Raw genomic sequence first — 48,709 nt, 5'->3', positions numbered from 1 at the left:
GGGGCGGTCGCCGAGCGGCTCCGGCGACCGCCCCTGACGAGGCTGGGGAGGCGTGAGGTGCGGGTGCTGTGCTGTGCGGGGTGGGACTCAAAGGGGCAGCCGCGAGGACGAAGCCCGCCGCAGTAAGCACCGCAGCGAGCGACGCGAGCGAGGCGCGCAGCAAGGCGCGCGAGTCGTCGCGGCTGGGGCTTTGGAGGTGTTCACCGTCGATCCGAGTGAGACCGCTTATAAGCGAGCGGCTGGGGCTTTGCAGGTGTTCATCGCAGAGTCGTCGACCACTTATAAACGCCCGGCAGCAACACTCCAGTTTCACGTATAAACAACCACGCCACCGATCTGATTCACCCACTCCCGTTATCGATCAAGAAGCACGTTCAAAGATCGGCTGTTTCATGATGCGTTATGTCTGATTGACATCCTCCCCGCCCTGAAGGGCGGGGTTTTGCGCCTGCTCATCCCATAATAGGATTTCAACAGAGCCGCTCCTACTGGATACCGCTGAGCAAACTGAGCGCGAAGTGACCGGCACCGAGTACAGCGAGGAGGACGATGGTGGCGAGGAGAAGCGTATCTGGCCAGAGGTCTAGCTCCCCGTTCCGATTTGTGATACTCTGTCCTCGGTTAGTGGTTTCCCACTCCCTTCTTCGAACCAGGGTATCTCTCCGCCGCCGGATCGAACCTAAAATCGAGGTCGTACTTACAACAAGCTCGCTGAAGTGGAACCTCGCCATCGACGAGAGAGATCGCATCATCCACATCGTGTTTTTCGCGGAGCTCCACAAACTCTACGTTGATCTCGGCTAAGCAGCCGATGAAGCGGTCGTTTCCGGACATAAGTCACTTTGAAAACTCATCGCCTCACTTTTCAATCCGTATCTGAACGCCGCCCTCGCCGCGACGCCCGCCTTTTTAATCCGTCCGGGAGAATCGAGGGACATGACCAAACGGATACTCGTCGCGATAGACGGATCGGACGAAGCGGTCGAGGCGCTCCGGTTCGCCGTCGCGGAGTGGCCGGACGCCGCGGTGACGCTGCTGCACGTGATCAACCCCGCGGACTCGACGACCGGGGCCGAAGGCGGGTTCCCCGGCGCGGTCGAACAGTGGTACGACAGCGCGACCAAGCGCGGCGAGCGGATCCTCTCGAACGCGGCGGACGCCGTCGACGCCGACGTCGACACCCGACTGGAGGTCGGGCGACCGACGGCCACGATCCTCGACGTCGCCACGGGGGAGGATGACGACGACGAACCGTTCGACCACGTCGTGCTGGCGAGTCAGGGTCGAACCGGGCTCTCCCGCGTCGTCCTCGGGAGCGTCGCGGAGGGCGTCGTCCGCCGCGCCGAGGTTCCGGTGACCGTCGTCCGGTAGCGTCGACACCGACCACTGTTCGGTCCCGTCCGTGCCGCTCATACGTCTCCGGACCGTCGGTCGAACCGATGGATTTCACCGACGTCGTCACCGAGCGCCGGTCCGTTCACGACTACGCGGACGAGGAGCTCGACCGCGAGACGGTCACGGAGATACTCGAGGCAGCGACGCTCGCCCCGTCGAGCTACAACCTCCAGCCGTGGGAGTTCCTCGTCGTGTCCGACGACGAGAACCGCGAGCGACTCCAGACGGTCGCGTACGGACAGCCCCACGTCACCGACGCGCCGGTCGTGCTCGCCGTGTTCGGGAACCTCGACCCCGCGGCGCACGTCGACCGCGTTCTCGACGACCAGATCGAGAAGGGATACCGCGACGAGGACGGCGCGGCCGCGACCCGCGAGACGATCGAGGGCATGCGAGAGTATCCCGAGTCGGAGCGGCGCGTCTGGACCGCGAAGTCGACCGCGCTGGCCGCCATGGAACTCATGCTCGCGGCCCGTGCTCGCGGCGTCGCCACCTGTCCCATGGGCGGGTTCGATGCCGAGGCGCTTGTCGAGACGTTCGACGTTCCGGACGGCTACGAGCCGGTGATGCTCGTGACGATGGGGTATCCGGCGGCGGACGCGCCGGACGAGACGCTCCCGCGGAAGTTCCGGCGACCCGTCGAGGAGGTGGCGCACTTCGAGACGTTCGACGTCGGCGGCTCCGTTGACGGTTCCGTCGCCTCCGAGAGCGACGAGTTCGACGCGACAGCCACCGACGACTGATTCTCGGGAGTCGCTTCCGGCTCAGAGTCGCTTCCGGCTCAGAGTCGCTCCCGTCTCAGAGTCGCTTCGAGACGTACGGACCGTCCTGACTGTACCCCAGCTTGTTCCGGTAGTACTCGCGAGCGCCGATCCCGGAGATGACCGACACCTTTCGGTATCCGGCCTCACGCGCCAGCTCCTCCGCGCGTTCGAGCAGTCGACGGCCGTACCCCTTGTGCTGCCAGTCGCCGTCGCCGCCGAGCCCGACCTCGCTCCCGTACACGTGGAGCTCCCGAACGAGCGCGGCGTCCGCGAGCTCGGGTCGGACCGCGTCGCTCTCGGTGCCCGGCGCGCCGGGCTGATCGGGCGCGAATGACGGGAACCGGAGCCGGCAGAACCCGATCAGCAGGTCGCGGACGGGGTCCTCGAAGGAGATGAACCGTTCCGTGCCGCCGCCCGCCTCGTAGGTCATCACGTCGAGTTCGACGTCGTCGGGGTCCGGGTCCGCCTCGTTGTGACCGACCTCGCGGGAGCGGATGTCCCGGATCTCGATCCCTCGCTCGTCGGCGCGCTGGCTCGCGAGCTGTCGGAGGTTCGACTTCCAGACGCCGCCGTCGATGAAGTCCGCGGGGATGTCGCGCTGGACCCGCTGGAGCCGGGTGTACTTCGGTATCTCCCCCATGACCTCCGCGATCAGGTCCGCGGCCTCCTCGTTCGAGAGCGGCTCGAACTCGTCGTTGTGCCAGCGGTCGTACACCCGAGTGCCGCGGACGACCAGCGTCGGATATATCTTCAGGTAGTCGGGTCGCCAGTCGGGGTTGCCGAACAGTTGCCGGAAGTCCTCGAGACACATCTCCGTCGTCATTCCCGGCTGCCCCGGCATCATGTGGAAGCCGACCTTGAACGCGGCGTCACGCAGGCGTCGGTTGGCGTTTCGCGAGGCCTCGTTTCCGTGTCCGCGATGCATCTCGCGGTTGATCCGCTCGTAGGTGGTCTGGACGCCCACCTCGACTTTCGTTCCGCCCAGATCCAGCATCCGGTCGATCTGTTCGGGGTCACACCAGTCGGGCTTCGTCTCGAAGGTCGTTCCGATGTTCCTGATCTCGTTCGTCTCGTTTTCGGCGATCACGTCCTCCAGGTACTCGAACTCGACGTCGGCGGGGTCCGGCGCGAACGACGTCCCCTCCGCGGGTTCGGGCTCCGCGTCGAGGTCGTAGTCGTTCATCGCCTGCAGCGCGCGCTTGACGAACCACTCCTGGTAGTCGTGCGATCGGGCGGTCATCGTCCCGCCCATCAGGATCAGCTCCACCTTGTCGACCGGGTGGCCGATCTTCCGGAGCTGTTCGAGACGGAGGGTCACCTGTCCGTACGGGTCGTAGTCGTTCTGCTTCCCGCGGGCGGCGGCGGGCTCGTGGCCCGTGTACGACTGTGCGGAGGAGAACTCCGAGGCCGGACCGCCGGGACAGTACAGACACTTCCCGTGGGGGCACAGCTCCGGCGACGTCATGATCGCGACCGGCGAGACGCCCGAGGCGGTTCGGACGGGCTTCCGGCGGACGACCTCCATGACGTCCTCGCGGGCGTCGGCCGGCGCGTGATCGAGGATCTCCGTGTTCTTCGGCACCTTCGGCGAGGAGAACTCCGAGCAGGCGTCGAGCTTCGCGGCCTCGAGGTCGTCACCGTCGACGTCGCCCGCAAGGATCCGGTCGACCAGCTCCTCGCAGGCGCTCACGAACCCCTCCGGCTCCGCGTCCGTCCCGGACTCTCCGTCGGACCGGGACTCTCCGTCGCCCGGCGCGTCGGTACTCATTACCCTCCGTTCGACGTGTTTCGGAGTTAAGGGTGTCGCCACGGCGAACCGACCATGGTAAGACCTTAGGCTCGTCCGAAACATATCTCGCCATGGCAGACCGGTTACCCCCGTTGTACGACGTCCACGAGGAGCGCGGCGCGAAGTTCACCGGGTTCGGCGGGTGGGAGATGCCCGTCGAGTTCGACTCGATCAGCGAGGAGCACGCCGCAGTCCGCGAGGCCGTCGGGATCTTCGACGTCTCGCACATGAGCGAGATCGAGGTCGCCGGCCCGGACGCGACGACGCTGATGAACCGGCTGACGACCAACGACGTGGGCGCGTTAGCGCCGGGCGACGCACAGTACGCCGCGATCACGACCGAGGAGGGGATCATGGTCGACGACGTCATCGTCTACCGGCTCCCGGACGGCATCGAGGCGGGGACCGCGGCGGACGCGCTCGCCGACATGGACGACGACCTCGACGCGGGAGCGGGCGACCCGGCGTACCTCTTCGTTCCGAACGCGGGTCACAACGAGGAGACGCACGACCGATGGGTCGACTACCGCGACGAGCACGACCTCGCCGCCGATGTGATCGACACGACCGCCGATTGGGCGATGGTCGCGGTACAGGGTCCCGACGCCGCGGACGCGCTCGACGACGCGGTCACGAACGGCGACGTCTCGGGGCTTCCGTCGTTCGACGCGACGGTCGCGGCGGTCGACGGCGTCGCCTCGTGGGTCGCGCGGACGGGATACACCGGCGAGGACGGGTTCGAGCTGCTCTGTCCGGTCGGCGACGCCGAGACGGTCTGGAGCGCGTTCGACGACGCACAGCCCTGCGGGCTGGGCGCGCGCGACACGCTCCGGATGGAGATGGGCTTTCTCCTCTCCGGACAGGACTTCGACCCGGACGAGGAGCCGAGAACTCCGTACGAGGCGGGGATCGGGTTCGCGGTCGACCTCGACACGGCGTTCGTCGGCCGGGACGCGCTGGCCCGTGCGAAATCGGCGGGGATCACGGAGACGTTCATCGGCGTCAAACTGCTCGAACGCGGGGTCCCTCGCGGCGGGTACGCCGTCACCGACGGCGACCTCACGCGCGTCGGTCACCTGACGTCGGGGACGATGAGCCCGTCCTTGAACGAGCCGATCGGGCTCGGCTATCTCCACGAGTCGTACGCGGCGGACGGGACGGAAGTCAGCGTCGTGGTTCGGGGCGACGAGAAGCGAGCCGAAGTCGTGACGCCGCCCTTTATCGACCGATAGCGGGCGGCCCAAGCAGGCACCGTTGTCACTCGATGGTGGGGCGGTTCCGGCCCCGCCTACTCACCGCCGTCCGTTTCCGCGGTGTGGACCGACTCCGCGCGCCAGACGTTACCGCGGCGACCCGCGCGCGAGAGCTCCATCCGGACCGTCGACCCGACCGTCAGGTCAGCGACGCGATCGCGCGCCGTTTCGTCGGCGTAGTCGACGACGTGATACGTCGCGTTGCGTGGATGGGCACGTACAGTGATGCAATCGTGATCGTTCTGTTGAGATGCAACGGTAAAGGTGCTGGTTGAAGGCATCTTACTCCGCTAAAAGTGAACATCCTACTTCAAGACTTCGTATAGCTAATATATCCGCCTCGGGAGGGGTTAAACGGATATAAGGTGTTTTCTCGACGGGCGGACCTCGTTCGCCATCGTCGCCCCTCGTTCGCCATCGTCGCCCTTCGTTCGTTCGCGCGCCGTTCGGGATCAGCACGCCTATCTTTACGGCAGCGATATCGGCCGTATGGACACCACCGGTCGGGAAGACGACGAATCCGTCGGCGTCGCGCTGTTCGTCGACGGCCCGAACGTGTTACGTGAGGAGTTCGACGTCGATCTCGACGACGTTCGCGAGGCGGCGGAAGCGGCGGGGCCGCTCGTGACGACGCGGCTGTATCTGGACGAACACGCCACGCCGGGGCTTATTCAGGCCGCGGAGGCCCGCGGGTTCGAGGTCGTCGTCACCAGCGGCGACGTGGACGTGAAACTCGCCGTCGATGCCGCCCGCTTCGCGGCCGAACGACGGATGACGATGCTCGCGATCGCCTCCCGGGACACGGACTTCAAACCGGTCATCGAGACCGCGAACGGCTACGGGATCCGAACGCTGGCTATCGCGCCCGGCGAGTTCGGGCGGTCCGACGCGCTGCGCAACGCGGCCAACGACTCGGTGACGCTCGAGAGCGACTCCGAGGAGACCGATACCGAAACCGGAACCGTCGATCACTGATCGTCCGCGTTCCGAACCGAGATCCACGTGTATCCTCGTCCCTGCGAGGGTTTTTCAGGGCCGCTCGCCGTTGGGGGAACGGATGACGACCATGCAGGAGTTCCCGCCGCTCCCGCCGGCGACCGCGGCGACTGACGTCTTCGAGTCGGGACATCTCTGGATCGAGGAGCTGATCGACGGCGGGCCCCTCCGCTTTCGCGTGACTGAGACCGGGCTCATCGAGTTCGGGGACGTCGAGTGCGTCTTCGACCCCGACGCGATCCCGCTCCGGTATCGGCACGCCGTGCGAACGATCCGCGATGCGTTCGCTCGGGACGCGTTCCGCCACGCCGTCGCCGACGTCCGTTCGGTCACCTTCTTCGGTGTCGCCACCGATCGTCATCGGATCGCCTACGACCTAGAGGAAACACCCGCGTTCCTCGGGAGCGACGTGTACGACGCCGAGCGGGGCAGGTTCCTGTCACCGGACGCGACCCAACGAGTGTTCGAGCACGTCGGACTCGTTCCGATCGAACCCCTCTCGAAGGAGGTTCGCGCCGTGGACGTCGATCCGGACGCATACGCGATCCCGGAGTCGTCCTGGTACGACGGCCCCGCCGCTGGCGTCGTGTTTCGAAACAAAGCCGGGGGTCGGGCCGTCCGCCGCCATCCTGACCTGCTCGTGTCCCCCGGTTCGGACCGCGATGCGCCCGAACACGGGAGCGAGGCGCTCGATGCCCTGATAGCGGAGCACGTCTCCGACGAGTGGATGGAACGCATCGTCGAGGCGTGTGGCGAGGAACCCGCCACGGTCGAGGGCGTCGTCGAGCGCGCACTCGAACGCCTCGGTCGGGAGACGCCGCTCCTCGCGGCCGAGGGCGGCGCGTCGGAGTCGGACGTTCGATCACTGCTCGTCGAGCGGGCCGATCGATACCTCCGGAAGCGTCAGTGACGGGATCGGTGCGTTCGATCCGCCTCCCACCGGACGATCCGTCCGAGTCGAAAAGCGCGTCGTGACATCAGAGCGTGGAAGGGTGATCGACACCGGGCGATACGTGAGCGCTCGAGGGTGGTCGCTCCCGTCGGCTGGAGGGGTCTGCAACGGAAGTGGGGGCGCTGTCCGCTATGCGGCGCAGTTGTTCGGCCCCAGTTCGAGTTCCGTCGCCTCGTCCTCGTCGTCGACGGAGTCTCTGCCGGCGTTGATGGCGATGACTGCCTCGTAGTTCGGGGGCTTCTCCGGGGCATCTTCGGTCAATCGCTCGACGAACGCTTCGCGGTCGAGCCCGAGGAAGTCGAGTTCGTCGCGGAGGTCCCCGAGCCGAGCCTCGAGGGGTTCACCCGGCGAGCCGTTCTCGTAGCGGCCGTCGCTCGTAACGGTGAGATGGCCCGGCAGAATCGTCGTGTCGTCGGGGAGGTCGAGGATCGTCTCGTGGAGCGAGTCGTACAGCAGTTCCGCTCCCCGCGAGGCGTCGTCTTCGCCGAACTGGAGTTCCGTCCGTCCGACGGAGTCGACGAACAGCGTATCGCCCGTCAACAGGAGTTCGCCGTCGACGAGATAGTTCATCATCTCCGAGGTGTGCCCGGGCGTGTGCAATGCCTCGATCACGACGTCGCCGACGTCGATGACGTCTCCATCCGATAGCGGGTCGTATTCGTACACGACGCCGCGCTCGCGGGCCGCGTCGCCGAGGTGGTAGGGTACGCCGACCTCGGCCGCGAGCGCCGAACCGCCCGATATGTGGTCGGCGTGGACGTGCGTATCGATCACGCGCGAAACGGAGAGCCCGGCGTCCTGGGCGGCGACTTTGAACTGGTCGGTCTGTCGGGTCGCATCGACCACGACGGCCTCTTCCGCCGCTTTCGAGCCGACGACGTAGCCGAGACAGCCTTTCGCTCGGCGCTGGATCTGCCGAACGACCAGATCGTCGCTGGACGTCTCGATGGGGACGACCTCGTAGAGTTTGCTCCACGCCTCCATGCCGCCAGTGACGACCGAGACGTCGTCGTAGCCGTGCTCTTCGAGGTCGAACGCGAACGGCGCCGACGATATACCGCTCCCGCAGATCGCGACGACCGGCCCCCCATCGATCAGTGTGTTCACCTCGTTCAGTTGGTCCTCACTCAGTCCCTCGTCCGGGTCGTAGGGGACGTTCTCCGCGTCGCGCACGTGCCAGGCGTTGTAGCTGTCTTCGGGGCGCGTGTCGATGAGCGTGAACTGTTCGTCGGCGTCGATCTCGTCCGCGAGTTGTTCCGCAGTGGTGTTCTTGACCATCTATCTCATGTGTCGTGTCGAGCGTGTCGTTTGTCGGATCTGTCGCGTTCGCAGTCGCCGCTTAGCGAGTTCGATTACGCCCTTCTTCGGGGAACGCGTTCCCGCGTGGTATCATGGACGTCTCGCAGTACGCTTCGCCGTCCGTGTAGTCGATTCCGGGCTGGATGAACGGATACGGGCCGTCTGCAGGCGTGTTCTGCGCCCGTCCGCCGTCGTCTGCGGTCTCGACCAGCCCCATCACCTCGTAATCGACGGGCGAGTGTTCATCGAGATACTCGACGATGACTGTTTCCGTCTCCTCGATAACGATCGGGTCGTAGGTGTACTCGTGGGTGTGCGCGCTGAACATGACGTCCACGCTCGCACAGTCCTTGGCGGCTTGGACCATCCACGGAAGGCCGATCTCGGTGGCCGCGATCACGACGTCCGCGCCCTCCTCGCGGGCGGCCTGTGCGGACTCCTCAAGGAGTGCGAGGTGCTTGCCGAAGCGGTACTTCCCCTCGTAGAACGCGGGTGCCATCCGATCGACGTAGACGTTCGTCATCCCGACGACGCCCACGGAGAGTCCACCGACGTCGAGGATCCGGTACGCGTCGTACAACCGCTCGTCTGTCTCCCGATTGTAGAGGTTATTCGCGAGAATCGGGGCATCGAGGCCGTCCATCAGATCCACGAAGTTGCCCTCCTCGGCGGCTTCGTTCGAGTAATCCCAGTTGCCGGGGACGTAAACGTCGGGCACGACGTGGTCGTTGATGGGATCGAGCATCGCTCGCCCATCGGTGTAGGTAGTCACGGCGGACCCGTGGAACGTATCGCCACTCATGAGCGTACGAACGTCGTGGTCCTCGCGGAGTTCGTCGAGTTTTGCTGCGAGCAGGGGAATCCCACCTCCGCGCTCGATGACACGGTCGTCGTCGCCGAAGTCGAAGTCCGGCTTCGACGTCGGATTGTCGAAGTAGACCTGATAGCGTGGCGTGAGCTGTCCGTGGAGGTCGCTGACGTGGGCGAAGACCACGTCGGGGGCGCCTGCACCGTCGCTAGCAGGATCGCCACCGATGGACGTCCATTCACTGAGTGCCTTGTTCTCGTTCATCCTGGTAGCGCACAGAGACGCGCCTCTCCTGTTCGAGACTTGTGCCTAATAGTATAGACATCATACAAACTCGCCTGCCAACACCGTCTCGCGGAAGACCGGACTCCGCGTCCGAGACGCGCACGCCCGAGTTGACACACACTTGGACTTGCCCCCGAGCGGTTCACGGGGTCTTCATGTCGGTGAGCGGGTTCTGGAGCGACGAGGAGATGAAGGCCACGTTCCTCCGCCTTTTCAGTGTTGGTCAGGTGCTCATCATGTTCCGACAGGTCGTGTTAACTTAAGCATCGGTTCCAGCAGACGGCGAAGGCTCGGAGCCATGATTCTGCCGCCGTCGGCTCCGCGTTCTGAACGTATTTGAAAACGAAGAGATTCGTCTTTTTGACTCTCTAAAGACACGTTCGACAGCATTCCGATTTCCATGGCGAGTGATTTGAAATCGGAGCGAGGTTCGTGAGAGTGCAGCTGTGAGGTGTCCGCCAGCATCAACGAGAAAGAGCGCATCGTCAACGTGGTGTTTCTCTCTGAGATCGCGGAGAAACACCAGGGTGAATTGTTGGTTCTGGGCGGGAAATACGTCAACATGGGGGAATTCGTTTGTACGTGGATCGACGGCGGCATACAGCCAGAATCTGTCTGAGTCGATCTGAATCGCGGTTTCATCGACCGCAACGCGATTCGGGCTCGCACCGTCAGCTGGCTGTAGATCGGCCTTTTGAATCCAGTTGTGAATTGCTGTCGACTCCGATCGACACCCAACTTCTCAGATACTGTTTGGTATTTGAAAGTGATAGTCCAGCAAGATGGAGCTGAATACCGGTTTCAATGATCTCGTGGGGTGTCCGCTCTCGCTCCACAAACTCCAAGTCTATCCAATCTGTACAGCCGTTGAGGCGGTCGCTTTTGGGCATAGAGCACTCGAAATGTCGACCGCCTCATTCTTAAGTTAACATCGCCCCGCAACACCCCAGTCCCATATATAAACACCCGCGCCACCGATCTGAGTCACGTACTCCCGTTATCGATCGCTGCTGTGTCTGTAATGCTCTGCTAGATGGTTACTGCATGAATTACTTCAAGCTGATGTTTAGTTGAATATAATATACAATTGTAGATATATGTTCTATCCTTACTTGGGTTTAGTCGACGGATTCGATGGTGTAAATGAAACAACGTAGCCAACGCGATGAATGTATCCGCTTGCTTTCGAACGACGGACGAGTTCGCGTCGATCACCCTATCGCTCCCGCTCGGTCCCCCACGAGGAGTCGGTGTCGCGGCCCGCAGGGTCGACGTCGCCGTCGGTCCGGGACGGTGCGGACCGATCGGGGACGTCCGCCTCGTGCTCGCGGACCGCCGCGAGTCGCTGAGCGGCGTCGGCGAACGAGTCGAGCACTACGATCAGTCGATACAGGGGATACGTCCCGAGCACGACGGCGACGAACCAGAGGCCGACGAGGAGTTGCCCGACGATGACGATGGAGTACGCGAACGCCAGCAGCGACAGCGCGAACAGTGAGATCCCGACCGGCGTTCGGAGGGCGTGGGAGGGTGACAGCGGGTCGTGAGCCATACCGAGGGGTATCCAGGAGATCACTTAAAAATCGGTGTCGCAGTCTGCGGGGTCGGCGTCGGAGACGGCGATGCCGCGATCGGCGAGCGTCGATCGCCGATCAGTCGTCCGCGGGTGCCGCCGAGTCGCCGGTCGAGACGCCGGTTCCGGGGCCGATATCGATGCCGAGCGCGTCGAGTTTCTCGTCCGGGACGACGCCGTCAACCCAGCCGCGGTGCTCGTAGTACTCGGCTTTCATCTCGTCGAGCTCACAGAGCTCGCCCTCGCTGCCGCCCTGCCCCGGGATGGCGTCGGGGTGGCCGTCGACGAAGCGGTTCGGTAGCGTGTCGTCCTCGCCGTCGAAGCCGACGAGGTTGTTGTAGTAGCGTTCGAGGTTGTACACGCGTTCGCCGGCCTCGAACAGCTCGTCCTCGGTGACGTCGCGGCCGGTCATCCCGTTGTACTGGAGCACGTACTCCTCGATCCCTTCCGCGAACGCGTTGAACTTACAGATGTCGAACGAGTCCGAGATGGCGTGGAGGTCCTGGAAGGTGGCGGTCAGTTCGCCTTTCCCCTCCCACTCGTACGGATCGACCTTCTCCGGAATGCCGAGGATCTCCGCGGCGGGCGTGTAGCCGCGCAGGTGGCACGCGCCCCGGTTCGAGGTGGCGTACGCGATCCCCATCCCCTTCATGCAGCGCGGGTCGTACGCGGGGATCGTCTGCCCTTTGACAGCCAGCGAGTTGTCGTGTGCGTCGGCCTCCTCCGCAATGCGGTCGGCACCCTTCGCGAGCAGGTCGCCGAGATCGCTGGACCGGTGACCGATCTCGTAGATGAGGTCGATCATCCGCTCTGAGTCGCCCCAGTCGATCGTCTCGACGTCGTCGAGTTTCCCCTCCTCGCTCATCTCCATCGCCATCGCCATCATGTTGCCCGTCTCGATGCTGTCGACGCCCATCTCGTTACATCGATCCATCATCACGGCGATCTCGTCGCGATCGGAGTTCGCGGAGTTCGGGCCGAGCGCGAACGCCGGCTCGTACTCGTACGACTCCATCCGGATGTTCATGTCCTCGCCTTTGTGGTTGACCTGGACTTCGACCTCCTTTTTACAGGCGACCGGACAGGAGTGACACGTCGGGTCGTCGACGAGGATGTTCTCCTCGACGTTCTCGCCGGAGACGCGTTCGGCGTCGACGTCGACGCCCTCCGCCTCGCTGTAGGCGGTCGTCGAGGTGTACTTCGCGTTCTTCGTCGGGAGCCCGTCCATCTCGTTGGTCGCGTTCATCAGGACGTTCGTCCCGTACACGGAGAGCCCGCCCTCGTTGGGGGCGGTGACGTCGGATTCGCGGATGACCTCCATCGCCTGTTGGTACCCTTTCTGGAACGTCTCCGGGTCCGCGGGTTTCGGCATCCGCGTGCCGGATTTGACGACGACCGCCTTCACGTTCTTCGAGCCCATCACGCAGCCGGTGCCGCCCCGCCCCGACGAGCGGTCGTCCTCGTTCATCACGTTGGCGAACCTGACCCCGTTCTCGCCGCCCGGTCCGATCGCCATCACCGAGACGTTTTTGCCGACCGAGCCATCGATCTCCTCGCCGAGTTCGTCGATCGTCTCGTGAACGTCCTTCCCCCAGAGGTGGGAGGCGTCCCGGATCTCGACGTCGCCGTCCTCCGCGACGAGGTACACCGGCTCCTCGCTTTTCCCGTCGAGGACGATACCGTCGAAACCGGACCATTTGAGCCGGGCTCCGGACCAGCCACCGTGATGAGAGTCGGTTACGGTTCCCGTCAGCGGGGATTTCGTCACGAGCGCGATCCGACCGCTCATCACGGTTTGGGTCCCGGTGAGCGGACCGGTCATGAACGCCAGTCGGTTGTCCGGCCCCATCGGGTCGACGTCCGGACCGGCCTCGAACACGTACTTGACGCCCAACCCTCGGGCCCCGATGTACTTCTCCGCGTCCTCGTCGTCGATCCCGCGGTAGTTCACGACCCCGTCCGTGAGGTCGACCTGTGCGACGTTGTCTCTGTATCCACCGAAGTCCGTCATGTAAAGCTCACGTATTATAATGGGTCTACTACGTGTTAGCTGTTCACGTCCTGGTGAAACTGAAACAGGTTACGTCCCGATCACGATCGAAGGCCCGCACCGACTCCTCGAGTCGACGAGGTGGCCACACCAGGGGGTTTGTATAAGTCCGGGTGGGACGAATCTCGCCGTGTGATAGGGATCGACGACGCGGGTACCGATGATGCGGACACTGCCGACAGTAGTGGCGATGCGGACACTGCCGACAGCAGTGACGATGCGGACACTGCCGACAGCAGTGACGATGCGGACACTGCCGACACGGGTCTGCACGCGCTCGCACGGGTTCGACCGGCGCTCGCGTTCGCCGCCGTCGTTCTCGCCGCGTCGGTGGTACCGATCCCCGGCGGATCCGCGGGCGGATCCGCTGCCGTTCCGATCGCGGGAATCGGGCCCACCGATCCGTTTCATCTCCTCGGTTACGCCGTTCTGGCGGGGCTGACCGCGCGATCGACGGGCCGTGGTCTCCGTGGCCTCGCGGTCGCAGCCGCGGTCGCAACCGGCTTCGGCTTCGGGATCGAGCTGTTACAGACGGCGATCCCGTGGCGAACGTTCGCTTGGCGCGACGTCGCCGTCAACGCGGTCGGGGCGATCCTCGGCGTCGCGGTCTCGTGGGGATTCACACGTCGACGACTGGCCGACTTCGACGCGTTCCGTCGCTCGCCGTGACGGGTCGAACCCGTGGGATTCAATCGCTGAACTCGATGCCGATCGTCGTCTGATGGATCACGAACTCATCGAACTCGCCGTCGGCTCCGAGATCGAACACGACGGTCACGTCCCCGTCACCGTCCGGATCGAGTTCGATCCCGTCGTGTGTCTCGGCCAGTTCCTCGTAGTGACGTTCCCACGCGTCGGCCCGCGGCGAATCGATCTCCATCGTCACGTTCGCGCCGGGCGACCGATCGCGGTCGACGACGTCGCGTCCGGCCATCGATCCGACCACGAGCGTCGTCCGGTCGCCGCTCACGGACCGGGTACCACCGCTCGCACGCACGAGCGAGTAGACGATCGTCGCGTTGCCGGTCCCCGCCGACGCGTCGCCGACGACCAGATCGGGCTCGTTGAGCACGCCGCTATACGGGCCGTTCGTCCGGAACACCGCCCCGTTCTCGTAGGCGATCTCGGTCCCGCCGGCCCCGCGATACACGATCGGGCGGGTGCGTTCCGTGTACGCCGCGTCCCAGCCGCTGCTGTTGAACCGGATCTCCGTGCGCTCGTCGAGGCGGAGTTCGCCGCCCGCCAGCCGGATCTCCGTCGCCCGGCTCGGGACGCCGTCCCGCGAGACGTCCCGAAGGTTGTCATGGAGGACGTCGAACGCGCGCTCGACGTTGTTATCGCGCTCGGCGATCTGGGCGTCCTCCAGCCCGCCGAGCCCAAGCGTGAACACCATCGCGATCGTCGTCGTGATCAGCGCGAACACGAGCACGAACCCGACCGTCTCGCTGACCGCGCGGTCGTCAGCGGTCGACTCCGGGGACGACCGGTCGACGATCCTCGGTCGACGTCGATCACCGGGCGTCACGACTCGATCACCACCGCACCGTCGCCGCCCGGCCCGCCGGTAGGGTCCCAGCGGATCGTGACGTCGCCACCGTCGACGGTCGTCGCCGCGACCGCCTCGCTCGTCCGGAACGGGAGTTCGACGACGACGTCGACGCCCTCGCTCTCCAGTCTGAGCACGTCGACGTCGGTGCCGGCCTCGCCCGTTTCGATCGTCAGCCTGTACGCGAGTCCGGACACGCGACTCGGGAGTTCCACGCGGCGTTCGACCGTCGGATCGCTCGGGTGATCCGAGGCGTTCGCGAGGCGATCCACCGTCATCAGGTCGGCGACGAACCGCTCGCCGACGACGGTGAGCTCGCCCTCGACCGCCGCCTCGCGCTCGCTCTGTACGAACGACCCGCCGGCGACGAACAGCCCGGTCAAAAGCAGCGACGCGACCGCGAGGTTGAGCACGTAGCCGACCGTCACCGAGACCGCCCGTTCGTCCCGCCGAAGCCGTCCGGGGCCGCGCTCAGTCACCGCGCTCACCCGGTGCGACCCGGACCCGGTCCTCGTACCGCAGTTCCGGCGTGTGGTGACCGACGGTGACGGTCACGTCGTAGACGGCGTCGACCGCGAACGGCGAGTCGCCGACGCCGTCGTGGAGGGGTCCATCGGGCGACGCCGTCGCGACGCCCGCCCGCTCGTCGACGACGAACCCGTAGCTCCCGGCGACCGTGTCGCCGTTCGCGTACGTCACGTCGTACTCCGTCCGGTCCTCCGTCTCGGAAGGATCCTCGACGCCGGCGGCCCACACGAGCGGGTCCCACGGCTCGCCGTCGATCGTCCCGTTCGTGAGATCGAGGCGAACGCGGTCGTCGGTCGTCGTGTACTCCGCCCCGTCGACGCGAACGGTCGTGTCCCCACCGTCGGGTCGATACACGTACAGGGTCCAGTCGTCCGCCGCGGATTCGACCCGAAGGCGGAACGCGTCCGTCTCGACGACCGTGTCGTTCTCGATCGACTCCTCGACCGTGACGTTCAGCGCGTACGACCGGGTCCGCGTCGCGTTCTCCACGAGCGTCCACTCCTCGTCGGCGGTCGCGGGCGTCTCGTTCAGGTACGCGTCCGAGGGAGCGAGCGTGCGGGACGCGTTCTCCTGTGCGACGTACGAGCCCGCGGACGGCTCGCCGGCGACGGTTGCGACGACGCCGTCCCGGAGGCGATGGTCCCGAGTCGCGGCGGCGTACGCCGCCAGATCCGCCTCGAACGCGGTCGGGTCCGCGGTCGACCAGTCGGTGCGATCGAGGAGTTCGCCCACGTCGGTGGCGGTTCCCTCCCGGAACTCCGCCGCCTCGGCCCCGCCCGCGTCGACGCCACGGGTCGCGAGGTTCTCGGTGTAGATGACCGTGTTCAACAGGAGCACGACCGCGACGAAGATCACGGCGAGGGTGAGACCGGTGATCAGGATGAGCTGTGCCCGATCGGATCGGTCGCCGTCGCCACGGAGCGGGTGCGTCATATCTGCCATGCGGTAATGCGCACCTCCAGGACCGCGTACAGGGTCGGCCCGGCCTCCGGATCCGGCGGCGCGAAGTAGGTGGTCTCATCGACCACGTCGCCGTCGAACGCGCCGCTGGAGTCGTTGTACAGGCGGTCGTCCGTGTATACGGGGACGTGGACGGCGGCGGTCGCCGCGTTGTCGCTCGGCTCGCCCATGTCGACCATCCGCTGCCGGTTGCGGTCGCCGTCCTCGAGAGAGAACACGTCGACGTTGAACGCGACCCGCCGATCGTCGAACGACTCGTTGAACGGATCGGATAACGGATGTGAACCGTTCACCATTCCGGTGTAGTAGCCGGGTTCTCCGGCGTCAATGAACGCGTCGTCGTCCCAGTACAGCAACCCCTTTTTTAGGTCGCCGCGCTCCTTCGTCGTCGCGAGCACGTCGGCCGCGCCGATCGCCTCCTGGTTCTCGATGTGCTGGTTCGACGTGCTCGCTGACAGCGGCGTCACCGCGGTCGCCTGCGTCGCGAAGATGAGCCCGGCGACGAGCAACAGCGCGGCGACGAACGCCTCCAGGGTGTGCGCCTGTCCGCGGTCGTCGGGGAAGCGTTCGACGAACATCTCACCACACCCGAAGCGTGAGCCGGTACGTCTCTCCGTCGACGTCGACGATGCGACTCCCCGTCGAGACGCTCGCGGTCGACGGCGGCGCGTCGCCGGCGGCGAGCCGGGTGTCCTCGCCGTCGACCGTGATGGACGCGACCTCCCCGCCCTGTGCGATCGTGACGTTGACCCCGCGGTAGTCGGCGACTCCCAGTTCGTCGTTGAGGGCGGCGGCGTCGGTCGTCCAGCCGCAGTCCTCATCGATGTCGGCCGGGTCGGTCCCCTCGAAGAAGCCCGCCGTACACGCCGCGGACAACACGCCCGGCGCGGAGCCGGCGGACAGCGACGTCTCCGTCAGGTGCGCCGCGCCGCGCTCCGCGACGATCATTCGTGCGCCCTCGCCGGCCGAGAACGGCTCCAGAAGCGACGGCACGAACGCGAACGTGAACCCGACCGCGAGCAGGAACACCGACATCCCGATCGCGAAATCGAGCACGGTCTGCCCGCGGTCGGTCCGGCCCCCGACCGTCCCCGGAATTCCCCCGTGTCGCTCACCCGACATAGATCCACACCCCCAGCGCGAGCGTCATCAGGATCACGGCGAACTTCACGCCGGAGATGATGTCGGCGCTCCGAATGTAACCGGCGATGAACCCGGAGAGGATCGCTTGTATCGTGACGGCATGGAAGAACAGCAAGGAGAGGACGCCGGGATCGACGCCGCCGCCGAACGCGGAGTCCCCCGCCCCGTCGGCTCCGCCGTTCCCCCCCTGATCGACCAGGTCGGCCATCACGTCGATGAACTGCGTCTGGAGGATCGCCATCACGCCGAGTAAGGTGACGTACGTCATGACGATGATCGCCACCTGCATCCGAGTCCGGGAGACCCGCTCCCGCTCGATGTCGTCCTGGTTCTCCGAGGCCTGCGCGGCCGTCGTCAGCACGTCCGTGATCTGTGAGGACGCCTCCTGTGCCTCCGAGATGAGCTTGACCGTCCGGGCGAGCCGCGGGACCGCGTACTTGTTGTTGAACTCGACCATCGCGTCCCGGAGGCTCATCCCGTAGTTCACCTTCGCGTGCATGATCTCGAACTCCTCCGCGAGCTTCCCCGAGGACGTGCTCGCGACCGTATCGAGCGACTCCAGGAGGGTCTGGCCGGTGTCGTTCGCCGAGGAGAGCTTTCGGAGGTTCTCGGAGAGCTTTCCGGTGACCGCCCGCCGCGAGTGCTCGTTCCACTCGTGGAACACGGCGAGCGGGATCAACGTCAGGTACAGAGGGAGGTACACCCAGATGAACGCCGACCAGACGGGACGGCTCACCCACTCGTCGACCGTCGTCGGCGCGCTCCCCGCGAGGGCGGCGAGGGCGACGAGCACCAGCGCGGCGGGAACGGTCATCGCCAGCGAGTACAAGGGGTTCTCCTTCAGAAAGTGGTGGGGAGCAGCCAGCAGCTGTTTCGTCTTGTACGTCCCCTCGCGGTCCTTGATCCGGTCGAACACGTCGAAGTCGCCGACGAAGCTCTCGACGAGCCCGAGATGAACGAGCCCCTCACGGCTCGACTGTTCGAGCCGGTCGCTCCCCCCCCTCCGGACGGAGGTAGCCGTTCCCGAGCTCGTCCTGTTTGACCGTCGACACCAGCACGAGGAAGCCGACCCCGGTCAGCGGAATGAGCACGTACACCGTGGCGTACAACAGGAAGTCGTCGGACTCGCCCAGCATGCCCATGATGACGAGGATGATGATGAGAAGCAGCGGGAACAGCGACAGGGTCATGTACATCTCCCCGAACAGCTCCAGGGTCTCCAACGTCATCTCCTGTTCCTGCTTGGACGTTCGGAGGTGCTTCTCCTTCTTGTCGGCGAGGAACGCCTCCATGTCGCCCCCGGAGTTGACGATCGACAGCATGTCCGCGAGGAACTGCGAGAGCTCGTCGGAGGGCGTCTCCATCGACTGCTGTCGGATCGCGTTTCGGTAGTCCGTCCCGAAGTACTCCGTCTCGTTGATGATGCTCTGGAACTCCCGGGACACCTCGCCGTACGTGTCCTCGGCGTCCGCCATCGCGCGCAGTATCTCCAGCTGATTGAGCCCGCCGACCGACAGCGCGTACATGAACGAGACGGAGTCGGCGAGCAGGAGGTTGATCTCGCGTTCCCGCGACGACGACCGCGAGTACGGGATCGCGATCAGGCTCCCGAACCCGATCAGAAACCCGATCGTTCCGAACACGAGCCCGCTGATGAACACGGCCACCGGGACGACGAGCGATCGGAGGAACACCGTCGCCGATGGACTCGGCGACGGGATCCCGAGCGACAGCGTCGTCGGATCGATCACGCCGAGCGCGAACACGCCGTACCCGATCAGCGTCCCGACGATCCACAGCGCCACGCCGGCGAGGAGCCCGACGCCGAGCGACCGCGACACGTACATCTCGATCGAGTCGGGCATCCGCGCTTCCGCCAGCTTGGTCTCGACGTCGGCGACGAAGTCGCCGTCGGGGTCGAATGCCAATCGGAAGACGGGATAGAACAGCTCACCGAGGAGGTCCCCGTCGAGCGCGTCGCCATCGAGCCCGAGGTCCGTACTCATCGGTCCCACCGTGTGAGCGCCATGCGATCACTCCCCCTCGGTCGCATCCGTCGAGTCGACCGAGTCGCTTGCGTCGCGTTCCGACTCCGCCGCCGAATCGTTCGGGCTCTCCCCGTCCGCGTCCGTCTCGTCGACGGCGGCCAGTTCGTCGTTCGATCGCCTCCCGGCCGCGAAGTCGGGCTCCGCGAGGGACTCGGGCCCCATCACGTCGATCCCCTCGTCAAACGGCTCGTCGAAGTCGATGCCGCCGGAGCCGGAATCGTCCCGTGCCGCCGAATCAGCCGTGCCACCCGTCGCGTCCGCGGTGCCGTCCGGCGCGTCAGCGTCGTCCGTGACGTCGGCGGGCTCACCGTCTCCCGAGGGTCGTCCCCACACGACGCCGCCGGTCGGGTCGAGACCGTCGCCCGTCTCCGCCGCACGGTCCCCGACGACCGGCTCGCCGTCGCGTTCCGTATCGAGGTCGACGGCCGCCCGGGCGGCCGCCGCGAGCGACTCCCGGTCGGCGTCCGGGTCGGCCGCCACGTCGGCGGCCGGCGTCAGGTCCAGCAGGGCGTCGGCCACCGAGTCCGGTCTCACGCCACGGTACTCGTCGAACAGGTCCTCCGCGTCCGCGAGAATGCGTTCGACCTCCTCGCGGCCCGCATCGTCCGGATCCGGTCGCGGAACCATCGACTCCGTCTCCGGGTCGACGTCGATCAGGACCGACTCCATCTCCCGGAGGTCCTCCAGCGAGCGCTCCAGTCCGTCCGTCGCCATCAGCGCGAGGATCGTCTCCGGATCGTTGATGAACGCCTGGAAGGTGGCGGCCACCTCCGCGTACGTGTTGAGTCCCCGGTCGATGAGATACGCCAACACGATCCGACGCTTCCGGAGCTCCGCGTCGAGCGTCGTCCGGTTCCATCCCCGGTCGAACATGATCTCCTCTAACGTGTTCGAGTCTCCCATCTGGAGGAACTCGTCGGTCTCCGCCTGCCACTGATACACGTCCTGGACGTTGATCTCGTCGTTTTCGGCGTCGTAGTGGTTGATCTCGGTCAGCGACTTGTTCCGGCGGACCTTCCTGCCCTGTACGCGGGTCGACGACTGGACCGAGACGAGATCCAGGGCCGTGAACATAGTCTTCGAGACGTTGATCGGGTCGGTGGTGAACCGCTTGAGCACCTCGCCGACGGAGTCGGCGTGAAACGTCGTGTACGTCGTGTGCCCGGTCGACATCACTTGGAAGGCGGTCCGCCCCTCCTCGCCGCGGATCTCGCCCATCACGATGTAGTCGGGACGCTGGCGGAGCGCGGCCTCCAGCAGGTCGAACTCGTCGACGTCGCCCTTGTCGTCCTCCGAGAAGGAGGGCCGGGTGACCGAGGCGATCCAGTTGCGCTGTGGGAGTTCGACCTCGCGAGTGTCCTCGATCGAGACGATCTTGGCGTTCGACGGAATGAAAAGCGAGACGGCGTTCAGGCTCGTCGTCTTTCCGGACGCCGTCCCGCCCGCGAACAGCAGGCTCTTGTGATTCTCGATACAGAGCCACAGGAAGGCCATCTGGTCGAGCGAGAACGTCTTCCAGTTGATCAGGTCGACCGGCGTGAACGGGACGTCGTTGAACTGTCGGATCGTGTAGTTGGTGCCGTGGTCGGACACCTCCCGGCCGAGCGTGAGCTGGGCGCGGGAGCCGTCCGGTAGCGTCGCGTCGACCTGCGGCCGGCGCTTCGAGATCCCCTTTCCGGAGCGCTGTGCGAGCTTGACGACGAAGTCGTCGAGCTCCTCCGTGCCGTGGTAGACGTTGGAGATTATCTGCTCGTACTCGGAGTGGTAGACGAACACCGGCGAGTCGTAGCCGTCACAGGAGATGTCCTCGACGTTGATGTCGTGTTTGATCGGGTCGATCCGCTCGTAGCCAATGAAGTCGCGCCTGAGGTAGTAGAGCAGCTTCTCCACCTGGTACTCCGTGAGCGTCTCTCGGTCCTCCGCGAGCACCGCGGGCTCCGGACGCGCGGCGATCCCCGCGAGGCCTGCGTCCGTCCCCGGATCCGCCTCCGGTGGCGTGTAGCCGAGCCGCCGGAGGATGCGGCCGAGAACCCCCTGCTCCGGGTCGACGTCGAAGCGGTCGGAGCGCTCGTTCAGACGCTCGATCCACTCGACGACGTCGGCGAGAAGCTCGCTCGACCCCTCGTCGTCGTACAGATCGAAACGGTCGAGGAGCACCTGCGTCTCCTCGGAGATAACCCCTTCGCGGAACGCCTCGTCCCCGCCCGCGATCGACTCGTCGGCGTACTTGATCGACGTCCGGAGCTTGCCGGTGAGAAACTCCTGTAAGTCGGTCTCGATCCGGGTGAGATACGGCTGTACCGCGTAGTACTTCTTCTCGTTTTCCTTCGTCGAGTGAAACACGACGATGAACGCGTACGGCTCGTTGACCCAGTATCGCTCCTCCTCCCGAAAGTGCGTCTTCTTCGCCATCGGAACCGCCTTCTCGAGGTCGTACCGGTTCGCCAGCGTCGTCTGCCCGTCGGCAGTCGAGAAGAAGTCGTCCTCGTCGACGGCCGGGTTGACGTTCACGGTTCGCTCGTCGACCAACTCGGCCAGCTCCGCCGCCGCGTCCGCGCCGCCGGACAGCCGCCCCTCGATCAGCGCCGGATCGAAGCCGAGCGCCTCCGCCCTGTCCGCCTCGGTGAACGACAGCGGCGCTCCCTCCTCGTCGGTGGGCGGGTCGCCGTTCTCGTCGAAGAAGAACTCCGCCTCGAAGTCGTCCCACGTGTAGTACCCTTTGAGCACCGGCACCTCGTACGGGTCGTATCGAGCGGCACACCGATCCCAGAGAACGTCTCCCACCGTCCCGCCCGCGTGGAGACGGGCGGGCAGCTCCGCCGGATCGAACCCGAGAAACTCCGACGGGTCGACGTCGACGCGCTCCCAGTCGTCCGCCGTTGGCCGACGCGCCGGCCGGACGTCGACGTCCGTCGGATCGACGACGACCGATCCGGTCCCGGAACCACCATGCGAGGCGGGCGACCGCTCGTCGTCCCGCGCAGGTGACGCCTCGTCTCCCGCCCCGGTGGGTCGTTGGCTCGGGCTGACGACCGACCGGTGGCTGAGGACGACGTCAGCCGGTTTCGCGGCGTCATCGCCCCCGTTCGTCGGCTCCGCCTCGTCCGTCGGACCCACCTCGTCCGCAGGTTCCGCCCCGTCCACCAGCCGCGTCCCATCCGTCGCGTGCTCCCCGTCGATTCCCTCCGAGTCATTGAGAGAACCTGCGTCGACGCGGGCCTTCACGTCGGCGGCCTCGACCGCCGGAGCCGACGGGATCCGCTCGTACAGCTCCGCGGCGTCGTCGGCGTGTCCGTGTTCCTCGAGAAACTCCCGCCAGGTGTACCGGCCGGTCGTTGCGGGGTCGTCGGACGCCGACGGATCTCGCCCGTCGTCTTCGGGGGATCGCTCGGCGTCCTCGATAGCCATGCGTTGATTCATCCGCTCACCGGTGAAAAAGGTTTCTTGCAAATGTCTCGGGCTGATAATTCGAACCCGTCCCCGACGGGGAGTTTTTATCGGTCCGGTACGGACCGGCGGACGTGTCTCCGATCGGTCGTCTCCGTGATCCCGCGGTCCGGCGACGGGTCCGTGCGGCGGTCGCCGAGGAGCTGCTCGGCACCACTTGGAGCCTCGGAGCCGTCCTGTTTTTCACCGTGTTCATGTTCCTCGTCGGCGTCGACTACTACGCACCGACGATCGGGACGGTGCCCGTCCTCTTGTGGCCGCTGTACGCCGACTCGGCGGTCGCGGTCGCGCTCGCGACGCTCTCGCTGCTCACACTCATTCCCACCGTCCGGTCCGGCGACGACGTCGCCGACGCGCCCGTCAGTCGTCCGCTCGCGTATCTCCATACGCTCGCGTTCGTTTGGCTCGTCCAGTTCGGGTTGTGGCCCCTCGTCTCGTTGAACCTCGCGTTCGAGGCGTACGTCACCGCTCCCGGCGCGTGGATCTACTACTGGGGCGTGATCGGAACGCATCTCCCGTTCGCGGCGCTCGCCCTGTTGTTCCCGGCGTTCGGTCGGACGACCCGGGGCGCGTTGGTACTGGCGCTCTCGCTCGTCGTCTGTCACGTCGTCGTCGACTACGGTTTCGGGTACCACCCGCCGCTGCTGTACGAACCCGGCGTCGGGCTGGCGGTCGCGACCCTCGGTATCGGCGCGTTCGCCGTCTGGCTCGCGAACCGGTCGTTCCGACGACTCGACGCGGCGTACGCAGAACGTTCCGGCGGGTCGAGGTGATCAGCTCGTTGACGGTGGTGTCGCCGTTCGCCTCGATCAGGATAGCGGGCACGACGGGATTCGAACCCGCGATCGAGAGGTTAGGAACCTCTCGCCCTGTCCGCTAGGCCACGTGCCCAAGGAGAAACTCGTCACGGTTCGTCACGTCCGGAATCGTCGACCGGGCGGGCCGATTACGCGTTCTTCTCGTCGTCCGTCTCGAGCTCCTCTTCTTCCTCGTCCGTCTCGAGCTCTTCGATCTCGTCTTTCTCGTCACCGTCCTGCATCTGTTTCAGTTCGTCCTCGACCTCCTCTCGGCCCTTCTTGAACTCACCCATCGCCTGGCCGGTCGACCGGGCGAGCTTCGGGATCTTGTTCGCGCCGAAGAGCAGCACCAACACGAGTAGGATGATGAGGAGCTCGGGGCCGGCCGGAATGCCGCCGATTAGTGGAATCGCGCTTACCATCTCTACCCGGTCGTAACCCTGTAGCGACTATAGTCTTTTTGCCTCGCTGGAAGCGACGGAACACCCGATACACGGACTGACCCCCGATATGCACGGTGCAACGGTACCGTGAGCCGTTCGATCTCCTCACGTCCGTCACTCGGAAACTGACACTCGTTCGGCGTGGGCGGAGGCGTCGCCTCGAAAGCGATGAATCGACAGATACGACAGGCACGGTCACGTACGACGGACATGGTCGATACGACACGGGAGCCGGCGGTTACGGCGCGCTACGAGGAGACAGACGCCGAGCGCCTCCTCACCTTCTCGACCGACGGTCGAACCGCGACCCTCGCACAGAACGTCGACGGCTACGCCATGGTGAAGCTCCGGACCGGGCCGGACGGTGACGAGCAGGAGCGGTACTACGGCTTCGACATGGCGCTCGATCACGCCGCCGAACTGCTCGACGTCTCCGTCGCCGACCTCCCGGTTCCGGACGCCGCAGCCGACATGGGTATGTGACGCCGGGATGCATCGGAGCGTGCTCTCGGGGGTCGGTAGCTATCCGTCCAACGCGTTTAGTTTTAAACAAATGCATATTGCAGCCGAACGGTTAGGCTGACCGGTCTCCGATATCGACCCGTCTCATGCTCGCTCCGGCGGCAACGGGTTCCGATTCGACGTCGATGGGGGCGTCACGGGACCCTGCCGTTCGGGCGATCTGAGACGACGTTGAACGGGTTCAGAGGGCTGATCGACGTGCGATCGATGGTGCGGCCGACGTGCGGCCGACGTGCGGCCGACGTGCAGGGTTCGAGGACCGAAACGGCTGTCCGGACTTCGGACTCCCGTTTCGACCAGGGACGGCGATTCATTTCTCCGAAGAGACGCAACCGGTCGCGTCGGCGTACAGCGAGTACGATTCCAGCGATCTGAAAACCCTCGGCGTCTACTAAGTGGCGGAACACGAATCGGTAGGTATGACCTCGACACACTGCCCACCCGGCTCGACCGCTGAGCCGCGCTCCGAGGGGAGCGAGGGGCTTCGTGCGGAGCTCCGCGTTCGCCCGCAAGAGGGACACGCCTGCCCGTTAAGTAATGACACCCGTGAACGGACCGTGACGGGACACGACATCGTCTGCCCCGACGGGTCGTGCGGGTCCGGGTGTGAGTGTCGGTCGATCGTCGAGACGCCGACCGGAAGCCGGATGGTCGGGAAGCGGATGGAGGAGAACTGTGTCTGTCCCGTGTTTCGCGATCACGACTGCGTCGCGTCGATCGAGGCGGTCAAGCGTGGCGACATCGTCGTTTCACTGTCCCTTCCGTCACGAGACGTCCTCTCGGCCGTCATCGAGGGACTCCGAGATCGGGGGGCGACCGTCGAGTTACGGAGCATCGCCCGGTCGGGGTCGACGCGATCGCAACGACAGCTCATGCTCGATGCGGGATCGATCACTGATAAACAGCGGGAGGCGATCGAGGTGGCGTTCGAGGAGGGGTACTACGAGACGCCACGGGACGCCGACCTCGGCGACCTCGCGGACCGCCTCGGCGTGTCGCGGTCGGCCGTCTCCCAACGGCTCACCGCCGCGGAATCGACGCTGATAGAGCAGCTGTACGAGCTCGAATCGAGCGTTGGCAGTCGGTGAGTCCCTCGGAGACACGTGGGTCGAACTCCGGAGCGTCTCGTCAGCACGGAAATCGAAGGGTTCCCCGCCGCTGATTCTGTTGAGGCCCTATTCAGTAGGCACAACACGGCACGAAGCAGCCGATCGCTGAATGGTAGTTCGTGATCGATAACGGGAGTGAGTATTGCAGTTCGTCGGTCGTGATGCGGTATTTAAACGACCGTGAGCGACGGCGACGGTTCCTTATAAAGATCTAATGCGGTGGCGCGCGCCTCCGAGCGCCCAACGGGCGCGAGGAGCGCGTGCGAGGGAGTCAGGGGCGGTCGCCGAGCGGTTCCGGCGACCGCCCCTGACGAGGCTGGGGAGGCCTGAGGCCCGGTCGCGGTGCTGTGCGGGGTGGGACTCAAAGGGGCAGCCGCGAGGACGAAGCCCGCCGCAGTAAGCACCGAAGCGAGCGACGCGAGCAAGGCGCGCAGCAAGGCGCGCGAGCCGTCGCGGCTGGGGCTTTGCAGGTGTTTACCGTCGATCCGAGTAAGACCGCTTATAAGCGATCGGCTGGGGCTTTGCAGGCGTTCATCGTCGATCCGAGTAAGACCGCTTATAAACATCCGCCAGCAACACCTCAGTTCCACGTATAAACACCCGCGCCACCGATCTGAGTCACGTACTCCCGCTATCGATCAAGAAGCGCTCTCCAACGACTGGCTAGTTCATGCGATGTTCTATTTGAAAAATGGGACCTCAATAGAGCCTCGATCTTGCAACGTTCCGGTTCGGAACATACCACCATTTTATAACTGATTCTTGGGATAACATCTGGTATGGCCCTCCTCAAAGCCCTCCGAGAAGCGCCGCGGCTCCTCCGTGAGCAACCGATTCTGTTCGTTCCGATGGCGATCTTCGCCATCCTCCAGACTCCCCAGCTGTTTGTAGACACGCTCGACCCGATGATCTCGATCGTCGGCTCGCTGCTTCTGACGGGACTGTTCGTCTTCGTGACGCCCGTCTTCTACGCCGGGACGATCGGAATGGCGAACGACGCCGCCATTGGAAGCCCGACCTCACTCGGTCGGTTCTGGAGCCACGCCAAGGAGTTCTACGCCTCCGTGTTGATCGCGTATCTGTTCATCACGGCCGTGACGTTCGGGTTCGGATTTGCCGTCTCGATCGGGGTGTTCGTCGCGATCGTCGCCATTGGGGCGGGAGGGGGTGGACTTCCGCTTACGCTCGGTGTCGGCGGCGTCATCGCGCTGTTCGTCCTCGCGTTCCTGATCGCGCTGTTCGCCGTCCACTTCTACGCTCACGCGATAGCCATCGAAGGGAACGGACCCGTCGACGGGCTCTCCCGAAGCGTCACCGTCGTTCGACACAACCTCAAGTCGGTCGTCGGGTACGGGCTCGTGTCGCTCGTGTTCGGGGGTCTGTTTGGCGGCGTGTTCGTACTCGTCGTCACGTTCGCGTTCCCGTCCGCGCCGGCTCCCGGAGAACCCGCACCGATGCCGGACCTCGTCCCGGCATTGCTCGGATCCGCGGCGTCTATCGTCGGAACCGCGCTGTTTATGACGTTCTTCGTCGTCTTCTCCGTCGTCTTCTATCGGACGCTCGTCGGGGCGGACGAGGATGCGTCCCGATCGAACGCGACGACGACCGATCACGGCTCCGATGAGTTCGACACCCCGAATCCCTCCGATTGATGCCGTACGCTGTCGTCGGCGTCGTCGCTCTCGGTCTCGCGATCGGTTGGTACGATCCGGCCACTCGCGGTCGTTGCGAACGTTCTCCGTGCCAACGTACAGGATCCAAGCGAGGTAACGAGTGCAGGGTCCTTCGTCGTCTGCCGTGGCGTTGGAAACGTTTCGAGTGTGACCATTACGTCTCCGTTCACGGGATCTCGATGCCTCGGCTTCGAGTTCGAGGCCACCGAACGGCAACCGTTCGGGATCGGGCTATCTCTGGGTGATCCCACCGGCTACGCTATCAATCCCGCACGCGAGCTCGGCCCGCGGATCGCACACACGGTGCTCCCGTCTCCGCCCGATCCTGGGGGCGCTCCGTGCGGCCGGGCTCTATCACCTTGTATAAAATCGTCTCCGGCTATCCGAGACCCGCCTCGGTGTCGATACACGACTCTCTTCGAAGAGTTTTAATATATGAATACTTACTCATATATTATGGAGACACGAGCGACTGGAGTCGAGCAGGATGAGGAGCACGAGGCCGAGATGAATATCGATCGTACACTGAGTGCAGAGAGCAAGCGACAACGCGATGGAACGGGCAACATCGGAGCGTTCGGGAAACGAACCGGATCGTCCGACCTGCGATTTTTCGAGGGTATCTTGCCAGAGAGCGGCGGAGAAGTATTGAGTGATCGCTCAATCGAAGAGCAGTTCTCGACCGCGCTCGACAACCTCGAATCGACCCTCGCCGACAATCGGAACGCAACACTCAACGACGTGATGAAACTCGAGGTCCAGCTCACGGACCCGAGCGCCGCGGAAGCGATCGATCACGTCTACGAATCGCGCTTCGACGACGTCCAGCTCCCCCCGCGGACGGTCGTCGGTGTCTGCTCGCTGCCCGGCGGGGCAAACATCCAACTTGACGTGATCGCGGCCGAGGAGTAGTCCCTCCCATCGACACGGTCATTCGATCAATGTACACTCACTCCCTCTCGACACGCCAGTATCGCTCTCCATCCGATCGATTCGATGCAGTAGAGGTGACGGTATCGTGAGCGAGACGCCACACGAGCACGGCCCCGACTGCGGCTGCGATGCCTGTGGTGACCCGCGCTCGATGGACTTCCTCGACAAGTATCTGACTATCTGGATATTCCTCGCGATGGCGATCGGTGTCGGGCTCGGCTACGTCGCTCCCGGTGTCGTCGATCCGATCCAGGAGTATTACCTCGTCGAGATCGGACTTATCGCGATGATGTACCCGCCGCTCGCGAAGGTCAACTACCGCCAGCTGCCGCGGGTGTTCTCGCAGTGGCGCGTTCTCTCGTTGAGCCTCCTACAGAACTGGCTCATCGGCCCGACGCTGATGTTCGCGCTCGCGGTGATCTTCTTCAGCGGGATCGTTCCCGCCTTCCCGGCTCGTCCCGAGTACTTCCTCGGACTGATCTTCATCGGGATGGCTCGCTGTATCGCGATGGTGCTGGTCTGGAACGACCTCGCGGACGGCTCCAGTGAGTACGCCGCCGGGCTCGTCGCGTTCAACAGCGTCTTCCAGATTCTCACCTACGGGGTGTACATCTGGTTCTTCGCGCTGTTCTTGCCACCGATTCTCGGACTCGACGCGATGGTCGCTGGCATCGGTGCGTTCGACATCACCGTCGCGCAGGTGTTCTGGGCGATCGCGATCTTCCTCGGGATTCCCTTCGCCGGCGGGATCATCACCCGACTCGGCGGCGTCCGCTCGAAGGGCGAGGAGTGGTACGAGGAGACGTTCGTACCGAAGATCAGCCCCATCACACTGATCGCACTGCTTTTCACCGTTATCGTGATGTTCGCCACACAGGGTGACAACATCCTCGCACAGCCGCTCGACGTGGTATGGCTCGCGATTCCGCTCACGATATACTTCGTCGTGATGTTCCTCGTCAGCTTCGGGATGGGCCGCGGGATCGGTACCGACTACTCGACGACGACCGCGATCGGATTCACGGCGGCATCGAACAACTTCGAACTCGCGATCGCCGTCGCAGTCGCAGTCTTCGGCGTCGGCTCCGGCGTCGCGTTCGCGACCGTCATCGGCCCGCTCATCGAAGTGCCAGTGCTGCTTGCGTTGGTGTACGTTGCACTCTACTTCCAGGAAAAGTTCGACTGGGCCGGCTACGAAACCGGACAGCTCGAACGCATGCAGCCCACTGAAACTGACGTGACGCCGTCGCAAACGGACGATGACTGAGAACGTTCCGCAGCGGTGAAATGGGCCTGTTCTCCGAAACCGTGGTCCGAACGATCTAAGTGTGTTCTATATCGCAGTAGACGGTTTATATGTTGGACACCGTCCCGAGACGTTCGAACGCTCCGCTCTCGATGGCGTCGGCGACGTCGCTGATCTCGACGTCGTCGGGGATCTCGTGGGGGTACTTCCGGCGGAAGTACTGGATCAGGTTCTTCACGTCACGTTCGAGGAACTCGCGAGCGTTCTCGTGGTCCGTCGGGACGGCTTGCGGCCAGTCGAACACGGTGATCCCGCTTTCCGCGACCGCGACGTTGTGTTCGGACATGTCCGCGTGGACCCAGCCGAGGTCGTAGGCAGTCGTCAGCTCGCGCAAGACGAGATCGAGCACGCCGACGGCCTGCTCGGGCTCCAGTTTCGCCCGTGTGAGCTCGACGCCGTCGAACTTGTCCATGACGATCGCGTGACGGTTGTGATCGATGGGCCGGGGGACCTTCACGTCGGGATACATCGTCTCCATCGCCTCGTACTCCCGCTCCGCGGCCTTGCGCGCGGTGTACATCCAGGAGACGTGGTTTCGATCGGCGGTGTACTCCCGTTCGCGATTCACCTCCCTGAAGTTGGTGTACCCCTCTCGGTGGTACTTCAATGCGAGCGGTTTGAACGACTGGGCCTCGTAGACGTCGCCCTCCTTGCCGAACCCGAGCGGGGAGCCGACGCCGTCGATCGTCTCTCGCTCGGCGAACGTCCGGAGCGCGAGTACATCGTACCCCTCGAAGGTCAGCTGGTACCCCTCGTACTGGATCGTCTTCCGCTGGATCAGCTCGCGGTCCAGACACCGATCCAGTCGGTACTCGGTCTCTTCGGAAGTCAAGTCGGCGTAGTCGGGGATCTTGTCCCGGCGGACCCACTCGGAGAAGCGCATCCCCTGCTCGACGCCCGAGAGGAGATAGAAGTCCTCGGGATCGAGCGCCGCCATGTCGCTCGCGACGTTTCGGACCATACACCGTCTACTTCGGCGATTCCTAAAAGGGGCGCGTGTCCGTGTGCCCACGTGATACACTGAATAACGATATATAGAATAGAGTATCGGCATCGGGCTCGTCATCGATCGATTCGTGAGACGTCGATCCGGCGGAGCCGGACGCCGTTTATAAAACCCGTTTCCCGAACGCGCTCGCCGCGAGTTCCGTCGCGAGCTCGGCGGTCTCGTTGTGTTGATCGAGCGTCGGATTCACTTCGACGAGCTCCATCGTTCGGAGATCCTCCGACTCGTAGACGATCTCCATGGCGGTGTGTGCTTCGCGATAGGTGACGCCGCCGCGGACGGGTGTACCGACGCCCGGCGCTTCGTTCGGGTCGAGCCAGTCGAGATCGAGGCTGACGTGGACGCCGTCGACGTCCGCGCTCGCGACATCCATCGCCTCCTCGGTGACGTCGGTGATCCCTCGCTCGTCGATGTCGGACATCGTGTACGCGGTGAAGCCGCGCTCGCGGATCAGATCGACCTCTCCCTCGTCGACGGAGCGCAGCCCGACGAGTGCGACGTTCTCGGCCGAGAGGGAGGGCACGTTCGCCCACTCGGTGTCGGCGAACTCGCCGATCCCGAGCGCGGCGGCCAGCGGCATCCCGTGGACGTTCCCCGACGGCGTCGTCGACGGCGTGTTGAGGTCGGCGTGCGCGTCGAACCACACCGCACCGATCTCCGCGTCGCGCCCGGACCCGACGAGCGACCCGATCGCGATGGAGTGGTCGCCGCCGAGCATGAGCGGGGTTTCGCCGTCGGCGAGCGTTTCGGCGACACGATCCCCGAGCCGCCGGCAGACGTCGGCCGTCTCACGGAGGAACTTCGCGTCGCCCGCGCTCGGTGGTTCGGCGTCCGGGTCGCGCTCCTCCGCCCGGGGCACCGCGAGATCGCCCGCGTCGACGACGTCGACGCCCGCATCGATCAGTTCGTCCGCGAGTCCGCCGTAGCGTATCGCCGACGGCCCCATGTCGACGCCGCGTCGGTTGGTTCCGTAGTCGGTCGGCGCACCGATGATCCTGACGGTGGTCATACGTGTTCGGCGCTCCCGACGGGCTTCAACGTTCGTGTGAGCCTGCGGTTCGCGGAGCCGTTCGGTTTCGCCGATCGACGCGGGGTACCGGAACGCACGACCGTGCAAGACGGTGATGACGACTCGAGTGAGGGTCTGAGACCATCGTGCCGGGTTGAACGGTCTGCTCCGCACCGTCGCGCCGGATGACTGACTGACGGGTCGATTTAAGAGTCCGTTCCATCGCATTTAAGCGGGCCGCCCCTGTAATCAGGCGTATGTCATCGATCGAGCTCACATCGAGCCAGAAAACCATCCTCACGGCCCTCATCAATCTCTACGGGGAAGAGGAGGACGCCGTCAAGGGTGAAGCGATCGCGGATGAGGTAGACCGAAACCCTGGTACGATCCGCAACCAGATGCAGAGCCTGAAGGCGCTCCAACTCGTCGAGGGCGTGCCGGGACCGAAGGGCGGCTACAAGCCGACCTCGAACGCCTACGAGGCGCTCGACGTCCAGCGCATGGACGAGCCGGCCCACGTTCCGATCCAACACAACGGCGAGGACGTCGACGGCGTCAACGTCGACGGGATCGACCTCTCCAGCGTCCATCATCCCGAACTGTGCCGCGCGGAGATACACGTGCAGGGCTCCGTTCGCGATTTCCACGAGGGGGACTCCGTCACGGTCGGTCCGACGCCGCTCTCGAAGCTCGTGATCGAAGGAACCGTCGACGGGAAAGACGACACGGCGAACGTACTCATCCTGCGGATCGACGACATGCGTGCGCCCGCAGAGGAGCCCGCACACTGAACGCCGGCTCGGTTTTTCCTCGGTTCTCCCCGCTTCCTCTTGCGTCTCTCCGACCTGCCGGATCGTTCAGTCGTGGCTGAGCCTGTCGGTCGAAGGTGTGCTCACGAGGGCCAGGAGGTGTGCTCACGAGAGCTGGGAAATGTGTTCACCGGGGGCCGGGATATGTGCTCACGAGGGCCGGGATATGTGCTCACCGGGGGCGATAGTCGGAAAGCTTCCCGGTGTAAATGCTGACGTCGTCGAATCGCCCCTCGTATGCCACGTTCGTCGGCAGCGTCGGCTCGTCACCCGACAGGAACATCCGATCGATCTTCGTCCACGTGTTCTCGTACGCGAGATGTGCGAACTCGATGAGGCCCCGGATCCGATGCCCGAGTCCGGCTCGGTGAACCACCGTCCGTGGGCGCTGCTCGCGGAACGCGTCGACGACGGCGTCCACGTCGTCCAGCCGGTCGTCGAACGCGGTCCACGCCTCCCCGACGGTTCCCGGCAGGTGCGCGTACGAAGAGCCGAACGCCGGCAGATCGAGCTCACGTGCTATCCGCTGTGCGCGGGCGTTCTGGTGCGGAAGAAGCTTCGTGTTGTACGTCTCGATCGCATCGAGCCGACCGGCGTGCGCTTCGATCTCCGGGCGCGTCAGCGAAACGGTGGCGAACGAGGGGTGCGGAACCAACACCGCCGCGTCCTGCCTGTCGAACTCGGCCATCGCTCCCTCGAAGGTGATGTAGTCGGGAACGGGATCGTCCAAACCGAGCGCGAGCAGGTGTCTCCGATTCCCCCAATCTCCCGTGAACACCTCTCTGGCGGGGACGACCGTGAGATCCTCGTCGGAAAAGCCCGCGGCGCGGCGGCGGATCGTCGGGAGCCGCGTGAAGTGCGGGGCGTACACGATCGCGTCCATCCCTCGCCGCTTCGCGCGGGCGACGACGTCGGCGTCGAGCCGTTTCACGTGGGCGTCGACGCGGGTTCGGGATCCAGTCACGGTCGAACGTACACGCCCCCGTGCAAAGGCGTGTCGTTCGCGGCTGGCGTGGGTTCTCGACGGAGGTCGTCGACGTCGCCGTCGGTATCGACGTGTCGGGGAAAACGGTTAACCCCCTCGACGGGAACGGTTGCATATGTCTCCGTGGACGTGCGGGATCGACGGCTGTGACGCCTCCTTCGACGACGTCGAGTCGGTCGTCGTCCATCAGACGCGCGAACACCAGCGTCACGAGTGTAAGGTGTGCGGAACGATCGTCCCCGACGGCTACTTCGCGATCCGCCACGCGTTCGACGAGCACACCCGAGCGGAGTACGTCCGCGCGTACGACGCCGACGCCGCCGCGGTCCGCCGGCGAGAGGACGTGAAACGCGACGTCGAGTCCGAGGCGGATCTCCAGGCGATCGTCGATCGGCTCGACGGGAACCTCTGAGCGAGGAGCCGTCGTCCCGTCAGTTCTCCGGCCACTTGATCGAACAGCCCCGCGACGGGCGATCCGGAACCTCGACGTCCTCGCCCGCCAGGACGGAGTCGATCGCCTCCCTGACGTAGCACTCCGTCGGCTCCTCGTCCGGACTGAGCGCGTCGTCGAGGCGGCCGTGATACCGGAGCCGCCACTCGTCGCGCCCAGCGATATCCTCGTCTCCCTCGCCGTCCCCGTCCGACCCGTCGTCTGCGCGGCCGAACAGGAAGGGGTCGGGCGTACAGACCGCGCCGTACGCCTCGGCGACCGCGCCGTCCGCGTCGCGGAGGTACGCGTCGTACGCGATCGTTCCGTCGGCGACGTACGCTCGCATCGCCTCGACGGAGTCGTCCGCCTTCTTCGAGGCGTCGTTGGGGTTGATGCCGACGACTGCGAGGTCGTCGTAGTCCGCAGCGAGCTCGTTTAACAGGTCGAACTTCGCTTTCGCGTACGGACAGTGGTTGCAGGTGAACACGATAAGGAGCGCGTCGACGTCGAACGAGTCGAGGGTGTACATCTCCCCGTCGGTTCCCGACAGCTCGAAGTCGGGTGCGACGTCGCCGCGCCCGAGTTCGGAATCGGACTCCATCAGGACCATACCGGTCGGTAGCGCGCCCGCGCTCAAAGGCGTTCCGTCCGGGCAGGACCGCATCAGACCCCGCCGAATCACCGTCGGCCCGCCACTCGAACCGTACCGACGAACGCGACCCAGCAGCCGAGGACGATGGCGACGCCGCCCGCGCCGATCGAGAGATCTCGGACGATCCGAACCGCGACCGACGCGGTCGCGAGATGGAACGGACGCTCCGCGAACGCACCGGTTCCGAGCAGCGTTCTCGACTCGGTCGACAGCGGGCGAAGCGCATCGAGCGCGTACGTTCCCACGCCTGCCCCGACGACTGAAACGAGGCCCAACACGACGGTGGCGGTCGCCAACGCGAGGAGCCATCGCTCGCCCGTTCCGTCGTTGACACCGATCGACGTTCCGTCGCTGACACCGATCGACGTCCCGTCGCTGACGCCGACCGTCTCCGTTGGACCGTCCCGACCCGGGTCGCCACGATCGGCGGACACGTCACTTCCGGATTGCATACGGGCTCTGCCCTCGATATCGGGTATAAATCTCCGGCCGAGACGAAGCGATCGCGCTGTCGCGGTCGTTCGCCGCCGCGTCGTGGACACTCGGGTGTTTTAACACGTCACGAGCGAAGGCCCCGACATGGAGTCGACGACGACGGAGAGCTACTGGACGCTCCGGCTGATGTGCGGGAACGCCGTCGGGATGGCCGCGTTCGTGTTCGCGTTCCTCATCGCGGAGGAGATAGGTATCGCGCTCGCGGCGGGAGTGCTCGTCGGCGTCATCGGCTACGTCGCCTCCAGTGCCGTCGTCGAGTACGCCACCGCGGAGCGGAGCTAGCGCCGTATCGCGATCAGAACGTCGATACGTCGCCCTCGATCACTTTTCGCGTGATCTCGGTGACGTCGCCGAGTTCGCGGTCGACGATATCGACGATGTCGGCCTCGATGTCCGCGAGATCGACGTCGTCCTCGGTTACGATCTGTGCGTCCGCAACGTGCGGCTCGTCGATCGGGCGACCGATCTGCGAGAGCAGGCGAACCTGCAGGTCGCGGATGCCGTCGACCTCGTCGGTGACCGACTCGGCGATCGACGTCGACAGCAGGTTGTATATCTTCCCGATGTGGTTGACGGGGTTCTTTCCGGAGGTCGCCTCCATCGACATCGGCCGGTTCGGCGTGATGAGTCCGTTCGCGCGGTTGCCGCGACCGACTGAGCCGTCGTCGCCCTGTTCGGCCGAGGTACCGGTGACGGTGAGGTAGATCGACCCCTCGTCGTAGTCGTCCGCGGTGTTGACCTCGACGTTCACCTCGCGGTCGGTGTGCTCCGCTGCGAGCCCCGTGACGAACTCGCGAACGTCGCCGACGGCGGCGTCGTAGTCGTCGAGGCCGTCGATGTATCGATCGACCATCGCGGCCGCGACCGTGATGTCAATGCGGTCGCCCTCGCGTTTGCCCATGATCTTCACGTCCGGGCCGAGCTCGGGGTGATCCTCGTAGTAGGTCGTGTTGAGCTCGCGTTCGGCCTCGTGGACGATCGTCTCCGTCTCCGTGAGCGGCGCGTGGCCGACGCCGAAGGAGGTGTCGTTCGCCATCGGCACCTGCTGGGTCTCCTCGCCGAAGACGTCCTGAAGGTCGCCCGAGCCCTCGCCGAGCTTGACGTCGACGATCACGTCGGTTCCGTACTCCAGTTCGGGAACCGCCTCATCGAGGTACTCGCGGGCGGCCGCGAGGGCGGTGGAGTCGACGGGGAGCTCCGCCCCGTCGTACTTCTTCGTGGCACGGCCGACGATGAGCAGGTAGATCGGCTCGACGACCTCGCCGCCGCCGAACGCCGGTGCGGCGCGACCGGCGACGAGTTGGGTCTCGTCGGTGTTGTAGTGGAGGACCTTCCCCACGCGGTCCAGATAGAGCTGCGAGAGTGAACGCGAGACCGCCTCCGCGATGCCGTCACTGATCGAGTCCGGGTGCCCGATTCCCTTCCGCTCGACGATCTCGACCTCCTGATCCTCGACCGCCTGCCGGTCGAGACGGCTGACCTGAATGTTCCGACTCATTACGTGACCGTATCCTCCCGGCCGCAGTATAACTTGCGGAAACCTCCTAGGCCACATTCATACACAGTAGTTATATTTTGGCAATTGTTTCCGCGGGAGCGCCCGGTGGGACCGCGTTCATTCCCCGTGTTCCATCGATCGGTGTCGGAACACGTTGACGAGCGCGAAAAGCAGCATCGTCGTCGGAACGGCGACGGAGACGCCGAGAATCACCGCGGTTCCGGGCATCAGCGTGGTCTCGACGAGGAAGAAGGCGGTCGCGCCCGCGGTGGCGACGACGAGGACCAACACCCACAGCGACTGACGCGTGAGCACGTCGTCGGGGTGGCGGTCGAACAGCAGCCGATCGGCGACGACCGCGATCAGCGCGACGCCCGTGACGACCGCTCCGAGACCGAGCGACAGCGTCGGCAGCCCGGTCGTCACCGGAAGCGCGTCGACCAGGGTAAACAGGACGTACAGGGCCGCCGAAACCCCGAAGTACAGTCCCGTCCAGAGCGCCGCGGCCCGCCGGAGCGATCCGGAGTCGTCGACGTCGGTCATCGGTCGGTATCGCGTCGTGAGGGGATTAGGTGTTTCCCTCCCCGACCCGCTCGCCGTTCGCCTCCGTGGATCGGTAGTGTGCCGCCTCCACTCGGCGATCGTACAGCCTCGAGAGCAGTGCCGTGAGCGGTCCTGACGCCGCCGGGTCGTCACCGCTCTCGCCGTTTCCGGTTTTGCCGCTCTCGCCGTTTCCGGTTTCACCGAGGGCGATACCGTCGACGGTTTCAACCGGACGGATCTCCCACGTCGAGTTCGTCAGGAAGGCCTCGTCGGCGTGGCGCACCTCGTCGGGCGTGTACCGGCCCTCCTCGGCCGGCACCCCCTCCGCCTCGGCGAGTTCGAGAACCGTCCGTCGGGTGATCCCCGGCAGGATCGGACCGTCGAGCGAGGGCGTTTTCAGTGCGGTTCCGTCGACGAAAAACAGGTTCGACGTCGCCCCTTCGGCGACGTAGCCCTCGGGGTCGAGCATGAGCGCCTCGTCCGCGCCGGTGACGCGAAGTTCCAGTCGGGCCATGATCCCGTTGAGGTAGTTGTGCGTCTTCGCGCTCGCGGGGAGCGCTCTCGGGGAGGGTTTCCGCGTCTTCGTCGTCTGGATCGTGGCGGGCCCGTCGAAGACGGGATCGGCGTCGACCCCGCCGCGAGGCAGGGGCTTCACGATCACGACGACCGTGGGGTCGACGTCGGGATGCGGGTCCAGCGTTCCGGGCTGGATCCCCCGCGTGATCGAGAGCTTGACGTACGCGTCCGCGAGGTCGTTGGCCGCGAGCGTCTCGTCGATCCGCTCCTTCAGGTCGTTGTCTGTGATCCCGTGGTCGAGGCCGAGCGTCTCGCAGGTGTCGGCGAGCCGGCTCGCGTGGTCATCCCAGCGGAACACGTCGCCGCCGTACGCCCGCATCGTCTCGAACGCGGCGTCCCCGTAGGCGAACCCGCGGTCCTCGACGGAGACCGTCGCCTCGTCGGCGGGGACGAGTTCGCCGTCGACGTGGTACGTCGGGTCGGATCGGGCGGGTCCGTCGCCGGTCATGACTCACACAGTTCGACGAAGTTCCGTACCATCCGTTTCCCGGCCGGCGTGAGGATGCTCTCGGGGTGGAACTGGACGCCGACGTGCGCGCGATCTCGCCGACGTACGCCCATCACGACCTCGCGTTCGTCCTCGGTGCGGGCGGTCTCGACGAGCCCGTCGGGGAGATCCGCTCGCTCGACACACAGCGAGTGGTATCGTCCGACCTCGATCCGGTCGGGAAGGCCGGCGAACACGCCCTCCCCGTCGTGTGAGATCGTCGATGGTTTCCCGTGGACGACGTCCGGCGCGTGGCCGACCGTCGACCCGAGGTTCGCACACATCGCCTGATGGCCGAGACACACGCCGAACACGGGTCGACGGAGGTCGAAGGCGTCGATCGAAACGCCCGCCTCCTGGGGAGTTCCGGGACCGGGCGAGACGACGACGCCGTCGGGATCGATCCGGCGGATGTCGTCGACGTCGACCGCGTCGTTCCGGCGGACGGTCACCGCGCCCGCGACCTCGCCGACGTACTGGACGAGGTTGTACGCGAACGAGTCGTAGTTGTCGATGACGAGTATCCGAGCGCCGGACTCGCCCGCGCCGGGCTGCCAGTCGGCTTCGGCGTTGATCCCGCGGCCGCCACCCCCGCGGCCACCGTCCCGCCGGCCGTCGTTCTCATCGTCAGTCATCGTCGATCACCTCCTGTCCGTCGTCGTTTCCCCCTTCGACCGCCATGTCGCCGGCCTGCAGCGCGTCGTCGATGGCGGTCACCAGCGCGCGCGCCTTCGCGAGCGTCTCGTCGTACTCCGCGTCCGGCTCGGAGTCGTGGACGATCCCGGCACCCACGCGGAGGTGGTACTCGTCGGCGTGCCGGACCAACGTCCTGATGACGATGTTCAGCGTCGCGCGGCCGTCGAAACCGACAGCGAGCATCGAGCCCGTGTACGGTCCCCGCCGCGTCTCCTCTAACTCGTCGATGATCTCCATCGTCCGGGGTTTCGGTGCCCCGGTGATCGTGCCGCCGGGGAAGCAGGCCGCGATCGCGTCCGAGAGGCTCACGTCCGGCCGCGCTTCGCCGTCGACGACGCTCACGAGGTGCATCACCTCGGAGTACCGGTCGACTCGGCGGTACTCGGGGACGTCGACGGTTCCGAACCGCGACACCTTCCCGAGGTCGTTGCGTTCGAGGTCGACGAGCATCGCGTGTTCCGCGCGCTCCTTCTCGTCGCCGGTCAGCTCCGCCTCCCGGTCGGCGTCGATCTCGGGCGTCTCTCCGCGGGGACGAGTGCCGGCGATCGGCTCCGTGAGGAGTCGCGCGCCGCGATCGGAGTCGTCGGTCGGGACGCGCTCCAAGAGGAGTTCGGGGCTCGCGCTCACGAGGTCGGCCCCCCGCCCGTCCAGACCGAACTCAACGAGCCCGGAGTACGGTGCGGGGTTCACGTCGCGGAGCGCATCGTACGCCTCGACGGGATGGACCGCTGCGGGCGCGTGCAGGCGTTGGGAGACGTTCGCCTGGAACGTGTCTCCGTCGCGGACGTATCCCTTCACTCGGCGCACGGCGTCGGCGTACGCCTCGCGACCGACGTCGCTCTCGAACGTCGCTGCCGACTCGGAGACGGGCGCGGGGCCGACGTCGGGATCTCCGGTCTCGATCCGCTCCCGGAGCGCCGTCGCGCGGGCGACCGCGTCGTCGTAGATCCGATCGAGCGTCCGATCGGTGTGCGTGGCGGTCGCGTCGACGTCGTCAGCGGTCGTCCCCGCCACCTCGCCGGGGACCTTCGGACAGACGGTTATCCGCAGACTGACGCCGTCGTCGGGATCGCCCGTCGGACACTCCCATGCGGCGACCCGGTCGAACAGGCCGACCTGGAGCCGTGGGAGTCCGCGGTCGTCGACCGCTCCGACCCCGTCCGGCGGCGGATCGCGGAACGACTCCAGTTCCCGAGCGACGTCGTAGGAGAGCCAGCCGAACGCGCCGCACGGGTACGGAACCGTGCAGTCGCCGCGCGCGAGCTGCTCGCCGTCGAGCAGCCCGTCGAGCGCTTCGAGCGTCGGCGTCGCCTTTCGGTAGTCGCCGGTCGGGCTCGCTCCGTCGGCGGCGGTCCGGTCGGCGACGACGGCGTCGCTCGACACGCGGAGCCGCTCGATCGGGTCGGTCCCGAAGTAGCCCCAGCCGGACTGGCCGCCGGTGGTTTCATAAAAGAACCCGCCCGGTCCGTCGCGGGCGCGGCGGAAGGCGTCGAACGGGTCGTCGACGTGTGTCCGCGTTTCGACGGGAACGCGGGCGTCGTCGGGGGCCGTCGCGGCGACCTCGCGGAAGCGCTCCCGGTCGGTGACCACGGTGTTGGTCATGACGTACGCACCCGCGGCGGACACAACGCGGTCGTGGTCGACGTGGCTGGATCGGTTACGTGCTCCATCCGGCCTCTCAGAACTCGTTGGCCCGCTCGATCCACGTGGCGGCACGCTGTTCGCCCACGCTCACCTGCTCGGCCACCTCGACCGGGTCCGCCGCGGCGAGTTGGTCGATCGTCTCGATACCCGCCTCGGAGAGCCGCTCGGCGTACGCCGGACCGATACCCGTTATCAGTTCGACCGGATCGCCATTCGGATCGTCGTCTTCGGCGGCGGCGGCGTCTTCGGCGGCGGCGTCGTCGTCGGTGTCGTCGGTGTCGTCGGCGTCGTCGGTGTCGTCGGTGTCGTCGGCGTCGTCGGTGTCGTCTTCGGTGTCGTCGGCGTCGTCTTCGGTGTCGTCGGCGTCGTCGGTGTCGTCGGCGTCGTCGGTGTCGTCTTCGGTGTCGTCGGCGTCATCGTCGCCCGTGTCTTCGTCATCGTCGCCCGTGTCCGCGGCCCCCGCGTCGTCATCGTCGTCCGTGTCTTCGTCATCGTCGACGGACTCACTGGTCGTCCCGTCGTCGACCGTCTCGTCGTCGCCTCCCTCGTCGTCGACGGCGGTCGATCCGGTGTCGTCCACCGATCGTCCGTCATCCACCTCGCCTGCGTCGTGCTCGCCCGATTCTCGTTCGACCGTCACTTTCGCCTCGGTTTCTTCGCGGTCGGCGGATCCGCTCCCGATCCCGAGCGCGTCTTTGAGCTTCTGCAGTAACGCCATTACACACCGATACGAACGGGGATTATTTAAAAGTCGGCAGCCCAGCATCGATCTCGTCCGCGCCGAGCTAACGGCGAGCACTCCTCGGGCGGATCGCCTTCTCGTCGACGTCCTACGGGATCCGGACGTCGTGTTTGAGCGTTCCGACGCCCTCCACTTCCACCTCGACGGTGTCGCGGTCGGAGAGCGGCCCGACACCGTCGGGCGTCCCGGTCGCGATCACGTCGCCGGCCTCCAGCGTCAGGTACGTCGTGATCTCCTCGATCAGCGTGGGCACGTCGAAGACGAACTGGCTTCGGTCGCCGGACTGTTTCGTCTCGCCGTTCACGCGGAGCTCGACGCTCGCGTCCGCGGGTACCTCGTTGGGCGTCGCGAGGACGGGACCGAGCGGCGCGGCGTTGTCGAACGCTTTCCCGCGTACCCAGTTCTGCTCTTCGTTCTGGTCGTCGCGGTTCGAGACGTCGTTCATGCAGGTGAACCCCGCGACGACGTCCATCGCGTCCGCGGCGTCGACGTCCTTGCACTGTTCGCCTATCACGACCGCGATCTCTGCCTCCCAGTCGATCCGCTCTTTCCCGCTCGGGACCGTGACCGTGTCGCCGTGGCTCGACAGCGCGTTCGGCGGCTTTAAAAAGAGCAGCGGTCGGTCCGGAACGTCGTTACCCAGCTCGGCGGCGTGGTCCGCGTAGTTTCGACCGATACAGACGATCTTCGTCGGCTCGGTCGGCGGGAGCACGTCGATCGCGTCGTCGTCGAGGTCGTACACGCTGTTCCCGAACGTGACGGTGTCGGTGGGCGGGTCGTACGTTCCCTCGCGGACGGAGCCTGCCGGGTCGCGGAACCGGACGTGGTGCATGTCCGACCGCTCGGTCTCACCCCTCAAAAGGGTTCGTGAGGCGGCGACCGTGACTCCGGTCGAACCCCGTCAGGGAGTTGAGGTTTATTAGGTTGCGTCGAGACGTATCGAGCGTATCATGGAACTCACTTGGCACGGCCACTCCACGTGGCACGTCGTCGTCGACGACACCGAACTGCTGATCGACCCGTTCTTCGACAACCCGAAGACGGACGTCGATCCCGAGGAACTGGACCCCGACTACCTCCTGTTGACCCATGGTCACACGGACCACATCGCGGACGCCGACCGCTACGAGGGCGCGACGGTCGTCGCGACGCCGGAGCTGACGAGCTACGTCCAGGACACGTTCGGTCACGAGGACGCCGTCGGGGGGATGGGGATGAACATCGGCGGCACCGTCGAGTGCGGCGACGCGTGGGTGACGATGGTCCGCGCGGACCACTCGAACGGCATCGACACGGGCTACGGGACGTCCGCCGGCATGCCTGCCGGGTTCGTGATCGGCGACAAGAAGCCGACACAGGAGTCCGACCCCGACTGCACGACGTTCTATCACGCAGGCGACACCGGGCTCATGTCCGAGATGGTCGACGTGATCGCGCCGTACCTCGAGCCCGACGCCGCCGCGTTGCCCACCGGTGACCACTTCACGATGGGGCCCGCCGGGGCGGGGATCGCCGCCGACTGGGTCGGTGCCGACGTCGTGTTCCCGATGCACTACGACACGTTCCCGCCGATCGAGATCGAGACGCGGGAGTTCGTCAACGAGGTGAAAGCGGCGGGTGCCGCCGCCGAGCCCGTCGTGCTCGACGGCGACGAGACGTACACGCTCAACGGGGACGACGCGTACACGGACGACGCCTGAGCCGATCGGTTCGACGATCGAGGGGGAGGAGCACGGGGTCTCGTCGACCGCGCCGAGCCGGTTCACTTTTTCACGCTTCGCCGACCGTTCCCGTCCGGCCGTGACGCGACGTTCGTGTGTCGGACGCTCCCGGGATAACAACATTTAGGCCCACGGCGACGAATCGGTTAGTACCAATGTCGGACATCGAAACCACCACGGTATGTGAGGACGGCTACGCGTGCACGAGCCAGGTCGGCGACTTCGACCTCCAGATCGACGCCACCGACGAGACGGGTCCGAACCCGAACGCGGCGCTCGTCGCGACGTACGCCTCCTGTTTCATCCCCGCGTTCCGCGTCGGCGCGAGCCAGCGCGACGAGGAGGACCTCGGAAAACTCCAGATCGACGCGAGCGCCGAGCTCGATGACGACGACGACCTCGCGGCGATCAGCTTCGACCTCCACGTCGAGGCCGACCTCGCCGACGCCGACGACATCGTCGAGCGCGCGGAGGGGATCTGCCACGTCCACACCGCGCTGCGAGACGACCTGCAGGCCGACATCACCGTCCACGGCGGCGCGTTCTAAGGGATCCGCGACGACGTAGTCGCCACGTCGTTGCATCGATCGATACGCTTTCGACACACCACGACGAGTGACGGCGTTCTCCGCTCATCGAGGCGTATGAGGTGCATCGGGGTTTATGGGGTGCATCGGGGTTTATGAGATGCATCGACGGGGCCGCACCGATGACTACGACGACTGTCGCTCGACGCCACCGAACTCGAACCGTGCGCCGCCGTCGGCGCTTTCGGTCAGCGACACCGTCCAGCCGTGTGCGTCCGCGATCCCGGCGACGATCGAGAGCCCGAAACCGGTCCCCGACTCCGAGGTCGAGTGGCCGCTCTCGAAGACGGCGTCACGCCGATCCTCGGGGATTCCGGGACCGTCGTCGGCGACGTAGAATCCGCTTCCGTCGGGGAGATCACCGACCGTCACCGTCACGTTCGCCCGGGTATGCTCGACGCTGTCATCGGGCTCCGCCCGATTGCTCGTGGAACCGTGTTCCACGCTGTCACCGGCTGGAAGCCGGTTGCCCGTCGAGCCGTGCTCGACGGCGTTCCGAAACAAGTTCTCGAACAGCTGTCGGAGCCGTCCCTCGTCGGCGAGCACGACGCCGTCGACGTCGACGACGATCCGCGCGCCCTCCTGTTCGACGTTCTGCCAGCAGTGGGTCACCAGGTCCGCCAACCGGATCGCCTCCCGGTCGCCGACGGTTTGCCCCTGTCGAGCGAGCGTGAGCAGGTCGTCGATCAGTCGCTCCATGTCGTCGACGGCGCTCTCACAGCGGTCGAAGTGCGAGTCGTCCCCCGTTTCTCTCGCGAGCCCGAGGTAGCCGGAGAGCACGTTCAACGGGTTTCGGAGGTCGTGTGAGACGATCGAGGCGAACTCGTCGAGCCGCTCGTTCTCTCGCTCGATACGTCGCTCGTACGCCTTCTGCTCGGAGACGTCACGGCTACTGACCAGGAACCGGTCCTCCCCTTGGACGTCGATCCGGCGGGCGTGCACCCTCGCGGGGAACGTCGACCCGTCACGCCGTCGGAACGTGGTGTCGACGCGAAGGGTCTCGTCGACGTCGAGATCGTTCCAGTTCGCGGCCGCCTTCGTCGAGTCCAGTTCGGTGTCGACGTCCCATACGTGCATACCGATCAGCTCCTCCCGATCGTATCCCAGTTCCTCGCTTATCGCTCGGTTGGCGTCGACGATCTCCCCGTCCAAGTCGTGGATATTGATCATGTCCGGAGAGTACTCGAACAGCGCGTTGAGCCGTGCGGTCGTGCGTTCGAGCCGTTCCTCGCGTCGCCTCGCATCGCTGACGTCACGGAACACGCCGAGCACGCCGTCGAACTCCCCGTCGATCACGAGCCGCGTGAGCTCGTAGTCGACGATCGCGTCCTCCTGGTCCGGAAGGTCGACAGTGAGGGTGTCCGTGAGCGACTCCCGCGCTCCCGTGACCAGTTCGGCGAACGGATCGTCGTCGCGTTCGGCCCGCAGCCGTTCCAACAACGGGCTCTCTCGTCCGACGAGCGATTCCGGCGTCGTCTCGTACACGCTCGCGAGACGCTCGTTGACGAACGTGAACCGTCGATCGGCGTCGTAGAGACACACCGATGCGGGCATCTCGTCGACAACCCGGCGATAGCGTTCCAGGTCGCGCCGGCCCTCCGTCTCGTCGGTGACGTCGATGTGGACTCCGACCGCCCGTATCGGCTCGCCGTCGTCGTCGCGCTCGACGACGGTCCCGCGATCGCGGATCCACTTCCAGTCGCCGCCCTTCGTTTGCATTCGATGGTCACACTGGTAGTAGTCCGTGTGCCCGGCCAGATGCTCCTCGAGCGCCGCATGGACGGCCCCGATGTCGTCGGGATGGACGCGCTCCTCCCACGCGGCGAGGTCGGTGTCGACCTCCGAGAGCTCGTAGCCGAGCATCGCGGCCCACCGCTCGTCGAACGTCACCTCGTCGGTCCGGAGGTCCCAGTCCCAGACGCCGATCTCGGCCCCCTCGAGCGCGAGCTCGAGCCGATCCGACAGATCACGGAGCTCCCTCCGACGCGCTTCCCGTCCGGAGACGTCCCGGAAGTACACCGAGAGGCCGGTCTCGGAGGGGTACGCGTGGACCTGGATATCGGCTCCGCCCGGCTCGTAGCGGAACTCGAAGACCGTCGGCTCTCCGGTCCGCATCGCCGTCCGGTACTCCGTCTCCAGTTTCGTGCCGAGCAGGTCCGGAAACGCGTCCCAGAGCGTCTCGCCGAGGATCGCCTCCTCCTCGCGGCGGAGGACCGTCTCCGCCCGCCCGTTGAGGTAGGTGAACCGCCAGTTCTCGTCGAGCGCGTAGAACGCGTCGGTCATCCGATCGAGGTGTTCCTCGAACCGCTGCTCGGCTCGCGTGCGTGAGACGAGGTTCTCGATCCGGGTCGCGAGCGTCGCGTACTGCTCCGTTCCGGCCTCCTTGCTGAGGTAGTCGTCGACGCCGGCCGCGATGGCGTCGCTGGCGACTCCCTCCGAACCTCGACCCGTAAAGAGCACGAATGGGAGGTCCCCGTACCGGTCGCGGACGATCCGGAGGAACTCGATCCCGTCCGTGTCGGGCATGTCGTAGTCGCTCACCACACAGTCGACCGTCCCGTGCTCGATCGCCGCCACCCCCTCGTCGACGCTCGTCGCCGTCGTCACGTCGAACCGATCGCTCTGCCGCCGGAGGAACGCCGCGGTCGTCTCGGTGAACGCCGCGTCATCGTCGACGTACAGGACGCGGATCCCGGACGGCGATCCCGGTGGCCCCCGCGAGGCTGACACACCGTCGGATCGGACGTCCCCCTGATCGTTCCGCTCCGTCATCCGTTCGTATGCAACGGTAGGGTCGTGTTAACCGTTCCCCTTATCGTGTTGACCGTTCCCCTTCGCTGGACGAGTGATCGGGGCGGTCCTCGACGACGATGACGCGGAGGTCGTTGACGTTCGTTCCGGTCGGCCCGGTCCGAACGAGCGCGTCGGCCTCGTCCAGACACGGATGGGTGTCGTTGCGATCGATCGCGTCCCGTCCGTCGCGCTTCGAGAGGGTCGTCGCGTCGACGATCCCGCCGGCGGCGTCGGTCGAGCCGTCGATCCCGTCGGTGTCGACGCTCGCGACGACGATCCCGTCGGTGTCGAGCGCGACCGCGCTGCTGACGGCGAACTCCTGGTTCGGTCCGCCGTCGCCGGGGTCCTCGCCGAGCGTCACCGTCGTCTCGCCGCCCGACAGGAGGACCGCCGGCGGCGCGGCGGGCGATCCGCTCCCGCGACACTCCTCGGCGATCGCGATGTGTGTCAGCGCGGACTCGCGCGCCTCACCGCGGACCCCGGCCGCGAGGACCGTCGGCGCGTATCCTCGGCGTTCGGCGGCCGTGCTGGCCGCGTCGAGCGCGGTCCGGCCGCTCCCGAGGAGGTGCGTGCTCGTTCGCTCGAACGCCGGATCCCCGTCGGTCGGCGTCTCGGGCCGATCGCCGTCGGCACCTGCTCGGAGGTGGTCGCGGACCGCTCGCGGGACGTCGAGACCGTACCGGTCGACGACGTCGAGCGCGTCGCCGTACGTCGACGGGTCCGGCACCGTCGGACCGCTGGCGATCACGCTGCAGTCGTCGCCGACCACGTCGCTGACGACGAGCGTGACGACCGTCGCCGGCGCGGCGGCGCGGGCGAGCTGCCCGCCCTTGATCGCCGAACAGTGCTTCCGGACGGCGTTGATCTCGTCGATCGTCGCGCCCGACGCCAGCAGTGCCTCGGTCACGGTCCGGAGGTCCGACAGCGATATCGATGCGACGGGGGCAGCCAGCAGCGCGCTCCCGCCGCCGCTGATCGTCGCGATCACGAGGTCGTCCTCGTCGGCCGCGTGCGCCCGATCGAGCACGCGCCGGGTGTGCGCTACGCCCCGCTCGCTCGGAACCGGGTGATCGCCGGCCAACACGTCGACCGTCCCTGACGGCGTCGGATCGTCGGTGACGACGACGCCGCCCGACAGCCGATCGCCGAGCACCGTCTCGATCGCCGCCGTGAAGCTCCCGCCGGCGTTGCCGCCGCCGATCAGGATCACGTCGTCGTACGCGTCGAGGTCGTACTCGGCCGGCGGACCGTCCGTCGCCGTGACGGTCAACACGCCCTCTCGCAGCGAGAGACCGTCCGAGACGAGCGTCGCGGGGCGTGCGGCGGCTATCCCGGCGAGGAGGCAGTCGAGCGCGACGTCGTGAGCGGGTGTGCGTGCGATCGCCTCCCGTTTCTCACACGAGATCTCGTCCATGCGACACGGTTCCACTCAGTCGCGTATGTATCCATCGGGCACCGAGATCACCCCGCGTAGATCGCGCGGCTCACCCCGCGTAGACCGCGCGGCTCACCCCGCGTAGACCGCGCGGCTCACCCCGCGTAGACCGCGCGTCTCACCCCGCATAGATCGCGTAGTTGAGAACGAGCGCGAACGAGACCCACCCGAGGTACGGGACGAGCAGCGCGGCCGCCGATCGGCTGACGCGGTCGAACGCGACGACGGTGCCGACGATGGCGATCCACAGCGCCGCGATCACGACGAGCCCGAGGTCGGGGCGCTGGAGCCCGAAGAACGCGGGCGTCCACGCGAGGTTGAGCGCGAACTGGACGGCGAACGCCGCCAGCGCGACGCGCTTGTCCGACCGATCCGTCTCCGCTCGCCAGACGAGGAACAGGGCGATCCCCATGAGCGTGAACAGCAGCGTCCAGACGATCGGAAAGAGGATCTCCGGCGGAAAGAACCACGGTCGGTCGATCCAGTTCGTGTCCGACCCGACGAAGACGGCCGGCGACGCCCCCAGGGCGTTCACCCCGAGGACCGTCCCGACCGCGATGAGTCGATCTCGCGTCGACAGTTCGCGGAAACGTGCGTGCATACGCGTCGTACACGCCGGGAACGGGTAGCGATTTCGGCGGAGTGTTCGGTCGGTTTTAACGGTTTGGTCGGGCGCGGCAGTTCACTACGCAGCCGCATTCGGGTGACCGACTGAGGGTGTCGTAGAACTCTTCTCACGGCGGTTTATTTCACAATTCGACAACTGGATCAGCTAGAGAGTCTGGTTGCTTCTTGATCGAGAGCGGGAGTGGGTGTTGCAGGTCGCCGGTCGCGATGCGGCATTTAAACGACCGTGAGCGACGGCGACTACCACTTATAAACGAACTGTGCGGTGGCGCGCGCCTCCGAGCGCCCGACGGGCGCGAGGAGCGCGTGCGAGGGAGTCAGGGGCGGTCGCCGAGCGGTTCCGGCGACCGCCCCT

At 65.8% G+C, this 48,709-nt stretch carries 45 protein-coding genes, 1 tRNA gene and 3 pseudogenes; 17 read left to right on the top strand and 32 right to left on the bottom strand.

The features are described 5' to 3' along the window. Positions 1–657 precede the first annotated feature (657 nt). Positions 658–783 (bottom strand): annotated as a pseudogene (locus tag ACNSN7_RS14425) (IS6 family transposase); the annotation flags it as partial. 153 nt (positions 784–936) lie between these two features. Here ACNSN7_RS14425 and ACNSN7_RS14420 point away from each other — a divergent pair. Next, entirely contained in the window at positions 937–1,371 is a 435-nt protein-coding gene (locus ACNSN7_RS14420) for a universal stress protein (RefSeq protein ID WP_418283000.1), read from the top strand. Positions 1,372–1,439: 68 nt separating this feature from the next. After that, positions 1,440–2,138, top strand: a complete 699-nt coding sequence (locus tag ACNSN7_RS14415) for a nitroreductase family protein (RefSeq protein WP_418282999.1) — start codon at positions 1,440–1,442, stop codon at positions 2,136–2,138. 55 nt (positions 2,139–2,193) lie between these two features. Here the strand turns inward: ACNSN7_RS14415 and ACNSN7_RS14410 are convergent, their stop codons facing one another. After that, positions 2,194–3,927, bottom strand: coding sequence for a tRNA uridine(34) 5-carboxymethylaminomethyl modification radical SAM/GNAT enzyme Elp3 (locus ACNSN7_RS14410; protein WP_418282998.1), 1,734 nt, complete (start codon positions 3,925–3,927; stop codon positions 2,194–2,196). A gap of 92 nt (positions 3,928–4,019) precedes the next feature. Here ACNSN7_RS14410 and gcvT point away from each other — a divergent pair, with 92 nt between their 5' ends. Beyond that, entirely contained in the window at positions 4,020–5,180 is a 1,161-nt protein-coding gene (gcvT, locus tag ACNSN7_RS14405; RefSeq protein WP_418282997.1) for a glycine cleavage system aminomethyltransferase GcvT, read from the top strand. A gap of 56 nt (positions 5,181–5,236) precedes the next feature. On the opposite strand, the gene ACNSN7_RS14400 is transcribed toward gcvT, so the two are convergent. After that, positions 5,237–5,482, bottom strand: coding sequence for a DUF7999 family protein (locus ACNSN7_RS14400; RefSeq protein WP_418282996.1), 246 nt, complete (start codon positions 5,480–5,482; stop codon positions 5,237–5,239). 208 nt (positions 5,483–5,690) lie between these two features. Here ACNSN7_RS14400 and ACNSN7_RS14395 point away from each other — a divergent pair, with 208 nt between their 5' ends. Next, positions 5,691–6,176, top strand: coding sequence for an NYN domain-containing protein (locus ACNSN7_RS14395; RefSeq protein ID WP_418282995.1), 486 nt, complete (start codon positions 5,691–5,693; stop codon positions 6,174–6,176). Positions 6,177–6,258: 82 nt separating this feature from the next. After that, positions 6,259–7,107, top strand: a complete 849-nt coding sequence (locus ACNSN7_RS14390; RefSeq protein ID WP_418282994.1) for an RNA ligase family protein — start codon at positions 6,259–6,261, stop codon at positions 7,105–7,107. Between the two features lie 171 nt (positions 7,108–7,278). Here the strand turns inward: ACNSN7_RS14390 and ACNSN7_RS14385 are convergent, their stop codons facing one another. The 5 genes and pseudogenes from ACNSN7_RS14385 to ACNSN7_RS14365 all read right to left on the bottom strand — a co-directional run bounded on the left by ACNSN7_RS14385 (position 7,279) and on the right by ACNSN7_RS14365 (position 13,125). After that, positions 7,279–8,427 carry an MBL fold metallo-hydrolase gene (locus ACNSN7_RS14385; RefSeq protein WP_418282993.1) on the bottom strand — a complete coding sequence of 383 codons (1,149 nt, stop codon included), beginning with the start codon at positions 8,425–8,427 and terminating at the stop codon, positions 7,279–7,281. A gap of 61 nt (positions 8,428–8,488) precedes the next feature. Continuing rightward, positions 8,489–9,520, bottom strand: coding sequence for a metallophosphoesterase (locus ACNSN7_RS14380; protein WP_418282992.1), 1,032 nt, complete (start codon positions 9,518–9,520; stop codon positions 8,489–8,491). A 275-nt stretch (positions 9,521–9,795) separates the two neighbouring features. Then, a pseudogene (locus ACNSN7_RS14375) lies at positions 9,796–10,431 on the bottom strand (IS6 family transposase). 326 nt (positions 10,432–10,757) lie between these two features. Continuing rightward, positions 10,758–11,093 carry a DUF8066 domain-containing protein gene (locus tag ACNSN7_RS14370; protein ID WP_418282991.1) on the bottom strand — a complete coding sequence of 112 codons (336 nt, stop codon included), beginning with the start codon at positions 11,091–11,093 and terminating at the stop codon, positions 10,758–10,760. 100 nt (positions 11,094–11,193) lie between these two features. Continuing rightward, complete coding sequence (locus ACNSN7_RS14365) at positions 11,194–13,125, bottom strand: aldehyde ferredoxin oxidoreductase family protein (protein ID WP_418282990.1); 1,932 nt, start codon at positions 13,123–13,125, stop codon at positions 11,194–11,196. A 171-nt stretch (positions 13,126–13,296) separates the two neighbouring features. On the opposite strand from ACNSN7_RS14365, the gene ACNSN7_RS14360 reads away from it, so the two are divergent. Next, positions 13,297–13,833 (top strand): VanZ family protein, encoded by a 537-nt coding sequence (locus ACNSN7_RS14360; protein WP_418282989.1) that lies wholly within the window; start codon positions 13,297–13,299, stop codon positions 13,831–13,833. A gap of 19 nt (positions 13,834–13,852) precedes the next feature. On the opposite strand, the gene ACNSN7_RS14355 is transcribed toward ACNSN7_RS14360, so the two are convergent. The 7 genes and pseudogenes from ACNSN7_RS14355 to ACNSN7_RS14325 all read right to left on the bottom strand — a co-directional run bounded on the left by ACNSN7_RS14355 (position 13,853) and on the right by ACNSN7_RS14325 (position 22,797). Further along, a complete protein-coding gene (locus ACNSN7_RS14355; protein WP_418282988.1) occupies positions 13,853–14,689 on the bottom strand; it encodes a DUF7289 family protein in 837 nt (278 codons plus the stop codon). Beyond that, positions 14,686–15,198, bottom strand: coding sequence for a DUF7266 family protein (locus ACNSN7_RS14350; protein ID WP_418282987.1), 513 nt, complete (start codon positions 15,196–15,198; stop codon positions 14,686–14,688). The genes ACNSN7_RS14355 and ACNSN7_RS14350 overlap by 4 nt, the downstream gene beginning before the upstream one ends. After that, a complete protein-coding gene (locus tag ACNSN7_RS14345; RefSeq protein WP_418282986.1) occupies positions 15,182–16,180 on the bottom strand; it encodes a DUF7261 family protein in 999 nt (332 codons plus the stop codon). The genes ACNSN7_RS14350 and ACNSN7_RS14345 overlap by 17 nt, the downstream gene beginning before the upstream one ends. Beyond that, on the bottom strand, positions 16,168–16,776 hold the full coding sequence (locus tag ACNSN7_RS14340) for a DUF7288 family protein (protein WP_418282985.1): 609 nt from the start codon (positions 16,774–16,776) through the stop codon (positions 16,168–16,170). Before ACNSN7_RS14340 ends, ACNSN7_RS14345 begins: the two co-directional genes overlap by 13 nt. 1 nt (position 16,777) lies before the next feature. Next, complete coding sequence (locus tag ACNSN7_RS14335) at positions 16,778–17,320, bottom strand: DUF7287 family protein (protein ID WP_418282984.1); 543 nt, start codon at positions 17,318–17,320, stop codon at positions 16,778–16,780. Continuing rightward, positions 17,310–19,347 (bottom strand): annotated as a pseudogene (locus ACNSN7_RS14330) (type II secretion system F family protein). Before ACNSN7_RS14330 ends, ACNSN7_RS14335 begins: the two are co-directional and overlap by 11 nt. Before the next feature lie 27 nt (positions 19,348–19,374). Continuing rightward, a complete protein-coding gene (locus tag ACNSN7_RS14325) occupies positions 19,375–22,797 on the bottom strand; it encodes an ATPase, T2SS/T4P/T4SS family (RefSeq protein WP_418282983.1) in 3,423 nt (1,140 codons plus the stop codon). Between the two features lie 113 nt (positions 22,798–22,910). Here ACNSN7_RS14325 and ACNSN7_RS14320 point away from each other — a divergent pair, with 113 nt between their 5' ends. Further along, positions 22,911–23,609 carry a DUF1405 domain-containing protein gene (locus tag ACNSN7_RS14320; RefSeq protein WP_418282982.1) on the top strand — a complete coding sequence of 233 codons (699 nt, stop codon included), beginning with the start codon at positions 22,911–22,913 and terminating at the stop codon, positions 23,607–23,609. Positions 23,610–23,654: 45 nt separating this feature from the next. Here ACNSN7_RS14320 and ACNSN7_RS14315 read toward each other — a convergent pair. Both ACNSN7_RS14315 and ACNSN7_RS14310 read right to left on the bottom strand, forming a co-directional pair. Further along, a tRNA-Arg gene (locus ACNSN7_RS14315) sits at positions 23,655–23,727 on the bottom strand. Between the two features lie 55 nt (positions 23,728–23,782). Then, positions 23,783–24,055: a Sec-independent protein translocase subunit TatA/TatB gene (locus ACNSN7_RS14310; RefSeq protein ID WP_418282981.1), complete on the bottom strand. Its 273-nt coding sequence runs from the start codon at positions 24,053–24,055 to the stop codon at positions 23,783–23,785. Between the two features lie 231 nt (positions 24,056–24,286). Between ACNSN7_RS14310 and ACNSN7_RS14305 the strand changes: the two genes are divergently transcribed. The 5 genes from ACNSN7_RS14305 to arsB all read left to right on the top strand — a co-directional run bounded on the left by ACNSN7_RS14305 (position 24,287) and on the right by arsB (position 29,580). Further along, entirely contained in the window at positions 24,287–24,559 is a 273-nt protein-coding gene (locus tag ACNSN7_RS14305) for a DUF7111 family protein (RefSeq protein ID WP_418282980.1), read from the top strand. A gap of 458 nt (positions 24,560–25,017) precedes the next feature. Beyond that, positions 25,018–25,686, top strand: coding sequence for a helix-turn-helix domain-containing protein (locus ACNSN7_RS14300; RefSeq protein ID WP_418282979.1), 669 nt, complete (start codon positions 25,018–25,020; stop codon positions 25,684–25,686). 800 nt (positions 25,687–26,486) lie between these two features. Next, entirely contained in the window at positions 26,487–27,359 is an 873-nt protein-coding gene (locus ACNSN7_RS14295) for a DUF7847 domain-containing protein (RefSeq protein ID WP_418282978.1), read from the top strand. Between the two features lie 477 nt (positions 27,360–27,836). After that, complete coding sequence (locus tag ACNSN7_RS14285) at positions 27,837–28,292, top strand: RidA family protein (RefSeq protein WP_418282977.1); 456 nt, start codon at positions 27,837–27,839, stop codon at positions 28,290–28,292. A 106-nt stretch (positions 28,293–28,398) separates the two neighbouring features. Beyond that, positions 28,399–29,580 carry an ACR3 family arsenite efflux transporter gene (arsB, locus tag ACNSN7_RS14280; RefSeq protein ID WP_418282976.1) on the top strand — a complete coding sequence of 394 codons (1,182 nt, stop codon included), beginning with the start codon at positions 28,399–28,401 and terminating at the stop codon, positions 29,578–29,580. Between the two features lie 85 nt (positions 29,581–29,665). Here arsB and ACNSN7_RS14275 read toward each other — a convergent pair whose 3' ends face one another. Next, complete coding sequence (locus tag ACNSN7_RS14275; protein ID WP_418282975.1) at positions 29,666–30,580, bottom strand: RIO1 family regulatory kinase/ATPase domain-containing protein; 915 nt, start codon at positions 30,578–30,580, stop codon at positions 29,666–29,668. A 148-nt stretch (positions 30,581–30,728) separates the two neighbouring features. After that, complete coding sequence (gene rocF / locus ACNSN7_RS14270) at positions 30,729–31,634, bottom strand: arginase (RefSeq protein WP_418282974.1); 906 nt, start codon at positions 31,632–31,634, stop codon at positions 30,729–30,731. A 257-nt stretch (positions 31,635–31,891) separates the two neighbouring features. Here rocF and ACNSN7_RS14265 point away from each other — a divergent pair, with 257 nt between their 5' ends. Then, on the top strand, positions 31,892–32,425 hold the full coding sequence (locus ACNSN7_RS14265; RefSeq protein WP_418282973.1) for an Rrf2 family transcriptional regulator: 534 nt from the start codon (positions 31,892–31,894) through the stop codon (positions 32,423–32,425). 190 nt (positions 32,426–32,615) lie between these two features. Here ACNSN7_RS14265 and ACNSN7_RS14260 read toward each other — a convergent pair whose 3' ends face one another. Then, positions 32,616–33,407 (bottom strand): PHP domain-containing protein, encoded by a 792-nt coding sequence (locus ACNSN7_RS14260; protein ID WP_418282972.1) that lies wholly within the window; start codon positions 33,405–33,407, stop codon positions 32,616–32,618. Positions 33,408–33,543: 136 nt separating this feature from the next. On the opposite strand from ACNSN7_RS14260, the gene ACNSN7_RS14255 reads away from it, so the two are divergent. Further along, positions 33,544–33,840, top strand: a complete 297-nt coding sequence (locus tag ACNSN7_RS14255) for a DUF7565 family protein (RefSeq protein ID WP_418282971.1) — start codon at positions 33,544–33,546, stop codon at positions 33,838–33,840. A 19-nt stretch (positions 33,841–33,859) separates the two neighbouring features. Here ACNSN7_RS14255 and ACNSN7_RS14250 read toward each other — a convergent pair whose 3' ends face one another. Both ACNSN7_RS14250 and ACNSN7_RS14245 read right to left on the bottom strand, forming a co-directional pair. Next, a complete protein-coding gene (locus ACNSN7_RS14250) occupies positions 33,860–34,468 on the bottom strand; it encodes a thioredoxin family protein (RefSeq protein ID WP_418282970.1) in 609 nt (202 codons plus the stop codon). A 68-nt stretch (positions 34,469–34,536) separates the two neighbouring features. Beyond that, positions 34,537–34,962, bottom strand: a complete 426-nt coding sequence (locus tag ACNSN7_RS14245; RefSeq protein ID WP_418282969.1) for a hypothetical protein — start codon at positions 34,960–34,962, stop codon at positions 34,537–34,539. 127 nt (positions 34,963–35,089) lie between these two features. Here ACNSN7_RS14245 and ACNSN7_RS14240 point away from each other — a divergent pair, with 127 nt between their 5' ends. Then, positions 35,090–35,287, top strand: a complete 198-nt coding sequence (locus tag ACNSN7_RS14240) for a hypothetical protein (protein ID WP_418282968.1) — start codon at positions 35,090–35,092, stop codon at positions 35,285–35,287. 13 nt (positions 35,288–35,300) lie between these two features. Here ACNSN7_RS14240 and ACNSN7_RS14235 read toward each other — a convergent pair whose 3' ends face one another. The 7 genes from ACNSN7_RS14235 to ACNSN7_RS14205 form a co-directional block, all read right to left on the bottom strand. Continuing rightward, positions 35,301–36,503 carry a methionine adenosyltransferase gene (locus ACNSN7_RS14235; RefSeq protein ID WP_418282967.1) on the bottom strand — a complete coding sequence of 401 codons (1,203 nt, stop codon included), beginning with the start codon at positions 36,501–36,503 and terminating at the stop codon, positions 35,301–35,303. A gap of 117 nt (positions 36,504–36,620) precedes the next feature. Continuing rightward, positions 36,621–37,046 (bottom strand): hypothetical protein, encoded by a 426-nt coding sequence (locus ACNSN7_RS14230; protein WP_418282966.1) that lies wholly within the window; start codon positions 37,044–37,046, stop codon positions 36,621–36,623. Positions 37,047–37,071: 25 nt separating this feature from the next. Continuing rightward, positions 37,072–38,070, bottom strand: a complete 999-nt coding sequence (locus tag ACNSN7_RS14225; RefSeq protein ID WP_418282965.1) for an aminotransferase class IV — start codon at positions 38,068–38,070, stop codon at positions 37,072–37,074. Continuing rightward, positions 38,067–38,744 (bottom strand): anthranilate synthase component II, encoded by a 678-nt coding sequence (locus ACNSN7_RS14220; RefSeq protein WP_418282964.1) that lies wholly within the window; start codon positions 38,742–38,744, stop codon positions 38,067–38,069. Before ACNSN7_RS14220 ends, ACNSN7_RS14225 begins: the two co-directional genes overlap by 4 nt. Further along, complete coding sequence (locus ACNSN7_RS14215; protein ID WP_418282963.1) at positions 38,737–40,407, bottom strand: anthranilate synthase component I family protein; 1,671 nt, start codon at positions 40,405–40,407, stop codon at positions 38,737–38,739. Before ACNSN7_RS14215 ends, ACNSN7_RS14220 begins: the two co-directional genes overlap by 8 nt. A 76-nt stretch (positions 40,408–40,483) precedes the next feature. Next, entirely contained in the window at positions 40,484–41,167 is a 684-nt protein-coding gene (locus tag ACNSN7_RS14210) for a helix-hairpin-helix domain-containing protein (protein WP_418282962.1), read from the bottom strand. A 112-nt stretch (positions 41,168–41,279) separates the two neighbouring features. Then, positions 41,280–42,023, bottom strand: coding sequence for a fumarylacetoacetate hydrolase family protein (locus ACNSN7_RS14205; protein ID WP_418282961.1), 744 nt, complete (start codon positions 42,021–42,023; stop codon positions 41,280–41,282). A gap of 118 nt (positions 42,024–42,141) precedes the next feature. On the opposite strand from ACNSN7_RS14205, the gene ACNSN7_RS14200 reads away from it, so the two are divergent. Both ACNSN7_RS14200 and ACNSN7_RS14195 read left to right on the top strand, forming a co-directional pair. Then, a complete protein-coding gene (locus ACNSN7_RS14200) occupies positions 42,142–42,891 on the top strand; it encodes a metal-dependent hydrolase (RefSeq protein WP_418282960.1) in 750 nt (249 codons plus the stop codon). 176 nt (positions 42,892–43,067) lie between these two features. Continuing rightward, complete coding sequence (locus tag ACNSN7_RS14195; protein WP_418282959.1) at positions 43,068–43,460, top strand: OsmC family protein; 393 nt, start codon at positions 43,068–43,070, stop codon at positions 43,458–43,460. Between the two features lie 165 nt (positions 43,461–43,625). Here ACNSN7_RS14195 and ACNSN7_RS14190 read toward each other — a convergent pair whose 3' ends face one another. The 3 genes from ACNSN7_RS14190 to ACNSN7_RS14180 all read right to left on the bottom strand — a co-directional run bounded on the left by ACNSN7_RS14190 (position 43,626) and on the right by ACNSN7_RS14180 (position 48,328). Continuing rightward, complete coding sequence (locus ACNSN7_RS14190) at positions 43,626–46,271, bottom strand: hybrid sensor histidine kinase/response regulator (protein WP_418282958.1); 2,646 nt, start codon at positions 46,269–46,271, stop codon at positions 43,626–43,628. A gap of 40 nt (positions 46,272–46,311) precedes the next feature. After that, positions 46,312–47,706 carry a glycerate kinase type-2 family protein gene (locus ACNSN7_RS14185; protein WP_418282957.1) on the bottom strand — a complete coding sequence of 465 codons (1,395 nt, stop codon included), beginning with the start codon at positions 47,704–47,706 and terminating at the stop codon, positions 46,312–46,314. A 139-nt stretch (positions 47,707–47,845) separates the two neighbouring features. Then, positions 47,846–48,328, bottom strand: coding sequence for a TspO/MBR family protein (locus ACNSN7_RS14180; RefSeq protein WP_418282956.1), 483 nt, complete (start codon positions 48,326–48,328; stop codon positions 47,846–47,848). Positions 48,329–48,709: the final 381 nt, after the last annotated feature.

This window comes from Halorubrum rarum (assembly GCF_048380895.1).
Classification (GTDB): Archaea; Halobacteriota; Halobacteria; order Halobacteriales; family Haloferacaceae; genus Halorubrum.
This window is presented reverse-complemented; position numbering and strand designations above follow the sequence as displayed.

Coding starts and splice junctions, on each gene's coding strand:
- ACNSN7_RS14420 (WP_418283000.1), top strand. CDS start 937: ATGACCAAACGGATACTCGTCGCGATAGACGGATCGGACGAAGCGGTC.
- ACNSN7_RS14415 (WP_418282999.1), top strand. CDS start 1,440: ATGGATTTCACCGACGTCGTCACCGAGCGCCGGTCCGTTCACGACTAC.
- ACNSN7_RS14410 (WP_418282998.1), bottom strand. CDS start 3,927: ATGAGTACCGACGCGCCGGGCGACGGAGAGTCCCGGTCCGACGGAGAG.
- gcvT (WP_418282997.1), top strand. CDS start 4,020: ATGGCAGACCGGTTACCCCCGTTGTACGACGTCCACGAGGAGCGCGGC.
- ACNSN7_RS14400 (WP_418282996.1), bottom strand. CDS start 5,482: ATGCCTTCAACCAGCACCTTTACCGTTGCATCTCAACAGAACGATCAC.
- ACNSN7_RS14395 (WP_418282995.1), top strand. CDS start 5,691: ATGGACACCACCGGTCGGGAAGACGACGAATCCGTCGGCGTCGCGCTG.
- ACNSN7_RS14390 (WP_418282994.1), top strand. CDS start 6,259: ATGACGACCATGCAGGAGTTCCCGCCGCTCCCGCCGGCGACCGCGGCG.
- ACNSN7_RS14385 (WP_418282993.1), bottom strand. CDS start 8,427: ATGGTCAAGAACACCACTGCGGAACAACTCGCGGACGAGATCGACGCC.
- ACNSN7_RS14380 (WP_418282992.1), bottom strand. CDS start 9,520: ATGAACGAGAACAAGGCACTCAGTGAATGGACGTCCATCGGTGGCGAT.
- ACNSN7_RS14370 (WP_418282991.1), bottom strand. CDS start 11,093: ATGGCTCACGACCCGCTGTCACCCTCCCACGCCCTCCGAACGCCGGTC.
- ACNSN7_RS14365 (WP_418282990.1), bottom strand. CDS start 13,125: ATGACGGACTTCGGTGGATACAGAGACAACGTCGCACAGGTCGACCTC.
- ACNSN7_RS14345 (WP_418282986.1), bottom strand. CDS start 16,180: ATGGCAGATATGACGCACCCGCTCCGTGGCGACGGCGACCGATCCGAT.
- ACNSN7_RS14340 (WP_418282985.1), bottom strand. CDS start 16,776: ATGTTCGTCGAACGCTTCCCCGACGACCGCGGACAGGCGCACACCCTG.
- ACNSN7_RS14335 (WP_418282984.1), bottom strand. CDS start 17,320: ATGTCGGGTGAGCGACACGGGGGAATTCCGGGGACGGTCGGGGGCCGG.
- ACNSN7_RS14325 (WP_418282983.1), bottom strand. CDS start 22,797: ATGGCTATCGAGGACGCCGAGCGATCCCCCGAAGACGACGGGCGAGAT.
- ACNSN7_RS14310 (WP_418282981.1), bottom strand. CDS start 24,055: ATGGTAAGCGCGATTCCACTAATCGGCGGCATTCCGGCCGGCCCCGAG.
- ACNSN7_RS14305 (WP_418282980.1), top strand. CDS start 24,287: ATGGTCGATACGACACGGGAGCCGGCGGTTACGGCGCGCTACGAGGAG.
- ACNSN7_RS14300 (WP_418282979.1), top strand. CDS start 25,018: ATGACCTCGACACACTGCCCACCCGGCTCGACCGCTGAGCCGCGCTCC.
- ACNSN7_RS14295 (WP_418282978.1), top strand. CDS start 26,487: ATGGCCCTCCTCAAAGCCCTCCGAGAAGCGCCGCGGCTCCTCCGTGAG.
- ACNSN7_RS14285 (WP_418282977.1), top strand. CDS start 27,837: ATGGAGACACGAGCGACTGGAGTCGAGCAGGATGAGGAGCACGAGGCC.
- ACNSN7_RS14275 (WP_418282975.1), bottom strand. CDS start 30,580: ATGGTCCGAAACGTCGCGAGCGACATGGCGGCGCTCGATCCCGAGGAC.
- rocF (WP_418282974.1), bottom strand. CDS start 31,634: ATGACCACCGTCAGGATCATCGGTGCGCCGACCGACTACGGAACCAAC.
- ACNSN7_RS14265 (WP_418282973.1), top strand. CDS start 31,892: ATGTCATCGATCGAGCTCACATCGAGCCAGAAAACCATCCTCACGGCC.
- ACNSN7_RS14255 (WP_418282971.1), top strand. CDS start 33,544: ATGTCTCCGTGGACGTGCGGGATCGACGGCTGTGACGCCTCCTTCGAC.
- ACNSN7_RS14250 (WP_418282970.1), bottom strand. CDS start 34,468: ATGGTCCTGATGGAGTCCGATTCCGAACTCGGGCGCGGCGACGTCGCA.
- ACNSN7_RS14245 (WP_418282969.1), bottom strand. CDS start 34,962: ATGCAATCCGGAAGTGACGTGTCCGCCGATCGTGGCGACCCGGGTCGG.
- ACNSN7_RS14240 (WP_418282968.1), top strand. CDS start 35,090: ATGGAGTCGACGACGACGGAGAGCTACTGGACGCTCCGGCTGATGTGC.
- ACNSN7_RS14235 (WP_418282967.1), bottom strand. CDS start 36,503: ATGAGTCGGAACATTCAGGTCAGCCGTCTCGACCGGCAGGCGGTCGAG.
- ACNSN7_RS14230 (WP_418282966.1), bottom strand. CDS start 37,046: ATGACCGACGTCGACGACTCCGGATCGCTCCGGCGGGCCGCGGCGCTC.
- ACNSN7_RS14225 (WP_418282965.1), bottom strand. CDS start 38,070: ATGACCGGCGACGGACCCGCCCGATCCGACCCGACGTACCACGTCGAC.
- ACNSN7_RS14220 (WP_418282964.1), bottom strand. CDS start 38,744: ATGACTGACGATGAGAACGACGGCCGGCGGGACGGTGGCCGCGGGGGT.
- ACNSN7_RS14215 (WP_418282963.1), bottom strand. CDS start 40,407: ATGACCAACACCGTGGTCACCGACCGGGAGCGCTTCCGCGAGGTCGCC.
- ACNSN7_RS14210 (WP_418282962.1), bottom strand. CDS start 41,167: ATGGCGTTACTGCAGAAGCTCAAAGACGCGCTCGGGATCGGGAGCGGA.
- ACNSN7_RS14205 (WP_418282961.1), bottom strand. CDS start 42,023: ATGCACCACGTCCGGTTCCGCGACCCGGCAGGCTCCGTCCGCGAGGGA.
- ACNSN7_RS14200 (WP_418282960.1), top strand. CDS start 42,142: ATGGAACTCACTTGGCACGGCCACTCCACGTGGCACGTCGTCGTCGAC.
- ACNSN7_RS14195 (WP_418282959.1), top strand. CDS start 43,068: ATGTCGGACATCGAAACCACCACGGTATGTGAGGACGGCTACGCGTGC.
- ACNSN7_RS14190 (WP_418282958.1), bottom strand. CDS start 46,271: ATGACGGAGCGGAACGATCAGGGGGACGTCCGATCCGACGGTGTGTCA.
- ACNSN7_RS14185 (WP_418282957.1), bottom strand. CDS start 47,706: ATGGACGAGATCTCGTGTGAGAAACGGGAGGCGATCGCACGCACACCC.
- ACNSN7_RS14180 (WP_418282956.1), bottom strand. CDS start 48,328: ATGCACGCACGTTTCCGCGAACTGTCGACGCGAGATCGACTCATCGCG.